The following is a 56,146-nucleotide window of genomic DNA, read 5'->3' as shown; positions in this document are numbered from 1 at the left end:
GGGCATCTGGCGCGCACCTACAACCTCGTGACGGACTTCGGGAAGATCGCGGACCCCATCGCCGACAAGGCGATCATGGGCGCGGCGCTGATCTGCCTGTCCGCGCTGGGCGACCTGCCGTGGTGGGTGACGGCCGTCATCCTCGGCCGGGAACTCGGCGTCACCCTGCTGCGTTTCTGGGTCATCCGCTTCGGTGTCATTCCGGCGAGCCGCGGCGGCAAGCTCAAGACGCTCACCCAGGGCGTGGCCGTGGGGATGTACGTGCTGGCGCTGACGGGGTGGCTGGCCACCCTGAGGTTCTGGGTGATGGCGGCGGCGGTCGTGCTGACCGTCGTGACCGGGCTCGACTATGTGAGACAGGCCATTGTCCTGCGCAGGCAGGGCATCGCCGAGCGCAAGGCGGCGTTGGAGGAGGCCGAAGCGTGAATTCCGCGGCCGCCGAACTGGTGCGACTACTCACGGTGAGGGGCGAGACGCTCGCCGTGGCCGAGTCGCTCACCGGTGGTCTGGTGGCGGCGGAGATCACAACGGTCCCCGGGGCCTCCAAGGTCTTCCGGGGCTCGGTCACCGCCTACGCCACCGAACTCAAGCACGAGCTGCTGGGTGTCGACGCCACCCTGCTGGCCGAACGCGGAGCGGTGGATCCGCAGGTCGCGGCCCAGATGGCGGCCGGAGTACGGAAGGCGCTGGGCGCCGACTGGGGCCTCGCGACGACCGGCGTAGCCGGCCCCGACCCCCAGGACGGCAAGCCCGTGGGGACGGTTTTCGTCGCCACCGACGGCCCGTTCGGAGCCGGTTCGGGTTCTGCCGGTGGCGGAAAAGTCGAGGCTCTGCGGTTGAACGGCGACCGCGCGGAAATTCGTATGGAGAGTGTACGGAGCGTACTCGCGCTGCTTCTGAGGGAGCTCGTGGGCGAACACACCGGGAATGAGCGGACACAGGATACGGAACAGAACGGGGGGTTTTGATGTTTGCAGCCCTGAGTGAACACGACATCGCTCCCCGCACGGCCGCGGCGCGAGGCGGTACGGTGGGGCGTGAAGGATGCGGCTACGCGGTCCGAGGAGGGAGCCACCGATGATTCTGCTCCGTCGCCTGCTTGGTGACGTGCTGCGTCGGCAGCGCCAACGCCAGGGCCGTACTCTGCGCGAAGTCTCCTCGTCCGCCCGAGTCTCACTCGGCTATCTCTCCGAGGTGGAGCGGGGGCAGAAGGAGGCTTCCTCCGAACTGCTCTCCGCCATCTGCGACGCGCTGGACGTACGGATGTCCGAGCTCATGCGGGAAGTGAGCGACGAGCTCGCCCTCGCGGAGCTGGCCCAGTCTGCAGCGGCCACCGAGCCCGTGCCCACGCCGGTTCGCCCGATGCTGGGTTCCGTGTCGGTGACCGGTGTACCGCCGGAGCGGGTGACCATCAAGGCGCCTGCCGAGGCGGTGGACGTGGTCGCCGCGTGACATTCACGCGCGTGGCTGTGTGACGCGACACGTGTGAGGCCCCGGCCGGGGCGCCTCCGGGAAGACCCGGGGGAGCGCGGCCGGGGCCTTCGTGCTGTGTGCCTCCCCGCGCCTCCACCCGACCGGAGTCTGGTTTGCGCCCATTTGCCGGTCTGGGGTGGTGCCGTCATGGTGGGAGGGATGTCGCGGGACCGAGCCCACGGAGGATCTGGATGTACGTCGTGAAGAGCCCGTTGTCCGACACGGACCTGAAGATCGTGTCCGAGGCGCTCCAGGGCGCGCTCGTCGACCTGGTGGACCTCTCCCTCGTCGCCAAGCAGATCCACTGGAACATCGTCGGTCCCCGGTTCCGGTCCATACACCTGCAGCTCGACGAGGTCGTCGACAGCGCGCGGATCCATTCCGACACGGTGGCGGAGCGGGCGTCCACGCTGGGCGTACCGCCCGACGGCCGCGCCTCCACGGTGGCGGCCAGCAGCGGCATCGGATCGACGCCCTCGGGCTGGGTCAAGGACACGGACGCGGTCGGGACGCTCGTGGACGCGCTGGGCCGGGTGATCACGCGGATGCGGGAGCGGGTGACGGCGACCGGCGAGGCTGATCCGGTGTCCCAGGACATCTTCATCGGGATCACGGCGGACCTGGAGAAGCATCACTGGATGTTCCAGGCGGAGAACGCCTGACAGGCGTGGAGCGTCGGGATCTCTTCGTCCTGCACCGAGAGGTGCCCGGTGCGTCCGTGTGCCCTCGGTGCGCCCTCCCTTCCGCCGAGGGCGGCCCATAGCGTCCGGCTGGAGGTGGCGGCCATGGTGGGGCGGATAGTGCGGTGGGGGGCCGTTCTGGGGCTCGGGGCGATGTGGTGGTGGGCCATGCTGCGGCTCGCGCTGGGGGAGGACGCGGGGGTTCTGGAGGGGGCGGTCGCGGCCGGAGGGTGGGGGCTGAGCCTGCTGCCGGTGCACTGTGTGCCGAAGTCGCGGACCGCGGGGGCCGTGGGGGCGGAGCGTTGGGTCGCCGCCTGGCGGACGGGCAGCGCCCGGAGCGCTACCACGGCATCGCCACACCCCCGTTCGGGCGCAGGATCTGGCCCGTCGTGAACGCCGACGCGTCGGACGCCAGGTGGAGCACGGCGTGCGCGACGTCCTCCGGCTCGCCGACCCGGCCGAGTGGTGACATCCGCGTCATCCACGCCTCCGTCTGCGCCTGGGCCTCGCGGTCGTGGCGGTCGGTCATCGGCGTGCGCACCCAGCCGGGAGCGACCGAGTTGACGCGTATGCCGTGCCGGCCGACCTCGTTGGCGAGCGTCTTCGTGAGCTGCACCACGGCCGCCTTCGCCGCCCCGTAGCAGAGCAGCCCCGGCCCGCCGGTGTCGACGGCGCCCGAGGCCATCGTGACGATGCTGCCCCCGGTGCCCTGGGCGAGCATGAGCCGGGCCGCCTCCTGGCAGGCGTACAGCACGCCCTTGAAGTTGACGTTCAGGACCCGGTCGAGATCCTCGTCGCGGGTCTCCAGGACCGGGCTGCTGTGCATGATCCCAGCGATCGCCGCCATCACGTCCAGGCGCTCGCAGGACCGTACGGCCTGCCCGAGCCGCGCCCGGTCGGTGACGTCGAGGGGATGGGTGTGGGCGCTGCCGCCCCGGTCCTTGATCAGGGCGGCCGTCTCGTGCAGGCCGTCCGCGTCCCGGTCCGCGCAGTGCACGGTCGCGCCCGCCTCGGCGAGCAGGACGGCCGAGGCGCGGCCGATGCCGCTCGCGGCGCCGGTGACGAATGCGGTGCGTCCGGTGAGGTCGTACGCCTTGACGGGCATGAGGCGACGGTACGAGCGTTTCTGACGGTCCGTCAATTGGTCGTACGGGGACGGCTGTGACGCCCCTGCGGGGAGCCCGGCGCCGGGGCGGGTCCGCGCTGGCAGGACGGGCACCAGTACGTGGGGCGCTCGCGGGAGCCGTCGCCCTGGTCGGCCGCGCGGATCTGGGTGTGGCAGCGCAGGCAGGGACGGGGCGCCCGGCCGTACACGAACAGGTCCTGGCCCCGGTGCCCTGTGGTGCTGCGCACCGGGCGCTCGCGGTTGGCCTCCAGGAGCCTTTGGGCGAGAAGGGGCAGCCGGGCGGCGAGACCGGCCGGCAGTGCGCCCACGGGCAGCCACGGGGTGGCGCCGAGCAGGAAGCAGAGCTCGCTCTTGTAGATGTTGCCGATGCCGGCGAGGTTGCGCTGGTCGAGCAGGGCCTCGCCGAGCGGACGGGCCGGGTCGGCGAGCAGGTTGGCGAGCGCCAGGTCCGGGTCCCAGTCCGGCCCCAGGAGGTCGGGGCCGAGATGGCCCACGGCGCGTGATTCGTCGCTGGTGCGCAGGAGATCGAGGACCGGGAGGCGGTAGCCCACCGCGGTGCGGTCCTCGGTGCCGAGGATCACCCGGATCTGGTGCGCCGGGCCGCCGCTCCACCGCCGGCCGCTGTCGTAGACCTTCCAGGAGCCGTCCATCTTCAGGTGCGAGTGCAGCGTCAGGCCGCCCTCGATACGGGTCAGCAGGTGCTTGCCGCGCGGGGTGACGTCCAGGACCGTACGGCCGGTGAGGTCGGCCGTGGCGTACTTGGGCACCCGGAGGTCGCTGCGGGTCAGCACGCTTCCCGCGAGGGCGTCGTGCAGCCGCTTCGCGGTCTGCCAGACCGTGTCACCTTCGGGCATGGGTCAAGGGTGACACGGCCGCGATCCGCGGTGCCGCGCTGATCATGCCCGCAGCCGCAGTCCGCGCGGGGTCGCGATGAAACCCGCTCCTTCCAGCAGGGTGCCGAAGGGGGAGGTGAGGGCCGAGGCGCCGTTGACCCGCTCCACCGTGACCGTGCCGAGGGTGCCCGCGCGGGCGGCCGCCGCCAGGGCCTCCGCAGCCGCCCGCAGACGGGGGTCCTCCGTGGGCGTGGTGTCCGGGGCGGAGGGCCAGGCCAGCAGTGTCTTGCCGCCGCGCTCCATGTAGAGCGTCAGGTCTCCGTCGACCAGCACCACCAGGGATCCGGCCTTGCGACCCGGCTTGTGCCCGGCGCCGGTCGGCGGCTCGGGCCAGGAGAGAGCGGCTCCGTACGCGTTCGCGGGATCGGCTGCCGCGAGGACGACGGCCCGGGTGTCGGCGGAGGGCGTACGGGTGCGGCGGTCGCCGTAGCCGTAGGGGAGGGCGGGACCGCTGGGGCCGCCTCGTGGGCCGCCGAAGCCCGGTGCGGCGAAGTCCTTGGGGGAGACGTAGTCGCCCGGGGCGGTGCGGGGTTCGGCCGGCCAGTCGAAGTCGCCGTCGAGGCCTGCGTTGTCGAACGTCGCGCCGTCGAAGCCCGTGCTGTCGAAGCCCGTAGCGCCGAAGCCCGTGACGCCGAAGTCGGCGTCGGTCCCGCCGGTGGGGGAGCCGAAGCCCGGTGCGTCGCCGTCCGCGAAGCCGGGCGCGGGCACCAGACCGTCGCCCCGCTCGCGGGCGTTGGCCACCGCGCGCAGGCGGTCCACGGCTCCGTCCATCGCGAACTGGGCGGCGCCCAGCCCCTCCACGACATAGCCGCGCCGCGCCTGACCGCTCTCCTCGAAGACGGACAGGATCCGGTACACGGCCGAGAAGCCGCCCTCGACGCCCTCCGCGGCGACCGCTCCCCGGGTCACCACACCGTGCCGGTCGAGGAGGATGCGGGCGAGCGCGTGGCCGCGCACCGTGGCGTCCGCCTCGCGCTGCGGGAGCAGCGACCAGCGGCCCGCGACGGTCGGCGGCCCGCCGCGCGAGGCGGGGCGGGCCGCCGCCGTCAGGGAACCGTAGCGGCCGCGCGGCACCGTGCGCTTGGCGCGGTGGGCCGTGGAGCCCGCCGTGCGGCCGGAGCCGAGGAGCGAGCGCATCGGGGCCAGGGTGTCGTTGGTCAGCCGCCCGGACCAGGCCAGGTCCCAGACGGCGTCGGCCAGTTGGGGGTCGGTGGCGTCGGGGTGGGTGGTGGCCCGGACCTGGTCGGCGATCTGCCGGAAGAACAGGCCGTACCCTCCGGAGAGGGCGTCCAGGATCGACTGGTGGAGCGCGGTCGGCTCCAGCGGGTGCGGCGGCGGCAGGAGCAGCGGGGCCGCGTCCGCCATGTAGAGGGAGACCCAGCCGTCCTTGCCGGGCAGCGCGCCCGCCCCGGCCCACACCACCTCGCCGGCGGCGGTGAGTTCGTCGAGCATCGCCGGGGTGTACTGCGCCACGCGCGACGGCAGGATCAGCTTCTCCAGGGCGGACGCGGGCACGGACGCGCCCTGCAACTGCTCGATGGCGCGCACCAGTCCGTCGATCCCGCGCAGACCGTGTCCCTTGCCGATGTGCTGCCACTGCGGCAGGAACTGCGCCAGCGCGGGTGGCGGCACCGGCTCCAGCTCGTGCCGCAGCGCGGCCAGCGAGCGGCGGCGCAGTCGGCGCAGCACGGCCGCGTCGCACCACTCCTGGCCGATCCCGGCCGGGTGGAACTCCCCCTGTACGACCCGGCCGTTCGCGGCGAGCCGGTGCAGGGCGCCCTCGGTGACCGCCACGCCCAGGCCGAAGCGGGCGGCCGCGGTGGCCGAGGTGAACGGGCCGTGGGTGCGGGCATAGCGGGCCAGAAGGTCGCCGAGCGGGTCCTTGACCGGCTCGGTGAAGGCCTCGGGGACGCCGACCGGCAGGGCCGTGCCGAGGGCGTCGCGCAGCCGGCCCGCGTCCTCGACGGCCGCCCAGTGCTCGGCTCCGGCGATCCGGACCCGGATGGCGCGGCGGGCACCGGCCAGCTCCTTGGCCCACCGTGGATCGGCTCCCCGCTCGGTCAGTTCGGCGTCCGTGAGCGGGCCGAGCAGCCGCAACAGGTCGGCGACGCCTTCGGCGTCCTTCACCCGGCGGTCCTCGGTGAGCCACTGGAGCTCCTGCTCCAGCTCGGTCAGCACCTCGGCGTCGAGCAGCTCGCGCAGCTCCGCCTGGCCCAGCAGCTCGGCCAGCAGCCGCGAGTCCAGGGAGAGCGCCGCGGCCCGGCGCTCGGCGAGCGGGGAGTCGCCCTCGTACAGGAACTGGGCGACGTACCCGAAGAGGAGGGAGCGGGCGAACGGGGACGGCTCGGGGGTGGTGACCTCGACCAGACGGACCTTGCGGGACTCGATGTCGCCCATCAGCTCGGCGAGCCCGGGGACGTCGAAGACGTCCTGGAGGCATTCGCGGACCGCCTCCAGGACGATCGGGAAGGAGCCGTACTCGCTCGCCACCTGGAGCAGTTGCGCGGCGCGCTGGCGCTGCTGCCACAGCGGGGTGCGCTTGCCGGGGTTGCGGCGCGGCAGCAGCAGCGCGCGGGCGGCGCACTCGCGGAACCGGGACGCGAACAGGGCCGAGCCGCCGACCTGGTCGGTGACGATCTGGTCGACCTCGCCCTTGTCGAAGGCCACGTCCGCCGCGCCGACCGGGGCCTGGTCGGCGTCGTATTCCGTACCCGCCTTCATGGGCTGCTGGTCGAGCAGGTCCAGGCCCATCAGATCGGCGTCGGGCAGCCGCAGCACGATGCCGTCGTCGGCGTGCATGACCTGCGCGTCCATGCCGTACCGCTCGGACAGACGGGCGCCGAGGGCGAGCGCCCACGGGGCGTGGACCTGGGCGCCGAACGGGGAGTGGACGACGACCCGCCAGTCGCCCAGTTCGTCGCGGAAGCGCTCCACGACGATCGTGCGGTCGTCCGGGACGTGGCCGCAGGCCTCGCGCTGCTCGTCCAGATACGACAGCACGTTGTCGGAGGCCCAGGTGTCGAGGCCGGCGGCCAGCAGGCGCAGCCGGGCGTCCTCCTTGGACAGCGAGCCGACCTCGCGCAGGAACGCGCCCACCGCGCGGCCCAGTTCGAGCGGGCGCCCCAGCTGGTCGCCCTTCCAGAACGGGAGCCGGCCCGGTACGCCCGGCGCCGGCGAGACCAGGACGCGGTCGCGGGTGATGTCCTCGATGCGCCAGGAGCTGGTGCCGAGCGTGAAGACGTCGCCGACCCGGGACTCGTAGACCATCTCCTCGTCGAGCTCGCCGACCCGGCCGCCGCCCTTCTTGGGGTCCGCGCCGGCCAGGAAGACCCCGAACAGGCCGCGGTCGGGAATCGTGCCGCCGGAGGTGACGGCGAGGCGCTGCGCGCCCGGGCGGCCGGTGATCGTGCCGGCGACCCGGTCCCACACCACGCGGGGGCGCAGCTCCGCGAAGGCGTCGGACGGGTAGCGGCCCGCGAGCATGTCGAGGACCGCGGTGAACGCGGACTCCGGGAGGGAGGCGAAGGGCGCGGCGCGGCGGACGGCGGCGAGCAGGTCGTCGAACTGCCAGGTGTCCAGCGCGGTCATCGCGACGAGCTGCTGGGCGAGGACGTCCAGCGGATTCGCGGGGACCCTCAGGGACTCGATGGAGCCCGACCGCATCCGCTCGGTGACCACCGCGGCCTGGACGAGGTCGCCGCGGTACTTCGGGAAGACGACACCGGTGGAGACCGCGCCCACCTGGTGGCCCGCACGGCCGACGCGCTGGAGGCCGGAGGCCACGGACGGCGGCGACTCCACCTGCACGACCAGGTCCACCGCGCCCATGTCGATGCCCAGTTCGAGGCTGGAGGTGGCCACCACGGCGGGCAGGCGGCCGGCCTTGAGGTCCTCCTCGACGAGGGCGCGCTGCTCCTTGGAGACCGAGCCGTGGTGCGCGCGGGCGATGACCGGGGGCGCGCCCTGGGCCGCACCCGAGCCGCCCATCAGCTCGGCGGGGCCGTGGTGTTCGTCCAGCGGCTCGCCGGTCGCACGCTCGTACGCGATCTCGTTGAGCCGGTTGCACAGGCGCTCGGCGAGGCGGCGGGAGTTGGCGAACACGATCGTCGAGCGGTGGGCCTGCACCAGGTCGGTGATCCGCTCCTCCACGTGCGGCCAGATCGAGGGCCGCTCCGCGCCCTCGGACCCGTCGGCCACCGGGGAACCGCCCAGCTCGCCGAGGTCCTCGACCGGGACGACGACGGACAGGTCGAACTCCTTGCCCGACTTCGGCTGGACGATCTCCACCTTGCGGCGGGGCGAGAGATAGCGGGCCACCTCGTCCACCGGGCGGACCGTCGCGGACAGGCCGATGCGGCGGGCGGGCCTGGGCAGCAGTTCGTCCAGCCGCTCCAGGGAGAGCGCCAGATGCGCGCCGCGCTTGGTGCCCGCGACCGCGTGCACCTCGTCCAGGATCACCGTCTCCACGCCGGTCAGCGCGTCGCGCGTGGCCGAGGTGAGCATCAGGAACAGGGACTCCGGAGTGGTGATTAGGATGTCCGGCGGGCGGGTGGACAGCGCGCGGCGCTCGGCTGCCGGGGTGTCGCCGGAGCGGATGCCGACCTTGACCTCGGGCTCGGGCAGGCCCAGGCGGACGGACTCGTGGCGGATGCCGGTCAGCGGGCTGCGCAGATTGCGCTCGACGTCGACCGCGAGGGCCTTCAGCGGTGACACGTACAGAACGCGGCAGCGCTTCTTCGGGTCGGCGGGCGGGGGTGCGGACGCCAGCTGGTCCAGGGCGGCGAGGAACGCGGCCAGCGTCTTGCCGGAGCCGGTCGGGGCCACCACCAGCACGTCCGAGCCTTCCGCGATGGCCTTCCAAGCGCCCGCCTGGGCCGCGGTGGGCGCGGAAAACGCCCCCGTGAACCAGCCGCGGGTCGCGGGGGAGAAGCCGTCGAGGGCTCGATGTGCGGAGCTGACCATGCGTCCATCCTGCACCCGACCACTGACAAAGCCGCCGGCCCGGGCCAACGCGGGCAGACGCGGGATCTCGGTCGTCCGGCTCGGACGGTGTGGCGGAGAATGGGCGCATGGTGGCTTCGGGCGAGCGGGCGCGGCACTGGCAGTACGCCGAACTGCCCGGTGTCGACCTGCTCCGGGCCCGGTACATCCGCAAGACCTTCGTCCGGCACACCCACGAGAACTTCGTGATCGCCGCCATCGCCGACGGCGTCGAGGTCTTCCACCACCGGGGTACCGACGTCCATGCCGGCGCGGGAGCCCTCGCGCTGGTCAACCCGGACACCCCGCACACCGGGCGGGCGGGCGTTCCCGAGGGCTGGCGGTACGGCGCGGTCTACCCGTCGCCCGAAGTGGTGGCCGCCATCGCCGCCGAGACGACCACGATCCGCGGTACCCCCGGCTTCGTCAGCCCGGTGCTCGACGACCCGTACACCGTCGGCCTGGTCCACCAGGTGCTCCGCGCCACCGACGAGGGCAACGCGCTGGCCGCCGACACCATGCTGCGGGTGGCCGTGACCCGCCTGCTGCGGCTCAACGGCGGACCGCTGCCCCGGCGCGAGGTCCGCACGGCCGGGACCCGGATCGCGGCACGCGCGCGTGCCGTACTCGAGGAGCGGATGGCCGAGCCGCCCACGCTGGAGCGGCTGGCCGCCGACCTCGGGACCAGTCCCTTCGCGCTGCTGCGGGCGTTCCGCGACGCCTACGGCATGCCGCCGCACACCTGGCTGACCGACGCCCGCGTGCGCCGCGCCCGGCACCTGCTGGACGCCGGGACCACGCCCGCCGAGGCGGCCGTCGCCGTCGGCTTCACCGACCAGCCGCACCTCAACCGCCACTTCGCCCGGATCGTCGGCGTGCCGCCCGGGGCGTACCAGCGCGAGCGCAAGAACGTACAAGACCCGGGGCGGCGGCCGCACGTAACGTCCGACGCGTGGCAGAACAAACAGCTCTCGCAGACATGGCCGCCGAAGGCGGAGGAAAACCGGATGCCGCCGTCGTGCGGGACGCCCTGGGAGTCGGGGTCGCCGTAGGACTGTCGGGGTTCGCCTTCGGCGTGACCTCGGCCGGCAGCGGGCTGAGCCTGCCGCAGACCTGCGCGTTGAGCCTCCTGGTGTTCACCGGCGCCTCCCAGTTCGCCCTGGTGGGCGCGCTCGCGGCCGGGGGCAACCCGCTCACGGCGGCCGCGGGCGCCTTCTTCCTGGGTGTGCGCAACGCCTTCTACGGGCTGCGCCTGTCACAGTTGCTGGCCCTCCCGCGCGCGGTGCGGCCGTTCGCCGCCCAGTGGGTGATCGACGAGACCACGGCGGTGGCCCTGGCCCAGCCCGGCCGGCGCAGCGCGCGCCTCGGTTTCACCGTCACCGGGCTGAGCCTCTACGTGCTGTGGAACCTCACCACGCTGCTCGGCGCACTGGGCGCCCAGGCCATCGGCGACACGGACGCGTGGGGCCTCGACGCCGCCGGGCCCGCCGTGTTCCTGGCCCTGCTCGCGCCCATGGTGAAGACCGCCACGGAGCGCGCCGTCGCGGGCCTCGCCGTGCTGCTGGGGCTCGGCCTGCTGCCTGTCCTGCCCGCCGGAGTGCCGGTCCTGGTGGCCGCGCTCGCGGCCCCGGTCGCCCTGTGGGCGGAGGGCCGCCGGGGCGGCCGCGCGAGAACCGTTGTGCCAGACGCATCGGATGTGTCAGCTGTGCCTGACGTATCGGATGTGTCGGACGGATCAGGTGTCTCGGACGCGCCAGGGGGAGACCGTTGAACATCTGGATCGCGATCGGTGTGACCGCCCTGGGCTGTTACGCCGTCAAGCTCGCCGGGCTGCTCGTCCCCGCGGCCGCCCTCGAACGGCCGCTGGTCAAGCGGCTCGCCGCCCTGCTGCCGGTCGCCCTCCTCGCCGCCCTCACGGCGCAGCAGACGTTCGCCGACGGACACGCCCTCGTGCTGGACGCCCGGGCCGCGGGGCTCGCGGCGGCGGCCGTGGCGCTGGTGCTGCGTGCCCCGTTCCTGCTCGTCGTCGCGGCGGCCGTGGTGGTGACGGCGGGGGTGCGCGCCCTCGGAGGGTGAGCGCCGTCGGCGGGTGACGGCCGTCCGAGAAGGAGGCCGTCGCGTCAACCCACGAAGCGGCCGTACGCGCGGAGGGTGCGCAGGGCCTCGATCGTCACCATGGGGCGGGCCTCCAGAGCGGCGCCCGGGGCCCACTGGCGCCAGCGGACGGGCCAGCCGCCGTCCTCCCGCTGCTCGGCTTCGAGGTGGTCCAGGGAGCGGGTCATCTCGTCGTCCGTGAACCACGCGCGCGCGAGCGACTGCGGGGTCCTCGCGAAGTCGTACGGGAAGTGGTGCTCCCCGGGGGCGTAGCCGGGCGCGACCGGCTGGTCCGCGAGCCGCTCCGGATCCAGCGCCGCGAGCCGGTGCTCGCGCACCAGGCGGCCGAGACGGTCGGCGGCCGCCTCCGCGCGCGAGCGGTCGGGTGCCGCGTCCAGGAAGGCCACCGCGGCCTCGACCTCGTAGGGATGGGACTTCTCCAGGGACTCCACGGCCTGCCAGCAGAAGTCGGTGGCCCGGAACAGCCAGGCGTGCCAGACCTCGTTGCGGTGCAGCAGGCCCACCACCGGCCCGGTGGCCAGCAGATCGCTCGGCGGGTCGTCCACGATCGGGATGAACGGGGCCGCCGGATAGCCGCGCTGACCGGGATGGACCGCGGGCAGGGCGCCGTCCGCGGTGGAGACGGACGTCAGATAGCGGCACACGCGCTCCACCCGCTGCCCGCCGCAGCGCCCGATGGCATCCAGGACGCGCAGCGCGTGGCCGGTGTGCAGCGGCTGGCTGACCGGTCCGCGCAGATCGGGCTCCAGGGCGTGGCCGTACCCGCCGTCCTCGTTGCGATAGGCGTCCAGCGCCGTCTCCACCGGGTCCGGATCGCCGTTCAGGAAGTGATGGGCGAAGAGGCGCTGCTCCAGCACGCGCGCGGTGAGCCAGACGAACTGCTCGGCACGGAAGAGCGGGGAGCGCGCCGGGGGAGCGGAGGGCGCGGCGGACGTCGGCGGGAGTGGGGAGGCTCCTGTTTCGGGCATGCGTCAGACCGTAGGGCGGAAAGCGGTCTCGGCAAGCGGTCCCGGGCAGGCCCCACTCTCAGGGGCGGGATACTGGGGTCATGCGGTTGACGGTCTTCTGGCAGCGGATGGCGGAACACTTCGGTGTGGGGTACGCCGACACCTTCGCGCGCGATCATGTGATGGCGGAGCTCGGCGGGCGGACGGTGCACGAGGCGCTGAACGCGGGCTGGGAGGCCAAGGACGTGTGGCGCGTGGTCTGCGTGGTGATGAATGTTCCGGGGGAGCAGCGCTGATCGGTCACGAAGATCGCACGGGGGCAGCGGGTTGTCGGCGGCGTGGGCGAGACTTGCACCGTGGCACCCACTGACGACACCGGGCCGATAGCCCGGCAAGCCTCCCCGTTCGGTACGACGCCGCCCACCCGGCCTCCGGCCGAGGGCGCCGCCGCGCCGGGCGCCCGCATGCCGCGCTGGCTGCCCCGCGCCATGGTGCTCGCGCTCGCCCTCGTCGCCGCCTTCCAGCTGGGCAGCTGGGCCTTCCACCAGCTGACCGCCCTGCTGATCAACATCCTCATCGCGTTCTTCCTGGCCCTCGCCATCGAGCCCGCGGTGAGTTGGATGGCCACCCGCGGTATGCGCCGGGGGCTCGCGACCTTCCTGGTCTTCCTGGGCCTGGCGATCGTCAGCGCCGGGTTCATCGTGCTGCTCGGCTCGATGCTCGCGGGCCAGATCATCAAGATGGTCGAGGGCTTCCCCGACTACCTCGACTCGGTCATCCACTGGATCAACCAGACCTTCCACAGCGACCTCAAGCGCGTGGACATCCAAAAGGGCCTGCTGCGCTCCGACTGGCTGCGCAAGTACGCGCAGAACAGCGCGGCCGGCGTGCTCGACGTGTCCGCCCAGGTGCTCGGCGGACTGTTCCAGCTGCTGACCGTCACGCTGTTCTCGTTCTACTTCGCCGCTGACGGGCCGAGGCTGCGCCGCGCCCTGTGCTCCGTGCTGCCGCCCGCCCGCCAGGCCGAGGTGCTGCGCGCGTGGGAGATCGCCGTGGACAAGACCGGCGGCTATCTCTACTCGCGCGCGCTGATGGCGCTCATCTCCGGCATCGCGCACTACATCCTGCTGGAGGCGCTGGGCGTGCCCTACGCGCCCGTGCTCGGTGTCTGGGTGGGTCTGGTGTCGCAGTTCATCCCCACCATCGGCACGTATCTCGCGGGCGCGCTGCCCATGCTGATCGCGTTCACGGTCGACCCCTGGTACGCGCTGTGGGTGCTGGTCTTCGTCGTGATCTACCAGCAGTTCGAGAACTACATGCTCCAGCCCAAGCTGACCTCGAAGACCGTCGACATCCACCCGGCGGTCGCCTTCGGGTCGGTGATCGCGGGCACCGCGCTGCTCGGCGCCGTCGGCGCGCTGATCGCCATCCCCGCGGTCGCCACGCTGCAGGCCTTCCTGGGCGCCTACGTGAAGCGGTACGACGTCACGGACGACCCTCGGGTGCAGGGGCACCGCAGCCGCGTGACGGCCGGTCCGGGGCTCCTCGCGCGCGTGCGGGGCATGTGGCCACGGGGACCGGGGATGCCCGAGCCCGAGACGAGAGGGGCGGAGGAGGCCTCCTCCTGACCGGGGCGAGCGGGTTCAGTACGTGAGCACCGCCCACACCCCGGCACCGGCGACGGCGGCCGCGTAACACCCGACCGCCGCGGCCACGATCCGCCGGCGCACTCGCTCGCTCCAGGACGTGCGGGACAGCAGCCACGCCAACGCGGGCAGGACCAGCACGGCGTGCAGGCTCACCCCGTGCAGCGGCTTGAGCGGAGCCGTCGAGTGGTACGCCGCCTCCTGGTGTCCGGTCCGGGTGAGCACCACCCCGCGCGCGATCATCGCCGCGCCGGAGGCGAGCGCCACGAGCAGGATCGCGAACCCCGAGCGCACGGCCAGTGGCATGCCCGCGGGCCCCACGGGCCGGCGTCGGAAGGACACGACCGCGAAGACGGTGAGCAGCGCCACCAGGACGCCCCCGCCCACCGCGAGCGTCATGGACACCGCCGTGTCGAAGGGGGTCTCCATGTTGAGATGCGAGGGCACCCGACGCCAGGCCTGCAGCATGATGCCGCCCACCTCCACCACGCAGTCGGCGGCGAACACGGCGAGCAGCGTGGTGCGCAGCCGCTCCCCGACGCGCAGGTACGACGTCACCCAGGTGACCGCGATCAGCGTCACCCCGAAGGAGAGCCCGAAGGTGACGGGCTTGCGCCAGGAGACGGGACCGTCCCAGGGGCCGCCGTCGACGGCGAACACCACCAGGTGCGCGAGACCGCAGAGGACGAGGGCCGCACCGGTCGCGTGGCAGAGGCGCTCGACGGGGCGCGGTTTCTTCGTGGCCATGAGCATGACCCCAAGGCTCCCGAGAGCCTCCCGCACGGTCGTCGTCCGGCCGAAGACACCTGCCGTACACCGCGAGGAGTAGACGAGGAGCCACGCTCGGCAGAGGCGTGTGGTGCGCTTGACACGAAAATCGAACATCCATTCTTATGGAAGCTCAGGCGAGGCTCTCGACGGGGATTTCGACATGGTTTGCGTGGAGAAGTGCCCGAGTTATCCACAGGCCGGGCCGGCGTCGGGGCGCATTGTCAGTGGCAGGCGTTAGCGTCTTTGACGTGAAGCGATCGACTCAAGCAAATCGGGTGGAACCCATGGCAGGAACCGACCGCGAGAAGGCGCTCGACGCCGCGCTCGCACAGATTGAACGGCAATTCGGCAAGGGCGCGGTCATGCGCATGGGCGAGCGGTCGAGGGAGCCCATCGAGGTCATCCCGACCGGGTCGACCGCGCTCGACGTGGCCCTCGGTGTCGGCGGCCTGCCGCGTGGCCGTGTCGTGGAGATCTACGGCCCGGAGTCCTCCGGTAAGACGACCCTGACCCTGCACGCGGTGGCCAACGCCCAGAAGGCCGGCGGCCAGGTCGCCTTCGTGGACGCGGAGCACGCCCTCGACCCCGAGTACGCGCGCAAGCTCGGCGTCGACATCGACAACCTGATCCTCTCCCAGCCCGACAACGGCGAGCAGGCCCTGGAGATCGTGGACATGCTGGTCCGCTCCGGCGCCCTCGACCTCATCGTCATCGACTCCGTCGCCGCGCTCGTCCCGCGCGCGGAGATCGAGGGCGAGATGGGCGACAGCCACGTCGGTCTCCAGGCCCGTCTGATGAGCCAGGCCCTGCGGAAGATCACCAGCGCGCTCAACCAGTCCAAGACCACCGCGATCTTCATCAACCAGCTCCGCGAGAAGATCGGCGTGATGTTCGGCTCCCCGGAGACCACGACCGGTGGCCGCGCGCTGAAGTTCTACGCCTCGGTGCGTATCGACATCCGCCGCATCGAGACCCTGAAGGACGGCACGGAGGCGGTCGGCAACCGCACCCGCTGCAAGGTCGTCAAGAACAAGGTCGCGCCGCCCTTCAAGCAGGCCGAGTTCGACATCCTCTACGGCCAGGGCATCAGCCGCGAGGGCGGCCTGATCGACATGGGCGTGGAGCACGGCTTCGTCCGCAAGGCCGGCGCCTGGTACACGTACGAGGGCGACCAGCTCGGCCAGGGCAAGGAGAACGCGCGCAACTTCCTCAAGGACAACCCCGACCTGGCCAACGAGATCGAGAAGAAGATCAAGGAGAAGCTGGGCGTCGGCGTGCGTCCGGAGGAGCCCACCGCCGAGCCGGGCGCGGACGCCGCGGTGACCGCCACGGACGACGCCGCCAAGCCGGCCGCCGCTCCGGCAGCCGCCAAGGCCACCAAGCCCAAGGCCGCCGCAGCCAAGAGCTGACCCGTGACACGACGAACCGACTGGGCCGAGTACGCCCACCTCGACGCCGCACGGGAGCGGCGCCGGGGGAGAGGTGGCGCGGACCCCGCCCGGACGGGCGACGGTACGGGGGGCGACGACGGCGCCTACGCGGACACCGAGCCATACGCGGGGGGCGAGCGGTACGGGAGTGCCGAACCGCTCGGGCACGGTGGGACGTACGGGGGCGCTGAGCCGTACGGAGGCGATCCGGGCACCGGCCCGGACGGGCGGCCGTACGGCGACGAGCCGCGCGGCGGTGCGCGGCGCGGTGGACGTGGGCGGCGTGACCAGGGCGGCCCGCGTGGACGTCGGGGGCGTGGCGGCTTCGGGGAGACGTCCGAAGAGGACGGGGGCTCCTTCTCCTTGTCGAGGGCCGAGAAGGAGGAGTCCCCTGGGGGCCCGGCTGAGCGGGCGCGGGCGATCTGTCTGCGCCTGCTCACCGGGACCCCGCGCACGCGGAAGCAGCTCGCGGACGCCCTGCGCAAGCGGGAGATCCCGGACGAGGTGGCCGAGGAGGTGCTGTCCCGGTTCGAGGAGGCCGGCCTGATCGACGACAGTGCGTTCGCCGATGCCTGGGTGGAGTCCCGGCATCACGGCCGCGGCCTCGCCCGCCGGGCCCTCGCGCGGGAACTGCGGACCAAGGGCGTCGACTCGGCGCTGATCGACGAGGCTGTCTCCCGGCTCGACTCCGAGCAGGAGGAGGAGACGGCGCGTGAGCTCGTGGACCGCAAGCTGCGCGCCACCCGCGGCCTCGACCGCGACAAGCGGATACGGCGCCTCGCCGGCATGCTCGCCCGCAAGGGATACCCCGAGGGCATGGCCCTCCGGGTGGTCCGCCAGGCGCTGGAGGAGGAGGGCGAGGACACGGAGTTCCTGGAGGGCGAGGAGTTCTGACGCCGACGGGTGTCGGCGCGGCCGGTGCCCACGCCGACGGGTGCCGAGGCGGACGAGTCCCGGCGCCGGCCCGACGGGATCAGCGCGTCACGGTGTCACCGGAAGGCCCGCCGACTTCCAGGCCTGGAAGCCGCCGATCAGGTCCGTCGCGCGGTGCAGGCCCAGTTGGTGCAGGGAGGCGGCCGCGAGGCTGGACGCGTAACCCTCGTTGCAGATCACCACTATGCGCAGATCGTGACCGGTGGCCTCGGGGACGCGATGGCTGCCCACGGGGTCCAGGCGCCACTCCAGTTCGTTCCGCTCGACGACGAGCGCACCGGGGATCACCCCGTCCCGCTCGCGCAGGGCCGCGTACCGGATGTCGACCAGCAGCGCCTCGCCGGCCCGAGCCGCCCGAAACGCCTCTCCCGGTTCGACGCGCCGGTAGCGCTTCCGCACGCGTGTCAGCAACTCGTCGATGCCCAGCGGCTGTTCGCCCGGCCCGCTCACTGCCAGTCCTCCGGTCGCTCGACCTGCTCCAGGCGCAGCACCGGGCCGCTGCGGCTGTAGCGGCGGATCCGTGGCAGCGGCGGGTAGTAGGCGTGGACGGAGACGGCGTGCCGGTCGGCGGACAGGTTGAGCACCTCGTGGACGTGGTGCCGGCCGAAGGAGCGCCCCTGCCCGGCCGGCAGCCGGCGCTCGCGGTCCACGCCGTCGGTGAGTTCCAGGGTCCGCCAGCCGTCGGTGGGCAGCCGGGCGGCGAGCGAGTTCTCGGTGAGCTCGCCGGACGCGGTGAGGAAGGCGCCGACCGAGTCGGCGTGGTCGTGCCAGCCGGTGCCGGTGCCGGGCGGCCAGCCGATCAGCCAGGCCTCGCTGCCGCCGGGCCCTTCGAGCCGTACCCAGGTGCGGCCCTCCGGGTCGAGCGGGAGCGAGGCGATCAGTTCGGCGTCGGCCGCGGTGCGCCGTACGAAGTCGAGAAGGTCCGCCTGCGTGGGCGCGGAAGCGACGACGGCGGCGGGAGGGGCGACGGAGGGAGAGGAAGGGAGAGACGGGGGAGAAGAGGGTGAGACAGACACGTACACCGTCCTGAGGTGCGTTCGCCAAGGGGGGCGCTGGGCAGCGCCCGGGGAGAAGAAGGGGTGCGAATTCAGCAGGACGGGCGACACACGCAGCCCGCGTAGCGGACGAGGTCCATATGGACCCTCCGCCACAGGCGCACATCGGTGTCGGTCACGATCCGGAGTACACCATGCCGGTGCGGACCGGTCAACTGACCGTCACCATGTGGACCGGAGGGTGATCACAGGCCGGGTCAACGCGCGCGCGAGCCCGCCCCGGCCTCGGCCTGTGCCTCGTCCTCCGCCTCCGTCTTCGCCTCCGTGTTTGCCTTCGCCTCGACTTCCGTCTCCGGCTTCGCCGCACCGCCCAGCGTCGCCTCCGCGGCCGCGTACAGATCGGCCGGGCGGACCCCGTTGAGCGCGGTGACCAGGTGGCCGTCGGGGCGTACGAGCAGCACGGAGTGCGCGGGGGCGCCCGGGTAACTCTCGGCGACCAGCAGCTCGGCCGGGTGCGGCAGCGCGGTCACCGCGGCGGCCAGCCGGGGCATGACCCCGGCGGTCACCCAGTGCTTGCGGTCCCACACGCCCGTACCCGGCGCGACCAGGACCACCAGCAGCGCGTCGCGCCCGAGCCGGTCCCGCAGCTGTACGAAGGTGCCGTCCTCCGCCGTGACCCGGACGTCGGCCACCGGCGCGCCCGGCGGCGTGTCGAGAGCCACCTCCGCCTCCAAGTGCCGGGGCGCGAGCGGCGAGTGGGCGTACGTCCCCGGCGCCCCCAGCGGGCCGCGCCCCAGGTGACCGTCCATGAGCAGCACGTCCTGGCCCCGGGCGGTACCGGGGACGTAGGCGCGCAGCCCGCCACCGCCGCGCAGCACCGGCAGGACCTGGTCGGCGGCGCGCAGCCGGGCGGCGACCACCGCGCGCCGCTCCGCCTGGTAGCTGTCGAGCAGGGCCTCGTGCGGGCCGTGGTGCCAGGCGAGGGCCAGCTTCCAGGCGAGGTTGTCGGCGTCCCTGAGTCCCTCGTCGAGCCCCTGGGTGCCCAGCGCGCCCAGCAGGTGCGCCGCGTCCCCGGCGAGGAAGACCCGGCCGGCGCGCCACCTGCGGGCCAGGCGGTGGTGCACCGTGTGGACGCCGGTGTCGAGCAGTTCGTACGGCGGGGTGGTGCCGTCCGTCCAGCCCGCGAGGGTCTCGCGGATGCGGGCGAGCAGGAGCTCGGGCGTGACGAGGTCCTTGCCCGGCGGCAGCAGCCAGTCCAGGCGCCACACGCTCTCCGGGAGGGGGCGGGCGGTCACCTCCCCGGCCGAGGGCCCGGACGTCCGCCACGGCGGCATCCGATGGAGCAACGCCTGGTCGGTCCACGGAAGTTCCGCGCGCAGTGCGGCGACGGCGTATCGCTCGACCGCCGTACGGCCGGGGAAGCGGATGTCCTGGAGCTTGCGCACGGTCGAGCGGGGGCCGTCGCAGCCGACCAGGTAACTGCCGCGCCACCAGGTGCCCTGGGGACCCCGGGTGTGCGCGGTGACGCCGGAGCGTTCCTGCTCGATCGTGTCGAGGCGGCTGTCCACGGCGATCCTGGCCAGTGGCCGGGCGGCGAGCGCGGTGCGCAGGGCGGCGGTCAGCACGTGCTGGGCGAGGTGCAGGGGCGCGGGCTCGGCGTCGTCGAAGGCGATCTCGCGCATCACCTGCCTGCGCCGGACCGAGCGCCATCCGGCCCAGCGCACGCCCTGTCCGGCGAGCGGGACGCCGGTGAGCCGCTCGATCAGCGCGGCGGTGTCCGCACGTAGGACGACCGTGCGGGCGGCTCGTGGTTCGTCCTTGCCGGGGCCCTCGTCGAGGACCACGCACGGCACCTCCTGACGCGCCAGCGCCAGGGCGAGCGTGAGCCCGACGGGCCCCGCTCCGACGATGATCACCGGATCCACGGCGCGGCGCCCCCTGCCCGCAGCGGTGCCCTGACGGACGTGGGTGAACACGAAGGTGGAGCGGGGTGCACGATCACAGAACGTATGCAACCCATTGGAGGGGTTTGCGTCAAGCGACGGAGGGCAGTGGCGATCATGCCACTGCCCTCCGTACGGGTCATACGGGTTGACTGATCGTCAAGCGTAGGTTCCCGCCCCGTAGGAGCCGTTGATCGCCGCGGGGTTGTCCTCGACCGTGTCCGGCGCCAGGACCGCGCCCGTACCGCGCTTGCTGCGCCGCAGCCTGCGCTCCAGCCAGCTCGCGAAGCTGGTCAGGGCGAAGTTCACGACGACGAAGACGATCGCCACCACGATGAAGCTGGGGATGACGTTGGCGTAGTTCGCCGCGAGCGTCTGACGCGCGCTGAGCAGCTCGGTGTAGCCGATCATCACGCCGCCCAGCGCGGTGTCCTTCACGATGACCACCAGCTGGCTGACGATGGCCGGCAGCATGGCCGTGACGGCCTGCGGGAGCAGGATGCTCGTCATCGTCTGGCCCTTGCGCAGGCCGATCGCGTGGGCTGCCTCCGTCTGCCCCTTGGGGAGCGCGAGGATGCCGGCCCGTACGATCTCGGCGAGCACCGAGGCGTTGTAGAGCACCAGGCCGGTGACGACGGCGTACAGCGGCCGGTCGTCGCTGGTGACGTCCGTGGAGCGGGCGTAGAACTCGTTGGCGAACAGCATCAGCAGCAGGACCGGGATCGCGCGGAAGAACTCGACCACCGCCCCGGCCGGAACCCGCACCCACCGGTGGTCCGACATGCGCGCGATGCCGAAGAAGGCGCCCAGCGGGAGCGCGATGACCATGGCGAGCGCGGCGGCCTTCAGGGTGTTGCCGAGGCCCGGCAGCAGATACGTCGTCCACGCCTCTGACGTGGTGAACGGCTCCCACAGGTCCCACTTCAGCTGGCCCTTGTCGCCCATCTTCTGCCAGACCCACCACGCCACCAGGGCGAGCACGAGGACGAAGACCACGGAGAAGACGACGTTGCGCCGCTTGGCCCGGGGGCCGGGGGTGTCGTACAGAACGGAGCTCATCGCTTCACCGCCATGCGCTTGCCGAGCCAGCCGAGGAAGAGGCCGGTGGGAAGGGTCAGCACCACGAACCCGAAGGCGAAGACCGCGCCGACGAGCAGCGTCTGGGCCTCGTTCTCGATCATCGACTTCATCAGGTACGCGGCCTCGGCCACGCCGATCGCCGCCGCCACGGTGGTGTTCTTGGTCAACGCGATCAGCACGTTGGCCAGCGGGCCGATGACCGAGCGGAACGCCTGGGGCAGCACGATCAGCCGGAGCGTCTGGCTGAAGCTCAGCCCGATCGCGCGGGCCGCCTCGGCCTGCCCCAGCGGCACGGTGTTGATGCCGGACCGCAGTGCCTCGCAGACGAAGGCCGCGGTGTAGGCGATGAAACCGAGCACCGCCAGCCGGAAGCCCTGGACCTTGAAGTCGGAGGCGCCCAGCGTCATGCCGAAGATGTCGGCGAGGCCGAGCGAGGTGAAGAGGATGATCACCGTCAGGGGGATGTTCCGGACGATGTTCACGTAGACGGTGGCGAACCCGCGCATCAGCGGGACCGGGCTGACCCGCATCCCGGCCAGCAGGGTGCCCCAGATCAGGGAGCCCAGGGCGGAGAGGGCGGTGAGTTTCACCGTCATCCAGAACGCCCCGAGGACGTCGTAACCTTCAAGAAAGTCGAACACGATCTCCCGCGCTTCCGGGTGTGTGGCGTATGGGGAGGGCATGGCGCGCCGCCGCCGTGATCGCGGCGGGCGACGGCGCGCCCGGGGAACCCCGCGGAGCTGGAGCCGGCCTTACTTGACGATCTGGCCGATCTTCGGCGCCTGCTCGTTCTTGTAGTTGGCCGGGCCGAAGTTCTTGTCGACCGCCGTCTTCCAGGAGCCGTCGCTGACCATCGACTCCAGCGCCTTGTTGATCTTGTCGAGGGTCGCGGTGTCACCCTTCTTCACACCGATGCCGTAGTTCTCGTTGCTGAGCTTGAGCCCGGCGAGCTTGAACTGGCCCTTGTACTTGTCCTGCGCGGCGAAGCCCGCGAGGATCGAGTCGTCGGTGGTCACCGCGTCCACGGCGCCGCTCTGCAGGGCGGCGATGCACTCCGAGTAGCCGCTGTACTCCTTCAGGTTGGCCTTCGGGGCGATGGTGTCGTGGATGTTCTGCGCCGAGGTGGAACCCGTCACGGAGCACAGCCTCTTGCCGTTGAGGTCCGTGGCCTTGGTGACGTTCGAGTCCTTCTTGACCAGCAGGTCCTGGTGGGCCAGCAGGTAGGGGCCGGCGAAGTCGACCTTCTGCTTGCGCTCGTCGTTGATCGAGTAGGTGGCCGCGATGAACTTCACGTCGCCGCGGGAGAGGGCGTTCTCGCGGTCGGCGCTCTTGGTCTCGACGAAGTCGATCTGGTTCGGCTTGTAGCCCAGCTTGCCGGCCACGTAGGTCGCCACGTCGACGTCGAAGCCGGAGAAGGAACCGTCCGGCTGCTTCAGGCCGAGGCCGGGCTGGTCGTACTTGATGCCGACCTTGATCTTGCCGCCGCCGCCGGAGGAGCCACCGTCGTCCTTCTTGTCCGAGCCGCACGCGGTGGCGGCGAGGGAGAGGGCGAGCACGGCGGCCGAGGCGGCGGTGACCTTGCGGAGCTTCATCTGAACATCCTTTGTCTGGTGAGGAGAAGCGGGCCGTCTGGCGGGAGGCCCGGGTCGTCCGGGGCGCGGGAAGGTGCCGTCAGTGGTGCAGGATCTTCGACAGGAAGTCCTTGGCCCGGTCACTGCGCGGATTGCTGAAGAACTGGTCGGGCGCAGCCTCTTCGACGATGCGACCGTCCGCCATGAAGACCACTCGGTTTGCAGCCGATCGTGCGAAGCCCATCTCGTGGGTGACGACGATCATCGTCATGCCGTCACGGGCGAGCTGCTGCATGACTTCGAGGACCTCGTTGATCATCTCCGGGTCCAGGGCCGAGGTCGGCTCGTCGAAGAGCATGACCTTCGGGCCCATCGCCAGGGCCCGCGCGATGGCGACACGCTGCTGCTGGCCGCCGGAGAGCTGCGCGGGGTACTTGTCGGCCTGAGTGCCCACGCCCACCCGGTCGAGCAGGGTGCGGGCCTTCTCCTCGGCCTGCTTCTTGTCCGCCTTGCGGACCTTGATCTGGCCGAGCATCACGTTTTCGAGCACGGTCTTGTGCGCGAAGAGGTTGAAGGACTGGAAGACCATCCCGACGTCCGCCCGCAGCCGGGCCAGCTCCTTGCCCTCCTGGGGCAGCGGCTTTCCGTCGATCGTGATGGTGCCCGAGTCGATGGTCTCCAGGCGGTTGATGGTGCGGCACAGCGTGGACTTACCGGACCCGGAGGGTCCGATGACCACGACGACCTCGCCGCGGGCGATGGTCAGGTCGATGTCCTGGAGTACGTGCAACGCGCCGAAGTGCTTGTTGACGCTCTTCAGGACGACCAGTTCGCCGGTCGCGGCCACGTCTTGCTTGGCCACCGATACTTCGGTCATCGCTTTCGGGCTCCGTCCTCCTCGGTTTCGGAGGAATGTAGTAACCCCGAATGACCAGCGTCATTACATCTGAGGGGAATCTGAGCATCACGATCCGATAGCAATCGGACACGTGTCGTAGCAGTTGTGGGCGGGCCAGGTATCGGCCGCGTAACGGAACCTGCGGGTAACCGGAACCCTCTTGACGCAATCATCGTCCATCAGCGTGACTGCCTTGGTGCACTCGCGCGCGTGCGCGCGTTTTCTACAAGCCGACCACGAACCAAGATCATACGAACGCTGAACCGGAGGGGGCCGGGATGAGACTGCTGCTCGTCGAGGACGACAACCACGTCGCGGCGGCCCTGTCCGCCGTCCTCGCGCGGCACGGATTCGACGTCACGCACGCCCGCAGCGGCGAGGAGGCGCTCCAGGCGCTCGTCCCCGAAGGTGCCGGTTTCGGTGTCGTCCTGCTGGACCTGGGCCTGCCCGACCAGGACGGCTACGAGGTCTGCGGCAAGATCCGCAAGCGCACCAGCACCCCGGTCATCATGGTCACCGCACGCTCCGACGTACGGTCCCGCATCCACGGCCTCAACCTCGGCGCCGACGACTACGTGGTGAAGCCGTACGACACCGGGGAACTGCTCGCCCGGATCCACGCCGTCAGCCGGCGCACCGCCCACGAGGACGCGGCACCGGGCGGCGAGGGCGCGCTGCGCCTCGGTCCGGTGTGCATCGAACTGCCCAACCGTCAGGTCAGCGTGGACGGTTCGGTGGTCCAGCTGACCCGCAAGGAGTTCGATCTGCTCGCGCTGCTCGCCCAGCGCCCCGGAGTGGTCTTCAGGCGGGAGCAGATCATCAGCGAGGTGTGGCGCACCAGCTGGGAGGGCACCGGGCGCACCCTGGAGGTGCACGTGGCCTCCCTGCGCGCCAAGCTGCGGATGCCCGCGCTCATCGAGACCGTACGCGGCGTCGGCTACCGGCTCGTCGCCCCGGCCGCGTAGCGGGCACGGGTGCGCACACGTCTCCTCCCGCTGCTCATCGTCCTGCTGGCCGCCGTGCTGCTCGCGCTCGGCCTGCCGCTCGCCGTCAGCCTCGCGGCGGCCCAGCAGCAGAAGGTCGTCGTCGACCGGATCGACGACACGGCACGCTTCGCCGCGCTCGCCCAGTTCGTCACCGACCGGCCCACCGGATCGCCCCTCAGCACCGAGGACGAGCGCACCGAGACCCTGCGTCGCGAACTCAGCAGCTACTACGGGGTCTACGGCATCCGGGCCGGCGTCTTCTACCGCAGCGGCGCGGCGATGGCCAACGCCCCGGACGACTGGTTCCTCCCGCTGACCGGCGAGGTCCGTGAGGCCTTCCAGGAGGCCCTGCTCAGCCGCCGCAGCCACGACCCGCAGCAGGTGTGGCCCTGGCAGCGCAACCGCCTCATCGTCGCCTCGCCGGTGATCCGGGACGGCGACGTGGTGGCCGTGGTGGTCACCGACTCGCCCACCGGGCCGATGCGGTCGCGGACGCTGCGTGGCTGGCTGCTCATCGGGGCCGGTGAGATCGCCGCGATGCTGCTGGCCGTCGGGGCCGCGCTGCGCCTGACCGGCTGGGTGCTCAGGCCCGTCCGCGTCCTCGACGCCACCACCCATGACATCGCCACCGGACGGCTGAAGTCCCGGGTCGCGGTGGCCGGCGGACCGCCGGAACTCCGGCGGCTGGCCCGCTCGTTCAACGAGATGGCGGACAACGTCGAGGACGTCCTGGAGCAGCAGCGCGCCTTCGTCGCCGACGCCTCGCACCAGTTGCGCAACCCGCTCTCGGCGCTGCTGCTGCGCATCGAGCTGCTCGCCCTCGAACTGCCCGAGGACAACGAGGAGATCGCCTCGGTCCGCACCGAGGGCAAGCGCCTCACGCAGGTTCTGGACGACCTGCTCGACCTGGCGCTGGCCGAGCACGCCGAGGCGAACCTGCGGCTGACCGACATCGGCCAGCTGGCCGCCGAGCGGGTGGCCGCGTGGGCGCCGGCCGCCGAGGCCAGGGGCGTGCGGCTGACCGGCGACTGCCCGCCCACCACGGCATGGTCCGACCCCATCACGCTGTCCAGCGCGCTGGACGCGGTGATCGACAACGCGGTGAAGTTCACGCCCGAGGACGGCACCGTGGAGGTCACCGTCGCCTCCAACGGCGCCACATCGACGGTCGACGTCACCGACACCGGCCCCGGCCTCACCGACGAGGAACTCGCCCGCGTCGGCGACCGCTTCTGGCGCAGCGGCCGCCATCAGAACGTCAAGGGCTCCGGCCTGGGCCTGTCCATCACCCGCGCCCTGCTCGGCGCGGCCGGCGGCTCGATCGCGTACGAGCACCACGAGCCGCACGGCCTGCGGGTGACGGTGACGGTGCCCAGGAGCGGGCTGGTGGACCAGGAGGCCGACCGCGAGGGTCCGTGACCGGGCCCGCGGACAGGCACCCGTGCGGTGCCGCGTCGTCGGCGGTTACGGCTTGACCGAGCGGTAGTAGCGGCGCGCGCCCTCGTGCAGCATGAGCGGGTCCGTGTAGATGGCGGTACGCAGGTCGACCAGCTGGGCGGAGTGGACGTGCGCCCCGATGCCGTCGCGGCTCTTGATGACGGTGCGGGTCACCCACTCCGTGAGGCGGGGGTCGATGTCCTTGCGGGTCATCAGAACGTTCGACACCGCAATGGTCGGTACGGTGGAGCCCTGCTGGACGGAGGGGTAGGCGGACTCCGGCATATTGGTGGCCCGGTAGTACCGCGCCGCGTCCCCCTCGGTGTGGAGCCGGGCGACGAGGTCGCCGCCGATCGGCACGAACTTGAAGTCGAACGTCCGGGCCAGTTCGACCAGGCCCTTCGTGGGCAGCCCACCGGACCAGAAGAACGCGTCGATCTTGCCCTTCTTCAGCCGGCCGGGCCCGGTGTCGATGCCGTCGGACATCGGCTTGATGTCCTTGGCGGGGTCGATCCCCGCGGCCCTGAGCACCCGCTGGGCGATCAGCCGCACGCCCGAGTTGGGCAGCCCTATCGCCACCCGCTTGTGCCTGAGGTCGGAGACGTTCCTGACGTCCGAGTCGCGCGGCACGACGAGTTGTACGTAGTCGTCGTACAGCCGGGCCACACCGCGCAGCCGCCCGGCACCGCTGCCGTGCTGGAGCTCGTACGTCTCGACCGCGTCGGCCGCCGCGATGGTGAAGTCGGCCCGCCCGGTCGCCACGCGCCGCACGTTCTCCTGCGAACCGGCGCTGTTCAGCAGCGTCACCTTCAGGTCCGGCATGTCCCGGTCGAGCTCGGAGCGCAGCCGCTCGCCGTACTCCTGGTAGACACCGCGCGGTGTTCCGGTGCTGAAGACGATGGTTCCGCCCGGAGGGTCCTCGCCCAGGGGCAGCAGCCACCACAGCAGCAGCCCGAAAGCGACGAAGCCGGCGGCCGCGCCCTGAAGCGCGCGGCGCCTGCCGATACCGGGGAACACAGTGGACATGCGCGCGATCCTGCCAGGCGCCCCAGGGTCCTGACCAGGCCGGTGCGCGCGCGGGGGCCTGTCGGTGGCGGCGGCTACAGTCGCCGTATGACCTCCTCGCCCGCCCGCCTCGTCCATGAATTCCACCGTGCCTTCGGCCTGGACACCCGCAGCACGCCGAGCGAGGTGTCCCCCGCGCTGGCCGCGCACCGGTGGGAACTGCTCGCCGAGGAGGCAGCGGAGGTCGCCGAGGTCGCGGTCGGCCCTCTCGACCGGCTCGCACACGAGCTGGCCGACGTGGTCTACGTGGCGTACGGCACCGCCCTGGTGCACGGCATCGACCTGGACGCGGTGCTGGCCGAGATCCACCGCTCCAACATGAGCAAGCTGGGGCCCGACGGGCAGGTCGCACGCCGGGCCGACGGCAAGGTCCTCAAGGGCGACCACTATGTGGCGCCGGACGTGTCGGCCGAGCTGCGCCGCCAGGGCTGGGCCCCCGGCGACGCCTGACACGGCTCAGACGCCGGTGCCCGCCAGCTTCCACTCGCGGTGCAGGGCGCCCAGCGGGATGCTGCGCTGGAACACCGGCGTACCGAAGATCGACAGCTGGAGCCGCAGGGTGCCGGACAGATCGACACCGCCGTACAGACCCCAGGTGCCGGTGAACCGCGCACCGGGGGTGTCGGAGGAGGTGGTCACCGTCCCCGCGGCCTCACCGCGCAGGTAGGGCGCCAGGTCGGCGGAGACGCCCACGGTGCCGTAGAGGCCGACGGAGGCCTCGGCGCCGAGCGCCGCCTTCACGTTTCCGGCGGCGGTCAGCGTGGAGCGGACCGGCGTGCTCGTCATGTCCGAGGAGCTGACCGGGGTCCAGCCCTTGCCGGCGCCGAAGGTGCCGCCCGCCTTGAAGTCGCCCTTGAGGCTCTGCTCCACGTCGACGGTGACCTTGCCGTCGGCGCTGATCTGGAAGTAGCAGGTCAGGTCGAGGTTGACGACCACCGGGACCGGGCCGACCTGGAGGACCGGGTCGGCGTGCAGCTTGGCGAACGGGATCCTGAGCGGGGCGGTGGAGGCGGCGGCGCGGCCCTTGACGGCCCAGCCCGACTTCCAGTCACCGGACACGCCCAGATAGGCCGAGCCGGGCGCCGCGTCGGTGCCCGCACCGCCGTACTTGAAGTCGACCTGCGGGGCGACCTGTACGAAGCCGGACACCGAGGCGGCCGCCGACACGGGGGCGCCCTCGGCCGTCGGCACCTCGGCGGAGACGTCGAGCCGCAGGCTGCCGAGGGGCACGGAGGCGCCCTTCGGGCCGATGTGCACATCACCGGTCTTGGACCAGGAGACCTTCACGTCGGGCAGCAGCTTGGTGACGTCGAAGGCGGCCGGGTCGACGGGCACGGTGCCCTTGGCCGTGTCGTCGCCGAGCACGGAGTTGAGCGCGGCCGGTTCGGTCTGCACCTCCGTGCCCGCGCCGGTCTCGCCGATCACCTTGGTGACCTTGGCGAGCAGACCGTGCGGCGCGCCCGGCGCGGGGGCGCTGGCGATGACGTCACCGACAGCGGCCTCGCGCGGGGCGGGGGAGGAGCCGGGGGACGGTGAAGCCGAACCCGGCTTCTTCTTGCTGGAGATGACGGCGCGTCGCGTCTTGTTGTCGTACGCGCTCACTTTGAGCGTCGTCCTGTGCGCCGGCCTGCCCGAGCCGGCGGGGCCCGCGGCGGCGGTCGCGGTGGCGGCGGGAGCGGCGGCGACGGAGAGCGAGTGGTCCGCCGCCGCGGTGGCGGTCGCCTCCGGGGTACGGGCCTGTTGGCTCTGGTCGGCCACCGGCCGCGCGTCCTGCGGCGAGGAGGAGGAACAGCCGGTGGCGATGAGGAGGGTGATCACGGCCAAGGCGGGCATGAGGGCATACGTGCGCCCTGTGCGTCTGCGCAAGGTCAGTCCTGAAGGTGGGGGGTCGCGAGAAGGCACCGCCGGGTAGTACCGGCCGGTAACCATATGACAAGACATGAGCATGCCACGAGTGGCACACGCAGCCTCCGCATTCCGGTCACATCTCGAAGTGACCTGCCCCACGGTGATTTTCGGCCTCGCTGTGGCCGGATGCCGCTCCGTCGGGTGGCCAATGCCGAGGATATCAACGCCTGTTGGTCGGCCGAACGTGCCGAACTCCTCTTGCGTAAACCGTGGTTCACCGGCCGGGTCGCGTACCGATGGGGCATCGTGGCCACGCCGGACGAACGGATCGGAGGCGAACGCGGCCATGCCGGAGATGCACGCCGTTGTCGATGTGTCGAACGTCTGCTGGGCGGGCGACATCGAGCCGTGGTCGAAGGCGCCCCGACTGGACCGGCTGAGACGGCTGACCGAGGCCTGGCGCGGGCTGTACGGCGCACGGACGCGGCTGGAATGCGTGGTGGACCGGGCTCTGCGGTATGAGCTCCCGGCCGGGGAGCGACGCGCGTTCGACCGGATGTGCCGCTCGGGCGAGCTCGTGGCCGTGCCGTACGCGGACCCCGTACTGCTGACCAGGGCGAAGGAGGACGGCCTGCGGGTCATCAGCCGGGACAAGTTCGTCGACATGCGGCGGCGGCACCCGTGGATCGAGGGCGCGGCCGAGCGGTTCCACGCGTGGCGAAGGGAGGGCGCGGGGCTGGGGTTCGGGCCGAGCGGCATCGTTCCGGTGGCCGGACAGGTCGTGTCGCGTGCCGAGGAGGACAAGGAACTGGTCCGGGACGGGCTCAAGGACCGCAAGGCCGTGCTGGGGTTCGCCTGGAAGTGCGTGTCCCGGTGCGCGCTGGCCCAACTCTGGCCGGACCGGATCCTGTTGTGGCCCGCGGTGGACCGGGCGACCGGCACTCCGGTGTGCCCGGACCCTAACTGCCGCAGGCCGCTGGTGCAGGTGGGCGCGCGCCGGGCCTCGCGGCAGATCGTCGTCGCGCGGCAGGACGACGGGTCGGAGATCCTGCGCTTCCCGCTGGAGGCGGGCGACTGCGTGGAAGTCGGACGCGGCGCCCTCGCGCACGGCATCAACCTGGACGGACTGGACCGCAGGCACCGGAGCGCCGTCGCGGCCGTCAGCCGCCACCATCTGTTGCTGGAACTCGACGACGGGCTGACGCTGTCGGCCCGTGACATCGGTTCGACGCACGGCACCGAGGTACGACGCTGGGGCGGCCGGGCGCTGGGCGAGCCCAGGCGGCTGCCGCCGGGCGACACCGCCCGGCTGAACGCGCCGGACCAACTGATCCTCGCCGGCGCGGTGTCGATCAGGATGTCCGGACGGCGGTACAGCCCCGAAGCGGGGCACCCGGACTACGGCGGCGCCGGAGGCGCGACGACGGCATTCGAGGAGCCGCCGCGTCAAAAGGTCACAAGAGATGATGAAGGATGACGAAGTCCGTTGTGAGAGCCACGTCACACAGCTAGGCTGCCCTGCGTGCTGGTGAGTTTGACACGGGTGGGGGCCGCGCGGCAGTCGTTCGCCAAAGCGCTGGCGGTCCAAGGCACGGATGCGGGCGCCGTCTTGGCGGCAGCGGTGAACCGGGGCCTGCCCGACACAGGGGGCGGCGCGTTACGGCTGGAACGACATCCGCGGCGCCCGGAGCTGTTACGGCTGATCACGCCGATGATGTGGCTGGGCACCCGCGGCGCGCGCAGCGACGCGTTCGAGGCGCTGGGCCTGGCCCTGAGGAACATCGACGCGGCGGCGAGACAGGCGGGCGGGGCGCTGACGGCGCCCGGACTGTCCCTGGACGGCCAGGCCGTGTCCCCGGACGGCGACACGCACTGGCTGGCCACCGGCGATCCGGTGGAGCAGGAGGTCCTGTGCAACCTCCTGCGCAGGCACAGTCCCCTGCTGATCGCGATCGCCGGCCGGGGCGCCTTTCTCTCCGGCGGAAGCCGTGACCGCATCGGGTCACGCTGGCTCGCCGACTCGCACGAACACCTCGCCGCCCGCTTCCTCGCTTCGGTGACGGAGCATCATCTCTACCGGGTGCAAGCCGAGTTACGCCGCCGGGACGGCATCAGCCACCTGGACCGCATGGACATCTCCCCGGCGGTCGGCGCCGACGCCGTACTGGTCCGCTGCCTGGACGCGCAGACCTCGCTGGCCGACACGAGGGCGCACGCACTGCTCCTGAGCGCCCTGGCCATGCGAGCGCGCTCCCTGGTGGCGGACGGGCGCCGCGAAGGACACGGACCGCAGCAACTGCTGGAGGAGAACCGCGCCCGCGTGATCTCCGAGGGGCTGCGCGCCGCGCTGGCGCAGGACGAGCGGCCCCGCGACCGGGAGCGTTCCCGGGAGCGCGACGGGGGCCGCTCCCGCGATCACGAGCGCCGCGGCCAGGACAAGCGCGGCGAGCGCAAGGTCTCCGCCCGGCAGGCGGTCCGCACACTCCTCGACGACCTGGTGCCGGAGTTCAGCCGGCTGGACGTCACCCCGGAGGAGATCCTGCCCCTGCTGTGCCTGGTGGAGCTGCCGGGCGGCCAACCGCTGCGCGCCCAGGACCTGTTGCCCCGGGACCTCGGTGGCCGGCGCATGCTGGCGGAGGCCGTGCGCGAGGCGCTGACCGACCCACGGCCCGGCGGGCCCCTGCTGGGCGCGGTGCTGGCCCGGTACCCGGGCAGCGGTCCGCTGATGCTGAAGGCCTGGGCCGAGGCCCTGGACAGCGGACTCACACGTCAGGCCCGACGCGACCGCGACCGCCCGCAGAACCTCGCGGGAAACCGCCCGGACCGCCAGGGTGGCCGCCCGGACCGTTCCGGAAAGCGCCCGGATCGCTCCGGAGGTCGACCGGATCGTTCGGGAAACCGGTCGGATCGCTCCGGAGACCGACCTGACCGCTCCGGAAACAGTCCGGACGGCTCCGGGGGTCGCGCGGACCGTTCGGGAGGCCGCCCGGACCGGGGCAACCGACCTGACCGCTCGGGAAACAACCCTGACCGCTCAGGAAACAACCCTGACCGCTCAGGAAACAACCCGGACCGTTCGGGAAACCGACCTGACCGCTCCGCGGGCCGCCCGGACAGAGACCGCCGGAACGGGCCGGGCCAGCAGCCGAAGAAGGGCACGGGCGACCGGCCGAACCGGGGGAAGGACAGGCCTCAGCCATGACCGCCGTACATCCGGAGCACACCCCGGTACCGGTCGGTGACGTCGAGGTCGTGCTCGACCTGCGCGCGTCCCGGCTCAACCCGACCGGGGCCGAGCAGTTCGCCGAACTGTGGGAGCAGTTGGAGCCCGGCCTGCTGGGACACCCGCTGCGGACGGGCTTCCCGTACTCGTGGAGTTCGCAGTTCGGCGACATCGCGGTGGAAGTCGTACGACTGAGGCCCGGCGTGACGGTCGCCGACCAGGGCACGCGCTTCGACGTCGTCGCCGTACGGCAGCGCGCGAACGTCACCTACCGCTGCGGCACCTGCGCCGAGTCCGGCACGCGGACGTACGGGCCGTTCCTCTGCCGCGACTGCGCGGGCAGCGGGCGCGGTGACCGGGTCTGCGACGAGCACGTCGTCATCCTGGACGGCTCGCTCGCCACCAACTGCCCGGTTCACCGGCCCGGTTGCCGGGCCTGTGGACAGCCGGCCACCTTCCGGTGCGCCGGTGACCGGTGCCACGCGAAGACGGCCTGGTGCGACGCGCATCGCGTCCGCCACCCCGAGGACCCGGACACCGACTACTGCCGGCCCTGCTACCAGCTGGCGTTCCCCGTCTGCGAGCAGAGCGGGTGTCGTGGAGTCGGCACCATGGCCTGCGACATCGTGGACGGTTCCGGCCGCTCCTGCGGGCGCCAGGCCTGCACCCGGCACGCCCTGCGCTGGCAGGTCTTCGGCGGCGAGAAGACCGGCCTGGGGCTGTGCCGGCAGCACTACGCGGCGCTGCGCGGCTGGGAGCCGGCGGAGCTGATGCGGCAGATCGCCGCCACCGCCGCCCGCCGCGGCGGCGAGTACCGGATCCCCAGGCTCGTGTCCTTCAGCCACAACCTGCGCAACACGGGGCACCCGCGTCTCGCCGTCGACTACTCGGCCGTCTACGACCTGTTGAGAAGGCTGTGCGAGGACAGCTCGGCCGCCGGGGACCGGCGCTCCGCCGACGCCCTGCGCCGGGCCGACGCGGGATGGCGGCGCGAACTGGACGCGCTGGTGGGCACGGCGAAGGAGGGCGAGCGACTGCTGTCGCGCCTACAGGCGCTGGTCGAGCAGCAGGACGGGCGCAGAGGGCCGGAGGTCGCGGCGGCGCTGCGGCTGGTGGAGTACAAGGCACCCCGCGTGCGCAACGGGGTCACGGAACGGCGGGGCATCCTCTTCGTCGACCTTCCGTCGCAACTGCGCGGCCTCTTCATCGGCGCCAAGGGCGCGAACGTGGCCAGGTACCGGGACGAGCTGGGCGTGGATGTGAAGTTCGAGGGCGATCGGAGCCGACGATGACTGGACGACCGGTGGACTCGACCGGCACCAAGGCGGTGATCGTGCCCTCCGGAGGCGTCCTGGCAGCGGACCGCGTCGGTGTCGCCACCGCCGACTGGCCGGCCGCGAGCGCCTCCCCGGACGACCGCCTCGCCGTCCTCACCGTCGGCACCGGCTACGACAGCACCTCGCGCGCCGTCGAAGTGGTGCCGCTCGACGAGGTGCCGTCCGGCGTGCTGGCCCTGCCCGACGACCTCGCCGGGACCACCGGGTTCGCCGGCGCCGAGGAGACGGCGACCTGGCGACTCGACCCGGCCGCGGTCGTGGAGGCCCGCTCGGTCCGGCTGGAGTCCACGACCGAGCGCTCCCTGGACGACGCCACGGAGGAACTGTCCACGGCGGGACTGATCGGCAGGTTCCTCTGGATCCCGCCCGACGAACAGGAGTTGTGGCTCGACGTCGACTCCGTCCCCTTCCGGGTGCGGCAGTACGACGCCGGCGGCCGCGTCGGCGTGATCGTGAAGATCGGCCCGCGCACCACCGTGGACCTGTTCGTGCCGGGCTCCCGCAGCGGCGTCGACATCGTCATCCTGGCCGACTGCAGCGGTTCCATGGGGTGCGAGGACATCGTCTGGGAGGGGGAGTACGCCGCGGCCCGCGCGGCCACCCAGCGGGACTGGCGTACCTTCACGGGTTCCCGCAACCGCGCGGCGGGCGTCAGCCGGATGCGTACGCTCCAGGACGCGCTGCAGCACCTGCTCGACGTCCGGCTCCAGGTCAGCGGCCGGGTCTCCCGGGTCGCGCTGATGAAGTTCACCCACGAGACGGAGCAGGTCTTCCCGCGCCAGGGCGGCATGGCGGAGGTCGACGCCGGGACCCCGGCCGACGCGGAGGCGTTCCGGCACGCCATCGCCCTGCTGCAGGCGCAGGCCGGGGGCACCGACATCGGCAACGCCCTGCACGAGGCGGCCAACCTCCTCTACCGCCACCAGAAGCCCGGCAACGACAAACTCATCGTCCTGGTGAGCGACGGCGCGCACTGGGCGCCGAAGGGCGACCAGGGGGCCGGTGAGGTGGTGTACGCCCACCAGGAGCCGGTGAGCCTGATGGAGCACCTGCACACCGCCATGGACATCCGGGTGCACGCGATCGGCATCAGCACCCTCCCGATGTACGAGAGCTGGATCGCGCGGTCCGGGGTGCGGGACCACGAGTCGCTGCGGCCGGACCACACCCTGCTGTCCGAGCTGGTCCGGGTCGGCGGCGGAGATCCCGCCGCCATCGGTGGCTACGAGGTGCTGGACGAGTACTTCTCCGGCCTCGGCGCGGGGCTGTCACGCCGCGTTCCCACGACCCGCATCCCCCGCCCGGCGTCCGGTGTGCCGGCGGGGACGGCGGAGGTGCTGCGCGAGTGGGCGGCGCGGCTCGCGGCCGGTCGTACGGCGGCGCAGTCGCGGGACTTCGCCCAGCGCCGGGACTTCGTCCGCGAACGGCTGTCCGCCGCGGTCGCCCGCTGTGTCGAGGCCGCTCAGGCCGCGCTGCGGACCCCGCTGCTGGACCAGCGGCAGCTCTGGGACGCCGTGACCCTGGGCATCGAGGGGCGGCGCGGTGTGTCCGACGCGAGGGCGTTCGTCAGGATGGTCGGCCGGGCGCTGCTCTCGCAGAGCGGAGCGACGCCGCCGAAGGACGTGGACGCGGAACTGCAGCGTCTGCGCGGATTCCTGTCCGGGCTCAGGGACGAGCACCAGCGCCTCACCGCCCCCGGCACGGCCTTCGACGAGGACGAGTGGATCCTGGAGCGCTGCGACCGGCTGTCCGGCCTCGTGGAGGCGCTGGCCGGACAGCTGGAGGGGCTGCCCCCGGCCGGTTCGCCCGGCGAAGACCGTACCGACGGGCGTACGGGCGACTCCGATCTGCCGTACGACGTCGCGTCGGCCGACGGCACGGCCGGAGTGCCCGCGGGTGGCCCGTCCGGCTCGCTCCAGCTCGGGCTCCAGCCCCGCTTCAGGCTGTGAGACGGCCGGTGGACGACGTCGTGTGGCGGCCGGGGATGCATCTCGGCAGCCGGGAGAACCCGGACCAGTTCGTCCTGGACGAGTACGTCGACCGGGGCGGGGAAGGCCAGTCGTGGCGTGCCCGGCGCATAGACCGGTCCGGGGACGCCTCCGACTGGATGGTCAAGATCCTTCCCCGCCAGGACGATCCGGCGAAACTGCGCACCTGGCAGGCGCGTTGGGACGACTGTGCCGCCAACGCCAACAGCCTCGCCATCCAGGGCCTGGTCGTGCCGATGGCCATAGTCGGTCCCTCGCCGCACTGGCCCGGCACGGAGGCGGACGCGCTCTCCTCCTATCTGGTGACGCGCTGGTGCGACGGCTGGAATCTGCGGCAGTGGGCCGGCCGGAACCACGACGCCCTCGCCGCCGCGGACGTCCTCGTACGGCTGTGTGCCCTCGCGGACCGGCTGCACGACCGGGGCTGGGTGCACGGGGACATCTCCGCGAAGAACGTCATGGTCACGCGGGACGGCTGGGTCCAGCTCATCGACCTCGCCTTCCTCCACCGGGTGGACACCACGCGCACCGCACCCATCCACACGCCGGGCTACGTGGCCCCGGAGAAGGCGGCGAACCTGCACCTCACCACGGCCGAGGCGGAGCGCTACGCGGTCGGGATGCTGGTCCGGGAAGTGCTCCTCGGCGTTCCTCCCGAGCAGATGCCCGGCGGGGCGGGCGAGCGGTTCGAGCACGAGCTGCGGCTCGCCGGGTACTCCGCGGCGGCCGCGGCACACGCCGCCGCGCCGCTGGCGGACGATCCCACGCGGCGCCCGTGGAAACTGCTGCCCTGGGCGGAACGGCTGCGGGACCTGCTCCGGGACGGCGGCCGGCCGGCCCGGCACCGGTGCCTGGACCTGCTGGCCGACGGCCCGGACGGTGTGGTCGTGGCGGCGGGCGGGGCGGCCGGGGTGGAGTTCCTGCGCGTACCCGGCCCCGCCTCCCGCCCGGGGAGGCTGCCTCCCGACGAGGGGGCGCCGAGGGGAGTGCACGAGGTCGCCGTCCGGTACACCGGCACGGGACGGCTGGTCGCCTTCGCCCTCGACCTGGCGGGCGACCTGCACGTCGGCGACGCCGCGGGCTGGCGCAACGGTCTGGTCGGAGCCTCGGGTCTCGCCGTGTGCCGTACCGCGGAAGGGGAGCTCGTCGCCTTCGCCGCGCACGACGGGGCCCTGTGCGCGGTGCGGTACCCGGCGGACGGCGGTGACCTCGTGCGGCACCGCGCCGAACAAGCCGCGGCCGTACGCGTCCTGGCGGCGGCCCCCGACACGGACGGCGGCACCGCCGTCCTCGTCGACGACGGGAGCGCGGTGTCCTGTCTGCGCCTGGGGCACGGCCTGCCCGGGCCGCCACCGAAGCGCGAGGTCGTCCACGACCGACGAGCGGAGCGGGCGGCCCTCGCGGTGAACCGCTGGGGCGATCTGGAGGCCGTGCTCGGCTTCCCGTCCGGCGGTCCGAAGCGCGTGGAGCACGACGGCCTGGGCTGGGACGCCCAGGCCCGCCTGACCGACCGGGCGGCGGCCGACGTGGCGGCCGTCGGGCACCGGGACGGACCCACCGTGGCCATGGCCGGGCCCGACGGCGTCCAGGTGAGAACCGGGGACGGCGAGTGGACCACCCTGACGCTGTCCGCCGACGCGAGCCGGGTCGGCCTGGGCGAGAGCACCGGCTGGCGGCTCTGCCTGGCGGCCGTCGTCGACGGCACCGCCCGCCTCTGGTTCGAGAAGGCGACCCGCAACGGCTGGGGCGACCAGGTCGTCCTCATCTGACGGCGGGCACCCCGGCGCCCGGTGCCGGTCCGCTCCTCGACGGACCGCGACAAGGCTGTCCCCGGAACGGCCTACCCTTGAACGCATGACCAGCAGCAGCGACCGGAGCCCCGCAGTGGACGTGCACGCACCCAAGAGCTACGAGATCCGCACCTACGGGTGCCAGATGAACGTCCACGATTCCGAGCGATTGTCCGGGCTGCTCGAAGAGGCCGGTTACGTACGCGCCCCCGAGGGCTCGGACGGGGACGCGGACGTCGTCGTCTTCAACACCTGTGCCGTCCGTGAGAACGCCGACAACCGGCTGTACGGCAACCTCGGCCGCCTCGCGCCGCGGAAGGCGTCCCGGCCCGGCATGCAGATCGCGGTCGGCGGCTGCCTGGCGCAGAAGGACCGCGACACCATCGTGAAGAAGGCGCCCTGGGTGGACGTCGTCTTCGGCACGCACAACATCGGCAAGCTGCCCGTCCTGCTGGAGCGTGCCCGCGTCCAGGAGGAGGCGCAGGTCGAGATCGCCGAGGCCCTGGAGGCGTTCCCCTCCACGCTGCCGACGCGGCGCGAGAGCGCGTACGCGGCCTGGGTCTCGATCTCCGTCGGCTGCAACAACACCTGCACCTTCTGCATCGTCCCGGCGCTGCGCGGCAAGGAGAAGGACCGCCGCACCGGCGACATCCTCGCCGAGATCGAGGCCCTCGTAGGCGAGGGCGTCTGTGAGATCACCCTGCTCGGCCAGAACGTCAACGCGTACGGCTCCGACATCGGCGACCGCGAGGCCTTCAGCAAGCTGCTGCGCGCCTGCGGGAACATCGAGGGCCTGGAGCGCGTCCGCTTCACCTCTCCGCACCCGCGCGACTTCACCGACGACGTGATCGCCGCCATGGCCGAGACGCCGAACGTGATGCCGCAGCTCCACATGCCGCTGCAGTCCGGCTCGGACACCGTCCTGAAGGCGATGCGCCGCTCCTACCGGCAGGACCGCTACCTCGGGATCATCGAGAAGGTCCGCGCCGCCATCCCGCACGCCGCGATCACCACCGACATCATCGTCGGCTTCCCGGGCGAGACCGAGGAGGACTTCGAGCAGACCCTGCACGTCGTCCGCGAGGCCCGCTTCACGCAGGCCTTCACCTTCCAGTACTCCAAGCGGCCCGGCACCCCGGCCGCCACCATGGAGAACCAGATCCCGAAGGAGGTCGTGCAGGCGCGTTACGAGCGTCTCGTCGCCCTCCAGGAGGAGATCTCCTGGGAGGAGAACAAGAAGCAGGTCGGCCGCACCCTGCAGCTGATGGTCGCCGAGGGCGAGGGCCGCAAGGACGGCGCCACGCACCGCCTGTCCGGCCGCGCCCCCGACAACCGCCTGGTCCACTTCACCAAGCCGGAGGAGGAGGTACGCCCCGGCGACGTCGTCACCGTCGAGATCACGTACGCCGCTCCGCACCACCTCCTGGCCGAGGGCGCCGTCCTCGGTGTGCGCCGCACGAGCGCGGGTGACGCGTGGGAGAAGCGCAACGTGGACAAGGCTGCGAAGGCCGCGAAGCCGGCCGGTGTGATGCTCGGCCTGCCGAAGATCGGCGTGCCCGAGCCGCTGCCGGCCGCCACGGGCAGCGCCTGCGGCTGTGACTGAAGTGCGCCCCGGGTAGTGACGTTCTGACGCCGTACGGCGTTACGCTGCCGATCATGCTTGTCGCCGCAGCAGTCTGCCCCTGCCCGCCGCTGCTCGTGCCCGAGGTCGCCGCGGGTGCCGCCGCCGAGCTGGACGCCGCGCGCACCGCGTGCTCGCACGCGCTCGGAGTGCTCGCCGCCGCCCGCCCCGACCGGCTGGTGGTGGTCGGGCCCGCCGACGAGAGCGGGCGCGGACCGCATCCGCAGGGCAGCCGGGGTTCCTTCCGCGGCTTCGGGGTCGACCTCTCCGTGCGGCTGGGGCCGGGCGGCGGCGCGCCGTCCGAGCGCGAGCTGCCGCCGTCGCTGGCGGTCGCCGGTTGGCTGCTTGAGCAGACCGGCTGGGCGGACGCCCCGATCGAGGGGCTCGGCGTGGGCGAACCGCTCGCGCCCGAGCGCTGCCTCGAAGCCGGGCGGGAGATCGGCGCACGGGCCGGGCGGGTGGCGCTGCTGGTGATGGGCGACGCCAGCGCCTGCCGCACCCTGAAGGCGCCGGGCTACCTCGACGAGCGGGCGGCGCCGTTCGACGCGGAGGTCGCGCGGGCGCTGGGCTCGGCGGACGTGGTGGCCCTGGCCGCCCTGGACGCCGAACTGGCCTACGAGCTCAAGGCTTCCGGACGCGCCCCCTGGCAGGTCCTCGCGGGCGCGGCCGAGGGCGCGAACCTCACGGGCACGCTGCTGTACGAGGACGCGCCGTACGGGGTGGGATACGTGGTCGCCGCCTGGTCCTAGGAAGCCGCTCGGGGCTCCGGGGAGTTCGGGAAACGGCGGACGGCCGGGAGCCGTCGCGCTCCTCGGCCGTCCGCCGAACCACCGTGCCGCAGTGTCGTTCAGGAAGCCGGCGGCGGCGCCCCGGGCGGGGTCGCCGAGCCTTCGCCCGGCTCGCTGCCACCCTTGTGCGCGATCCGGTCCATGGCGCCCTTGGCCTTGTCGGTCCCCGTGTGGATCTTGTCGCTGTACTTGCCCTTGGTCTTCTCGTCGACGACCTTCGCGGCCTTGTCGAGACCGTGCTGGATCTTGCCCCCGTGCTGCTGCGCCAGGTCCGACATCTTGTCCTTGGCCGGGGCGAGCTTGTCCTTCAGTTGATGCAGGAAACTCATGGTCCACCTTCCTGATACAGGGCTCGTTCGCCGCCAGGGCGCCGCGGCCGGGGTCGGACAGTCACGTGCGGGCGCCCTCACCGGCCTCGTTGTCCGCGGCCTGGGCCGCCGACTGCTGCTGGGGAATCTCGGTGCCGTCCGAAGCGGCGTCCCCGACGGCTCCGGCCTCGTCCGCCTCCGGCTCCGCCGCGGCGCCCTCGGCCCGGTCCGCGTCCGGCGTCTTCGTCGCCGCCGCTTCCTCCGCCGTGCCCGCCGCGTCGGTTCCGCCGGGCTCCGTGCCGGCCTGCGCCTCGGTGGCCGCCTCCTCCGTCGCCTTCGACTTCCTCAGAAGCCGTGCAAAAACGCCCATATCCACTCCATACGTTACTCGTGCGGGCGAAATCCCGCGTCACCCGGTGCGTCTGTTTGCGTCGCCCGGGTCACCGCCCCTCGAACCGGGCGGCTGGAACCACGCAACGGGCAACGACGCCGAACGCGGTCCGTCACGTAACCCGTTCGAGGCGTGGTCGGGGGGTTTGCGAAACTGGTGCGGTGAGCAGCGCACCCTCCGCACCCCGCGTCATCGCCGTCGTCGGTCCCACCGCGGCCGGAAAGTCCGATCTGGGCGTCTTTCTGGCCCAGCGGCTCGGCGGCGAGGTCGTCAACGCCGACTCCATGCAGCTCTACCGAGGGATGGACATCGGCACGGCCAAGCTGACGCCCGAGGAGCGCGACGGCGTCCCTCATCACCTGCTGGACATCTGGGACGTGACCGTCACGGCCTCGGTCGCCGAGTACCAGAAGCTGGCCCGTGCCAGGATCGACGACCTGCTCGCCCGGGGACGCTGGCCGATCCTGGTCGGCGGCTCCGGCCTCTATGTCCGCGGGGCGGTCGACAACCTGGAGTTCCCCGGCACCGACCCCGAGGTCCGGGCGCGTCTGGAGGAGGAGCTCGCCCTGCGCGGCTCCGGGGCGCTGCACGCGCGGCTGGCCGCCGCCGACCCCGAGGCGGGGCGGGCGATCCTGCCCAGCAACGGCCGCCGGATCGTCCGCGCCCTCGAAGTGATCGAAATCACCGGCCAGCCCTTCACCGCCAACCTCCCGGGCCACGACTCCGTCTACGACACCGTCCAGATCGGCGTGGACGTGGCCCGCCCCGAGCTCGACGAGCGCATCGCGCGCCGGGTCGACCGGATGTGGGAGGCGGGTCTCGTGGACGAGGTGCGCGCACTGGAGGCGCAGGGTCTGCGCGAGGGGCGTACGTCCTCGCGCGCACTCGGCTACCAGCAGGTCCTCGCGGCGCTCGCCGGGGAGTGCACCGAGGAAGAGGCACGGGCCGAGACCGTACGCGCCACCAAGCGCTTCGCGCGCCGGCAGGATTCATGGTTCAGGCGGGACCCCCGCGTGCACTGGTTGAGTGGGGCCGCGGCGGACCGCACGGAACTTCCGCACCTCGCACTGGCGTTGGTCGAACGACCGGTCACAGCCTGATCACGTCATGGCATCGGGATGCTCCGGCGGTCATCGGGGCCTGTGGCGCCATGCCATCATCGAGCTTCGATCGACCAAGTGGAGTCCGAGTTGGGAGGGCGCGTGGCGATGGAGGCCGGCCCTCGCGACACCGCACAAGACACCGAGCACGTCACCACCGAACGTGGCGAACCGGAACTGGGCGAGGACCGTCTGAGCCCCGACGGGCCGGACGAGACGGTGGGCGGCGTGACCGACGACGGCCCGGAGCCCGAGGAGATGTTCGCGGGCGGCCCCGAGGTCGAGGTCGACCTGCGCCCGCCGGGCCGGCTGCGCGTCTGGCAGCTCGCGCCCATCGTGGGCCTGGCCGCGGTCGGCTCCCTGATGTTCGCCTTCCCGCTCGCCTTCGACTTCGGTGACAGCGGGGCCGTGATCGCCATGCTGGGGCTGCTGATCTGCTCCTGTGCCGCGGGCTGGGGCATGATGGCCGCCCGCCGCGTGGGCTACACCTGGCCGGGCCTGCCCCCGCGGGGCTCCGGCCGCCGGCCCGACTGGCGGGTCGTGCTCGGCTACGTCGTGATCGTGACCGTGATCGCGTTCCTGGCGGTGTGGCGCGTGGCCCGACTCCGCTAGGGCCTCTCGTTTGGATCATGCCGGGCTCGCGGGGTCTGGTGCCGCTCCCCCAAGCTCTTCGAGCAGGGGGTACCCCCAGCCGCGTTGTCGTCGGTTGCCATGGCTCCGCCATGACGCCCTCCTCCGCCTTGCGATGCACGGCACCAGACCCCGCTCCCTGATCCGGCCTGATCCAAACGAAAGACCCTGACCCGACCCCGTACGATCGAGGAATGAGCACGCGGATCGCCTTCCTCAAGGGTCACGGCACCGAGAACGACTTCGTGATCGTCCCGGACCCGGAGAACTCCCTCGACCTGACGCCCGCCGCCGTCGCCGCCCTGTGCGACCGCCGCGCGGGCATCGGCGGCGACGGCGTCCTGCACGTCGTGCGATCCGCCGCCCACCCGGAGGCCGCGGGGATGGCCGCCGAAGCGGAATGGTTCATGGACTACCGCAACGGCGACGGCACGGTCGCCGAGATGTGCGGCAACGGAGTCCGTGTGTTCGCGCGCTACCTCCAGCACGCCGGACATGTGGCCGAGGGGGACCTCGCGATCGCCACGCGCGGGGGAGTGAAGAGCGTGCACCTCGCCAAGGACGGTGACGTCACCGTCGGCATGGGCGCCGCCCGCCTCCCCGAAGGGGACGTGACGGTCCGCGTCGGCGAGCGCAGCTGGCCCGCCCGCAACGTGAACATGGGCAACCCGCACGCGGTCGCCTTCGTCGACGACCTCGCGCACGCCGGCGACCTGTTCACCCCGCCGCCCTTCGGCCCGGCCGCCGCCTACCCCGACGGGGTCAACGTCGAGTTCGTCGTCGACCGCGGCCCCCGCCACGTCGCGATGCGCGTGCACGAGCGCGGCTCCGGCGAGACCCGCTCCTGCGGCACGGGCGCCTGCGCCGTCGCGGTCGCCACCGCCCGCCGTGACGGCGCAGACCCGGCCGTGACCGGTACGCCCGCGACATACACGGTGGATGTGCCCGGCGGACGCCTCGTCATCACCGAGCGGCCCGACGGCCAGATCGAGATGACCGGTCCCGCGGTGATCGTCGCCGAGGGCGAGTTCGACGCCGAGTGGCTGGAAAACGCGGTCCGCTGACGACGCGAAACGCGGCTCGGGCAGTCCTGGACGTACGGATCCGAGGGTCCCGGCGTCCGGGGCGGTGCGAAACCACGGCCGTCCGCGAGTCACGTGGCGCAAAATCGTAAACCTCCAAACCATCGCTCGAATGGGTGATCCGTTTCACGCTCGGCGAGAGGCGGTCAGTCGGGCGCGATGGGCTCGGTAGCATCAAGCACCGGCACGGACGGGGGAACGTCGCCATCCCTGAGCCGCGCACGCCATAGGGGCTCCGTCCGCCGGTCCACGAGCCGGAGGTGCCCATGAGTGCGGAGGCGAACCCTGTGACCCCGGGTCCTGTGGCGCCCACAGTGCCCCGCAGGAAGGCCCGCCCCCGGATCGACCTGCGCCGACTCGGCCGGGCCGCACTGCTCGGCTCCGCCGCGCGCGACAGACTGCCCGACGCCATCGGCCATGTCGCCGAGGCCCACCGCGCCCACTTCCCCGACGCCGACCTCGAACCGCTGCGCCGGGCCTACGTCCTGGCCGAGTCCTCGCACCGCGGCCAGATGCGCAAGAGCGGCGAGCCGTACATCACGCACCCGCTCGCGGTGACCCTGATCCTCGCGGAACTCGGCGCCGAGACCACCACCTTGACGGCCTCTCTGCTGCACGACACCGTCGAGGACACCGACGTGACGCTCGATCAGGTGCGCGAGGAGTTCGGCGAGGAGGTCCGCTACCTCGTCGACGGGGTCACGAAGCTGGAGAAGGTCGACTACGGCGCCGCCGCCGAGCCCGAGACCTTCCGCAAGATGCTCGTCGCCACCGGCAGCGACGTCCGCGTGATGTCGATCAAACTCGCCGACCGGCTGCACAACATGCGCACCCTCGGCGTGATGCGCCCCGAGAAACAGGCCCGCATCGCCAAGGTGACCCGCGACGTCCTCATCCCGCTCGCCGAACGACTGGGCGTCCAGGCCCTCAAGACCGAGCTGGAGGACCTGGTCTTCGCGATCCTCCACCCCGAGGAGTACGAGCACACCCGCGAGCTCATCGCCGAGAACGCCGCCCGCTCCGACGACCCGCTCGCGGACATCGCCGAGGAGGTGCGGGGTGTCCTGCGCGAGGCCGACATCCAGGCCGAAGTCCTCATCCGGCCGCGCCACTTCGTCTCCGTGCACCGCGTCGGACGCAAGCGCGGACAGCTGCGCGGCGCCGACTTCGGCCGCGTACTGGTGCTCGTCAACGAGGACGCGGACTGCTACGGCGTCCTGGGCGAACTGCACACCTGTATGACCCCCGTCGTCTCGGAGTTCAAGGACTTCATCGCCGTACCCAAGTTCAACCTTTACCAGTCGCTGCACACCGCCGTCGCCCGCGCGGACGGGCAGGTCGCCGAAGTCCTCATCCGCACCCACCAGATGCACAAGGCGGCCGAGGCCGGCGTCGTCGCGCTGGGCAATCCCTACGCTCCTCCTTCGGAGGAGCAGTCCGCGGGCGACGGCGAGCGCGCCGACCCCACCCGTCCCGGCTGGCTCTCCCGTCTCCTCGACTGGCAGGAGGCCGCCCCCGACCCCGACACCTTCTGGTCCACCCTGCGCGAGGACCTCGCCCAGGACCGCGAGATCACCGTCTTCCGGCCCGACGGCGGCACGCTCGGTCTGCCCGAGGGCGCCAGCTGCGTGGACGCCGCCTACGCGCAGTACGGCGAGGACGCCCACGCCTGCATCGGCGCCCGTGTCAACGGCCGCCTGGCGACGCTCAGTACGGTCCTCAAGGACGGCGACAGCGTCCAGCTGCTCATGGGCCAGGACCCGGCCTCCGAACCCTCCAGGGAGTGGCTGGACCACGCCCACACCCCCGCCGCCCGGATCGCCATCCAGCGCTGGCTGGCGGCCCATCCGGAGGGGACCGGCCGAGGCTCCGCCCCCACCGACGGTCACGCTCCCGGCCCGGACGACGCCCTCGCTCGCGGCGACGGACTCCTCGGGCGGACCGATCCCCCGGCCGACCCGGCCGACCCGGTCGACCCGGCCGGCCCCCTCGGAACCCGCCGCCCCCGTGGCGCCGAGGTCCTGCTCGACGGTCCCGGCTCCGGTGCGCGGCTGGCCCGGTGCTGTACGCCGGTACCGCCCGACGAGATCACCGGCTTCGCCGTGCGCGGGGGACTGGTCACCGTGCACCGCGTGGAGTGCGCCGCGGTGGCGCGGATGACGGGCACGGGGCGCGCGGAGGTCGGCGTGCGCTGGGGAGACACCGCCGAATGCCGGGTCACCCTGGTCGCCGAATCGTTCGGCCGACCCCATCTGCTCGCCGACCTCACGGAGGCGATCGCACTGGAAGGCGCCGAGATCGTCTCGGCGACGGTGGAACCCCCGAGCCAGCAGCGCGTACGCCACACGTACACCCTCCAGCTCCCCGACGCGGCCCATCTCCCGGCCCTCATGCGGGCGATGCGGAACGTGCCCGGCGTGTACGACGTGAGCCGGGCGCAGCACCAGGCACCCACCTCCTGAGCACGCGCCCGGTCAACCCGTTCGGGTGGGCCGGGCGCGCGTCGCCGCCGCAACGGACGCGCGCGCTGGTAGCGGTGGTTCATGTTGCTCACCCCGCGCACCCGGTTCCGCCGGCCGACCCTCAGGACCTCGGTGTCCTCCCGGACCTGCCGGACCTCCCGCAACCGCAAGGCCGCCCTCCTCGCCTCCGCCGTCTCCGTCTGTCTCCTGGCCGCGAGCGCCCCGGCCACCCCCCTGGGTGTCGGCGACCGCCTCTTCCCGTACCTGGGCAACCCCGGATACGACGTCGCGTCGTACGACGTGTCCCTGACCTATCCCGGCACCAACGACAAGCCCCTGAAGGCCGTCACCACCATCGACGCCTGGACCACCGCCGCCCTGGACCACCTCAACCTCGACTTCGCGCATGGCACGGTCGAGTCGGTCGAGGTGGACGGCAGGTCCGCCGGCTTCGCCGCGGCCGGCGAGGACCTGGTCATCACCCCGCGCAAGGCGCTTTCCGTGGGCAGCTGGATCCGGATCACCGTGCGGCACACCAGCGACCCGATGCCCGCCAAGGACCGGGACGGCGGCTGGGTACGGACCTCCGACGGCCTCGCCATGGCCAACCAGGCCGACGCGGCGCACCTGGTGTTCCCGTGCAACGACCACCCCTCCGACAAGGCGATGTTCACCTTCCGGATCACCGCCCCGAGCGCCTACACGGCCGTCGCCAACGGGCTGCCCGCCGACACGGACCGGGTCGGCGGCTCGACCACCTGGACGTACCGCACCCAGCACCCCATGGCCACCGAGCTCGCCCAGGTCTCCATCGGCCGCTCCGCCGTCGTGCGCCGCACCGGGCCGCACGGTCTGCCCATCCGTGACGTCGTGCCCGCCGACGACCGCAAGGTCCTCGAACCCTGGCTCGCGAAGACCCCCGACCAGATCTCCTGGATGGAGAGCAAGGTCGGCGCCTACCCGTTCGAGACGTACGGCGTGCTGATGGCCCAGGCCGCCACCGGCTTCGAACTGGAGACGCAGACCCTCTCCCTCTTCGAGAAGGAACTGTTCACCGAGCCCGCCTACCCCAAGTGGTACATCGATTCGATCATGGTGCACGAGCTGTCCCACCAGTGGTTCGGCGACAGCGTCAGCCCGCGCAGCTGGTCCGACCTGTGGCTGAACGAGGGACACGCCACCTGGTACGAGGCCCTGTACACGGAGGAGACGGCGCACAAGCCGCTGGCGGACCGCATGAAGGCGGCGTACGGCGCCTCCGACCGCTGGCGTGCGAGCGGCGGCCCGCCCGCCGCGCCCAAGCCGCCCAATCCCGGCCAGAAGATCAGCATCTTCCGGCCGAACGTCTACGACGGCGCCGCGCTGATCCTGTACGCCCTGCGCCAGGAGATCGGCCGGGACGCCTTCGAGCGCCTGGAGCGGGCCTGGGTGCGTGAGCACCGGGACGGTACGGCGTCCACGGCCGACTTCGTGGCGCTCGCGTCCCGGTTCGCCGGGCGCGACCTGAGCGGGTTCCTCCACGGCTGGCTCTACGGCGACAAGACCCCGCCGATGCCGGGCCACCCGGACTGGAAGCAGACGGCGGCCCCCAAAACGCCGCATCCCAAGGCGGGCAAGGGCGCCGCGGGCAAGGGTGCCGCGGGCAAGGCCGCGCCGCACAGGGCGGCGTCGCACAGGGCCGGGCCGGGCAGCGCCGCGGCGCGCAAGGCCGGAGCCGGTGGATAAGGCGGTGACGAGACGGGCCGTACCGTGCGACCATCTTCAGGTCGGCACGGTGCGGCACGGGGCCCGGGAATCCACCGGGGAACTCGTACGTTGGACACCATGAAGGCCGTATCTGCATCCCCCATCGACGTAAGGATCCAATGACCTCCTCTTCTTCCCCTTCCCAGGACACCAAGCGCCTCGCGCAGGACTACCCCGAAGGTCTTCGGGCCGATGCCCTGATGGAAGAGGACGTCGCCTGGAGCCACGAGATCGACGGAGAGCGGGACGGCGACCAGTTCGACCGCTCCGAGCGCGCGGCACTGCGCCGCGTGGCGGGCCTCTCCACCGAGCTGGAGGACGTCACCGAGGTCGAGTACCGCCAGCTGCGGCTGGAGCGGGTCGTCCTCGTCGGCGTCTGGACCTCGGGGACCGTGCAGGACGCGGAGAACTCCCTCGCGGAGCTCGCCGCCCTCGCGGAGACCGCGGGCGCGCTCGTGCTCGACGGCGTCACCCAGCGCAGGGACAAGCCCGACGCGGCCACCTACATCGGCTCCGGCAAGGCCGAGGAGCTGCGCGACATCGTGATCGAGACCGGCGCGGACACCGTCATCTGCGACGGTGAGCTCAGCCCCGGCCAGCTGATCCATCTTGAGGACGTCGTGAAGGTCAAGGTCATCGACCGTACGGCCCTCATCCTGGACATCTTCGCCCAGCACGCCAAGTCCCGAGAGGGCAAGGCGCAGGTCGCGCTCGCGCAGATGCAGTACATGCTGCCGCGGCTGCGAGGCTGGGGTCAGTCGCTGTCCCGTCAGATGGGCGGCGGCAAGGGCGGCGGCCTCGCCACCCGTGGTCCCGGTGAGACCAAGATCGAGACGGACCGGCGGCGGATCCGCGAGAAGATGGCGAAGATGCGCCGGGAGATCGCGGAGATGAAGACCGGCCGCGAGATCAAGCGCCAGGAACGCAAGCGCCACAAGGTGCCGTCCGTCGCCATCGCGGGCTACACCAACGCGGGCAAGTCCTCCCTGCTCAACCGGCTGACCGGCGCGGGCGTCCTGGTCGAGAACGCGCTGTTCGCGACCCTGGACCCGACCGTCCGCCGCGCGGAGACCCCGAGCGGCCGGCTGTACACGCTGACCGACACCGTCGGTTTCGTCCGGCACCTGCCGCACCACCTGGTCGAGGCGTTCCGCTCCACCATGGAGGAGGTCGGCGACGCCGACCTGATCCTGCACGTGGTGGACGGCTCGCATCCGAACCCGGAGGAGCAGCTGCTGGCCGTGCGCGAGGTGATCAGGGACGTCGGCGCCACCGACGTACCCGAGATCGTCGTGATCAACAAGGCCGACGCGGCCGACCCGCTGGTCCTCCAGCGGCTGCTGCGGATCGAGAAGCGTTCGCTCGCGGTCTCGGCCCGCACCGGCCGGGGCATGGACCAGCTGCTCGCGCTGATCGACAACGATCTGCCGCGGCCGTCCGTCGAGATCGAGGCGCTGGTGCCGTACACGCACGGCAAGCTGGTCGCCCGTGCCCACACCGAGGGCGAGGTGATCTCCGAGGAGCACACCGCGGAGGGCACGCTGCTCAAGGTGCGGGTGCACGAGGAGCTGGCGGCGGACCTCGCACCGTACGTGGCGGCTCCCGCGCTCTGACGCACCGCGTCCGTCGGCCCTCGCGGTCCGGCGCACAGCGTCCGCAGCGCGCGTACCACGCGCGAAGGCCCGCCCCCGCTTGCCGCGGGGGCGGGCCTTCGGCGTCGTGGGGTCAGCGACCGCCGTAGGTCTTACTCATGTTCTGGTAGAGCCGCTCGGCCTTCGGGCCCAGCTGCGGGCCGGCGAGCCAGGTGTTGTCGGCCGGGCCGATCGAGGTGTTCGAGACCAGTTCGGTCTTGCCGTCCACCACTCGGAACCAGCCGCCGCCGGACGAGCCGCCGGTCATCGTGCAGCCGATGCGGTACATCGTCGGCAGAGACGGGTCGATCGACAGCCGACCGGGCTGGTCGATGCACTTGAACATCTTCAGGCCGTTGTACGGCGGCGCCGCCGGGTAGCCCCAGGCGCCCATCCTGGCGACCTGGGGCGCGGCCGGGGCCGAGAAGTCCACGTCGAGCGCGGCGCCGACGGTCTCCTCCAGGGACTTCGCCCCGGACTGCGGCTTCACGTGCAGCACCGCGTAGTCGTATGCGGCACCCGAACCACCCGTTTCCGAACCGCCCCGGATCCACTCGTTCGAGGTGGAGGCCCAGTCCGCCCACCAGGTGCCGTACGGGGTGACCTCCGACTGCGAGGCGCCGGCCAGGTCCTGCTGCGGCTTGCCGAGGTCGTTGTACGACGGCACGAACGCGATGTTGCGGTACCAGCCGCCGCCCTGCCCGGCGTGCACACAGTGGCCCGCCGTCCACACGAGGTTGGACTTGCCCGGGTGGTTGACGTCCTTGATGACCGTGCCGGAGCAGACCATCGTGCCCTCGGGGGAGTCGAAGAAGACCTTGCCGACAGGTGCCGCGTTGTCGTGGTACGGCGTCTTCTCCGCCGTGGCCCCGACGGGGCGGGGCGCCGGGTCGCTGACACCCTGCGCGGCGGCGTCCTTCGTCGTGACCGTCTTGTTGGCCTCCTTCGCGGATCGCATCCGCTCCGGCTTCCACAGGCCCTCGATCACCGGGTTGACGAAGTCCTTGGCCTCACTGAGCCACTTGTCCTTGTCCCAGTTCTGCCAGCCGCCGCCTGCCCACTTGTCGACATCGATGCCGTGTTCCTTGAGCTTGTTCGCGATGTCGGCCGGGATCTGCACCTTGCCGCCGCCGTTGCCGTCCGCCTGGGAGGCGGTGGCTCCGGGCTTGTCGCTCGCCTTGTCGTCGCCGGAGCCGTCACAGGCCGTGGCGGTGAGCGCCAGGGCCGCGACGAGACCGGTGGCGGCGAGGACGGTGCGCCTGCCGCGTGGGCCCGTGAAGGGCGAACGTATGGAACGCATGCTGCGATTACCCCCGTTGAAGCGTTGACGACACCCCACTATGCCCGTCGGGTTGGGGACGACCGGCGGCGGGTCGGTGAATGTTTCCGTGAACCGTCGTCCCGCCGCCCGTGCCCCGGCCGCACTTTCCGTGACGTGCCGGTGTGCCTACCGGCCGGCGAACTTCTTGCTCACGGAGTCGAACACACCCTTGGCCACGTCACCCAGCCGGGGCCCCGCCAGCCAGCCGGCGGTCGCCGGGCCGATGGACGTGTTGGACACGAGCACCGGCTTGCCGTCCGAGCCGGTCTCCGTCCAACCGCCGCCGGACGAACCGCCGGTCATGGTGCAGCCGATGCGGTACATCGTCGGGTCGAGGCCGTTCAGCGCCAGCCGCCCCGGCTTGTCCACGCACTGGTACAGCGACTGGCCGTCGAACGGTGCCGCCGCCGGGTAGCCGGTCGCCGTGATGCTCTGCACCTTCGGCACGGCCGGGGCGTTGAAGTTCACCTTCAGCGCCGAACCGACCGTCTCCTCCAGGGACTTGCCGGCGTTGCCCTGCTCCGGCGTCACATGGATCACGGCGTAGTCGTAGGAGGCACCGTCCCCGCCGGTCTCACCGCCCTGCTCGATCCACTGCTGGGAGGTCCGCGCCCAGTCGCCCCACCAGACGCCGTACGGGGCGATCTGCTCCCGGGAGGCCGTCTGCACCTGCTCGTTCGTCATGCCCTTGTCGTTGTACGACGGCACGAAGGCGATGTTGCGGTACCAGCCGCCCTTCTTGCCGGCGTGCACGCAGTGGCCCGCGGTCCACACGAGGTTGGACTTGCCGGGGTGCGCCGGGTCCGCCACGACCGTCGCCGAGCAGACCATCGTGCCCTTGGGGGAGTCGAAGAACACCTTTCCGGAGGTGGCCGCGTTCGCGTGGTACGACGGCCGCACCGCACGCGCCTGGACCGGCTGCGGCGTCGGGTCGGTCACGCCCTGGTCACCGGAGATGTCGTTCTCGTCGACACCCTTGTCCGGGTCGTTGGCCCCGCGCATCCGGTCCGGGTTCCACAGACCCTTGATCATCGGGTTGAAGTAGTCCTCGGCCTCGCGGAGCCAGTCGTCCTTGTCCCAGTTCTTCCAGGCGCCGTCCTTCCACTTGTCGATGTCGATCCCGTGCTCTTTGAGCTTCTTCTTGATGTCGTCCGGGATCTTGATCTTTCCGTCGCCGTTGTCCCCGCTCGTCGCGGAGGCGTCCGGCTTCCCGTCGGCGTTGTCGTTGCTGTCGCCGCCGCACGCGGTGGCGGTCAGGGCCAACGCCGAGGCGAGAGCGACGGCCGCCAGCACGGGGGAGGTTCTGCGGGGCGCGCTCCTCCCTCGGCGAACGGTGAAGGACGGCCGTATGGATCGCATGGTCTTGACTCCCCCTGCTGTAAAGGAACTCGGCGCGGTGTTCGCGCGATCGGCCGGAACCCGTGCGCAGTTCGCGCCGGTCCCCTGGCGATGCGGGACGGCATCACACACTAGGCGCTCGCCGTGGGCGCCTTCCGACGGATCGGCAACGGTTCGGCTACAGGCTGACCGACCTGCACTTCGTGGGGCCTGTGGTGTATGTGGGGCGTGTGAGGCGGCTGTGCCGAGGGGTGTGTCGCCGGGCTGTTCCAGGCCGTCTCGGGCTGTCGCGGGTCAGGCGCTGTCGAGAAAGCGCTGCCGGTCGACGATCGCCCGGTCGATCTCGCCCTGCGCGACCAGTCTCCCCGCGTCGTCGACGGCCCGTACCCGGAACGTGAGACGCCGGCCGGCGGCGCCAGGAGCGGCCGGCGGCTCGGCGAAGACATCCACGCGCCCCCCGACCCGGGTGGCGCGGACATGCTCGACCCGGAGCGCCGTACCCACTGTCGTCTGCCCCGCCGTGGTGAACGGCGCAGCGGCCTCCACGGTGGCCGCCTCCATCCAGGCGATCAGCCGCGGGGTGGCCAGCACGGGCACATCCCCGCTACCCACAGTCACCGCGGTATCGGCTTCGGTCACCTCATGGCGCATGGCCTCACGCTAGCTCGTGGCGGTTACCGACGGCACCCTGTCGGTCCGGCCACGGCGCACTCGCTGTCGCGGTTTCCCCCAGGACACAGCAGGATGGCAGGAGGGACCCGCCGTCCCGCGCACGACCGTCACGTCCGCAGCTGACGAGGAGGCCGACTCGTGGTGGAGTCGCAGCCTGTGGTTGTCCCGCCGGCCAGGGCCACCGTGTTCCTCGTGGTGACCATCACGCCGGGCCACGAGGACACCGTCCGCGATCTGCTGGAAGACCTCTCCGGGCTGCGGCGTTCGGTCGCCTTCCGCTCTCCCGACGACGAACTCAGCTGTGTCGTCGGCATCGGATCGGCGGCCTGGGACCGGCTGTTCGGCGGGCCGCGCCCACAGGAGCTGCACCCCTTCGTGCCGTTGTCCGGCGGACGCCACCGAGCCCCGGCGACGCCGGGAGACCTCCTGTTCCATGTGCGGGCCCGCCGCGTGGACCTCTGCTTCGAACTGGCCCGCCTCGTCGCGGAACGGCTGACCGGCGCGGTCACGGTCGTCGACGAGGTGCATGGCTTCAAGTACTTCGACGAGCGCGACCTGCTCGGCTTCGTCGACGGCAGCGAGAACCCCGAAGGACGCCTCGCGACCGAGGCCGTGTTCGTCGGCGACGAGGATCCCGCCTTCAGCGGGGGCAGTTACGTGATCATCCAGAAGTATCTGCACGACCTCACGGCGTGGAACGCGCTGAAGGCGGACGAGCAGCAGAACGTCATCGGGCGGACGAAGGCGGACAACGTCGAACTCCCCGACGACATCAAGCCCGCCGACTCCCATGTCGCCCTCAACACCATCACCGACGAGGACGGCAGCGAACGCAAGATCGTGCGGGAGAACATGGCGTTCGGCTCCATCGGGGACGGCGAGTTCGGCACGTTCTTCATCGGCTACGCCCGTACCCCGGACGTGATCGAGCAGATGCTGCGGAACATGTTCCTGGGCGACGGCCAGGCCTCGCACGACCGCATCCTCGACTTCTCGGTCGCCATGACCGGATGCCTGTTCCACGTGCCGACGCTCACCTTCCTGGACGACCTTCCGCCCGCTCCCGGAAAGTGAGGGGGCGAACGCTGTCCGTACGGCACGTCCACGAGCGCTGCCCGTGTGTCTACGATCGCCGGATGCCGCCCGGGGACTCGCCGAGGGACACCACCACCGCGGTCGAGTTCCCCGCCGGCGCGTGGTAGCTCACCGTGTCGCCGGCGTGGTGGCCGAGCAGGGCGCGACCGAGGGGGCTGTCGGCCGTGACCAGCGTCGGGTCCAGCTCCTCGGCCAACTCCCCGATCTGGAAGGTCTCCACCGTGCCGTCGGGGAAGCGCACGGTGACCGTGCTGCCCACACCGACCAGATCGGTGGGCGGCGGGCCCGCCGTGTCCGCCCGGCGGAGCCGTGTGGTGAGCTCCGAGATACGGGCGTCCAGGCGCTGCAGCTCTTCGACCCGCTGCAGCTCGTCCGCCTCGTCGGCCCGGTCGCCCACCCCCGTGTCGGAGTGCAGCGTCGCCGCGACCGCCGTGCGTTCGGTGTGCAGGTCGGCAAGCTCTCGTTCGAGAGCGCGTCGGGCATCGTTACTGATCGGCGCTGATTCGCTGGGCATGCCTGCTCCTCAGGGTGCAGGGGGATCACCCAAACAGGGCATTATCTATCACAGTAGCCGATTTCGGGTTGCGGTACCGCGTCGAATCGCGCCGCCCCGTGCCCTGTGAAATCTTGGATTACCAGAGTTCAGGATGCTTCCTGATGTCCTGTAGGTGCCGGAGGTTGCCATGTCCTCGAAGCGACGCCGGAAGAAGAAGTCCCGCCGCAAGCACGCCGCGAACCACGGGCAACGACCGCAGTGCTAGCTCGGTGATCGTCCCGTACGGCAGCGGGCGAGTCGTAGGCGCGGTGGGAGCGCTGACTCGCCCGCTTCGTGCACCCCGATCCGCCCGGCTCACGCCCCTTGGAGGGGGTGCGCGCGTCAAGGTCACCGTCATCCCGGCCACTTGAGTGGAAAGTTCTCGAAACAACCCGTAACCCGGTGAGCCTTGGGCGGTTGTAGCGGTGGGGGGACTGCTGCCCATGCCCGGTCCCCGCGCAGCAACACGCCCCTGGACAGCGGGAGGACAGCGAGCCGTGGCCGTGACCGAGTCGGTGACCGGGGGGACTCCCGGGGGAGCGCGCGCCGCGCACGAGGGGATTTTGAGACGCCAGTCGGCGCGCGAATCGGCGGCGCGCACCTATGCGCGCGCCCTCCCCATCGTGCCGGTCCGGGCGCGCGGACTGACCATCGAGGGCGCCGACGGCCGCCGCTACCTCGACTGCCTCTCCGGCGCCGGCACCCTCGCCCTCGGGCACAACCACCCGGTCGTCCTGGAAGCCATCCGCAAGGTCCTCGACTCGGGCGCCCCCCTCTCCGTCCTCGACCTGGCGACTCCCGTCAAGGACGCCTTCATCACCGAGCTGTTCCGCACGCTCCCCCCGGGACTCGCCGACCGCGCCCGCGTCCAGTTCTGCGGTCCGGCCGGCACGGACGCGGTCGAGGCCGCGTTCAAGCTCGTCCGGGCCGCGACCGGCCGCGACGGCATCCTCGCCTTCACCGGCGCCTACCACGGCATGACCACCGGAGCCCTGGCCGCCTCCGGCGGCGCCTGCGACGTACGGGTGGCCCGCCTTCCCTACCCCCAGGACTACCGCTGCCCCTTCGGCGTGGGCGGCCCCCGCGGTGCCGAACTGGCCGCCCGCTGGACCGAGTCCGCCCTCGACGACCCCAAGTCCGGCGTCCCCCTGCCCGCAGGGATGATCCTCGAACCCGTCCAGGGCGAGGGCGGGGTGATCCCGGCCCCCGACGACTGGCTGCGGCGCATGCGGCGGATCACCGCCGACCGGTCCGTCCCGCTGATCGCCGACGAGATCCAGACGGGAGTGGGACGCACCGGCGCCTTCTGGGCCGTGGAGCACAGCGGCGTCACCCCCGACGTGATGGTTCTCTCCAAGGCCATCGGCGGCAGCCTGCCGCTCGCCGTCGTGGTCTACCGGGACGACCTCGACGTCTGGGAACCGGGCGCCCACGCCGGCACCTTCCGCGGCAACCAGCTCGCCATGGCGGCCGGTACGGCCACCCTCGCCCACGTCCGCGAGAACGGCCTCGCCGAACGCGCGGCCCAGCTCGGCTCCCGGATGCTCTCCCAACTGCGTGAGCTGGCACGGGCGTTCCCGTGTGTGGGGGATGTCCGGGGGCGGGGCCTGATGATCGGCGTCGAGCTGGTGGACCCGGAGGGGGCTGAGCCGGTGGAGGCGGGACCGGTGGGGATTTCCTCGGGTTCGCGGGGTCCCGGAGCGGGGATTTCCGGGGCGGCGGTTTCAGGGACGGTGACTCCCGGAGGGGAGATTCCCGGAGTGGAGCTTCCCGTGGCGCGGGGTCCCGGAGTGCCGAGCCTCACAGTGCCTGTCCCGCGAGGTCCGATCCCGGGGTTGGAGCCCGCCCGGACCCCTCGCCCCGCCGCACCGGAACTCGCCGCCGCCGTCCAGCGGCAGTGCCTGCGCCGCGGCCTGATCGTCGAACTCGGCGGCCGCCACTCCAGCGTCGTACGCCTCCTGCCGCCCCTGACCATCAGCGACGAGCAGGCGGCAGCCGTGCTCGACCGGCTCAGCGACGCGGTGGCGGCAGCGGCCCGGGGCGACACGGGCTAGGCCCACGGCCCACGGCGACGGGACGGCCGTACGGGCTCGGCGGCGCGGGCACTGTCGCCGGACGACGGCCCGCAACCGCCGCACCGCCCGCACCGACGGTCCGGGAGCAGTGCCGATTCTTCGCCCCCGTCTCGCTCCATCGCCGTACGAGCCCCCACTCCTGGCCACGTCCGAAAGCGCGCAAAGGCACCGACGGCCTGGAAGGCCGAGAACGCCC

Annotated in this window: 51 protein-coding genes (1 of these 51 cut by a window edge); 30 read left to right on the top strand and 21 right to left on the bottom strand. The window is 72.1% G+C overall.

Annotated elements, in window-relative coordinates; all coding sequences use genetic code 11:
* The 5 genes from pgsA to IPZ69_RS22105 form a co-directional block, all read left to right on the top strand.
* Positions 1-426: the 3' portion of a CDP-diacylglycerol--glycerol-3-phosphate 3-phosphatidyltransferase gene (gene pgsA / locus IPZ69_RS22125; RefSeq protein WP_235455978.1), read on the top strand. Its footprint begins 393 nt before the window's first position; only the last 426 of its 819 coding nucleotides appear in the window; its start codon lies beyond the left edge, outside the window; its stop codon occupies positions 424-426.
* Positions 423-968, top strand: a complete 546-nt coding sequence (locus IPZ69_RS22120; protein ID WP_235455977.1) for a CinA family protein — start codon at positions 423-425, stop codon at positions 966-968. Before pgsA ends, IPZ69_RS22120 begins: the two co-directional genes overlap by 4 nt.
* Before the next feature lie 109 nt (positions 969-1,077).
* Entirely contained in the window at positions 1,078-1,452 is a 375-nt protein-coding gene (locus IPZ69_RS22115; RefSeq protein WP_030178264.1) for a helix-turn-helix domain-containing protein, read from the top strand.
* A 212-nt stretch (positions 1,453-1,664) separates the two neighbouring features.
* Positions 1,665-2,135 carry a Dps family protein gene (locus IPZ69_RS22110; protein WP_235455976.1) on the top strand — a complete coding sequence of 157 codons (471 nt, stop codon included), beginning with the start codon at positions 1,665-1,667 and terminating at the stop codon, positions 2,133-2,135.
* Positions 2,136-2,258: 123 nt separating this feature from the next.
* Positions 2,259-2,546 carry a hypothetical protein gene (locus IPZ69_RS22105; RefSeq protein ID WP_235455975.1) on the top strand — a complete coding sequence of 96 codons (288 nt, stop codon included), beginning with the start codon at positions 2,259-2,261 and terminating at the stop codon, positions 2,544-2,546.
* Here IPZ69_RS22105 and IPZ69_RS22100 read toward each other — a convergent pair.
* The 3 genes from IPZ69_RS22100 to IPZ69_RS22090 are packed head-to-tail and all read right to left on the bottom strand — an operon-like array spanning position 2,494 to position 9,134.
* Positions 2,494-3,258, bottom strand: a complete 765-nt coding sequence (locus IPZ69_RS22100) for an SDR family NAD(P)-dependent oxidoreductase (protein WP_235455974.1) — start codon at positions 3,256-3,258, stop codon at positions 2,494-2,496. The two genes, IPZ69_RS22105 and IPZ69_RS22100, sit on opposite strands and share 53 nt — an antisense overlap.
* A 32-nt stretch (positions 3,259-3,290) precedes the next feature.
* Positions 3,291-4,133, bottom strand: coding sequence for a DNA-formamidopyrimidine glycosylase family protein (locus tag IPZ69_RS22095; RefSeq protein WP_235455973.1), 843 nt, complete (start codon positions 4,131-4,133; stop codon positions 3,291-3,293).
* Positions 4,134-4,175: 42 nt separating this feature from the next.
* On the bottom strand, positions 4,176-9,134 hold the full coding sequence (locus IPZ69_RS22090) for an ATP-dependent helicase (protein WP_235455972.1): 4,959 nt from the start codon (positions 9,132-9,134) through the stop codon (positions 4,176-4,178).
* Positions 9,135-9,241: 107 nt separating this feature from the next.
* Here IPZ69_RS22090 and IPZ69_RS22085 point away from each other — a divergent pair, with 107 nt between their 5' ends.
* Genes IPZ69_RS22085 through IPZ69_RS22075 form a run of 3 tightly spaced genes read left to right on the top strand, consistent with a single transcriptional unit; the run spans position 9,242 to position 11,228 of the window.
* On the top strand, positions 9,242-10,204 hold the full coding sequence (locus IPZ69_RS22085) for an AraC family transcriptional regulator (RefSeq protein WP_235455970.1): 963 nt from the start codon (positions 9,242-9,244) through the stop codon (positions 10,202-10,204).
* Positions 10,132-10,923, top strand: coding sequence for an AzlC family ABC transporter permease (locus IPZ69_RS22080; RefSeq protein WP_235455969.1), 792 nt, complete (start codon positions 10,132-10,134; stop codon positions 10,921-10,923). Before IPZ69_RS22085 ends, IPZ69_RS22080 begins: the two co-directional genes overlap by 73 nt.
* Positions 10,920-11,228, top strand: coding sequence for an AzlD domain-containing protein (locus IPZ69_RS22075; protein WP_235455967.1), 309 nt, complete (start codon positions 10,920-10,922; stop codon positions 11,226-11,228). Before IPZ69_RS22080 ends, IPZ69_RS22075 begins: the two co-directional genes overlap by 4 nt.
* A gap of 44 nt (positions 11,229-11,272) precedes the next feature.
* Here the strand turns inward: IPZ69_RS22075 and IPZ69_RS22070 are convergent, their stop codons facing one another.
* Complete coding sequence (locus tag IPZ69_RS22070) at positions 11,273-12,235, bottom strand: hypothetical protein (protein ID WP_235455966.1); 963 nt, start codon at positions 12,233-12,235, stop codon at positions 11,273-11,275.
* 80 nt (positions 12,236-12,315) lie between these two features.
* Between IPZ69_RS22070 and IPZ69_RS22065 the strand changes: the two genes are divergently transcribed.
* Both IPZ69_RS22065 and IPZ69_RS22060 read left to right on the top strand, forming a co-directional pair.
* Positions 12,316-12,510, top strand: a complete 195-nt coding sequence (locus IPZ69_RS22065) for a DUF3046 domain-containing protein (RefSeq protein WP_235455965.1) — start codon at positions 12,316-12,318, stop codon at positions 12,508-12,510.
* A gap of 60 nt (positions 12,511-12,570) precedes the next feature.
* Complete coding sequence (locus IPZ69_RS22060; protein ID WP_235455964.1) at positions 12,571-13,842, top strand: AI-2E family transporter; 1,272 nt, start codon at positions 12,571-12,573, stop codon at positions 13,840-13,842.
* A 15-nt stretch (positions 13,843-13,857) separates the two neighbouring features.
* Here the strand turns inward: IPZ69_RS22060 and IPZ69_RS22055 are convergent, their stop codons facing one another.
* Positions 13,858-14,613, bottom strand: coding sequence for a hypothetical protein (locus IPZ69_RS22055; protein ID WP_374293638.1), 756 nt, complete (start codon positions 14,611-14,613; stop codon positions 13,858-13,860).
* A gap of 302 nt (positions 14,614-14,915) precedes the next feature.
* Between IPZ69_RS22055 and recA the strand changes: the two genes are divergently transcribed.
* Positions 14,916-16,040, top strand: coding sequence for a recombinase RecA (gene recA, locus IPZ69_RS22050; protein WP_235455963.1), 1,125 nt, complete (start codon positions 14,916-14,918; stop codon positions 16,038-16,040).
* 3 nt (positions 16,041-16,043) lie between these two features.
* A complete protein-coding gene (recX, locus tag IPZ69_RS22045; RefSeq protein WP_235455962.1) occupies positions 16,044-16,955 on the top strand; it encodes a recombination regulator RecX in 912 nt (303 codons plus the stop codon).
* An 87-nt stretch (positions 16,956-17,042) separates the two neighbouring features.
* Here the strand turns inward: recX and IPZ69_RS22040 are convergent, their stop codons facing one another.
* The 8 genes from IPZ69_RS22040 to IPZ69_RS22010 form a co-directional block, all read right to left on the bottom strand.
* Complete coding sequence (locus IPZ69_RS22040) at positions 17,043-17,444, bottom strand: rhodanese-like domain-containing protein (RefSeq protein ID WP_235455961.1); 402 nt, start codon at positions 17,442-17,444, stop codon at positions 17,043-17,045.
* Positions 17,441-18,010, bottom strand: a complete 570-nt coding sequence (locus IPZ69_RS22035) for a cysteine dioxygenase (RefSeq protein WP_235455960.1) — start codon at positions 18,008-18,010, stop codon at positions 17,441-17,443. Before IPZ69_RS22035 ends, IPZ69_RS22040 begins: the two co-directional genes overlap by 4 nt.
* Before the next feature lie 71 nt (positions 18,011-18,081).
* A complete protein-coding gene (locus IPZ69_RS47875) occupies positions 18,082-18,129 on the bottom strand; it encodes a hypothetical protein (protein ID WP_309506048.1) in 48 nt (15 codons plus the stop codon).
* Positions 18,130-18,246: 117 nt separating this feature from the next.
* Positions 18,247-19,914, bottom strand: coding sequence for an FAD-dependent monooxygenase (locus IPZ69_RS22030; RefSeq protein ID WP_235455958.1), 1,668 nt, complete (start codon positions 19,912-19,914; stop codon positions 18,247-18,249).
* Positions 19,915-20,091: 177 nt separating this feature from the next.
* The gene (locus IPZ69_RS22025; RefSeq protein ID WP_235455956.1) at positions 20,092-20,991 is read right to left on the bottom strand and encodes an amino acid ABC transporter permease; all 900 of its coding nucleotides are present in this window, start codon (positions 20,989-20,991) and stop codon (positions 20,092-20,094) included.
* Complete coding sequence (locus IPZ69_RS22020; RefSeq protein WP_308407530.1) at positions 20,988-21,653, bottom strand: amino acid ABC transporter permease; 666 nt, start codon at positions 21,651-21,653, stop codon at positions 20,988-20,990. Before IPZ69_RS22020 ends, IPZ69_RS22025 begins: the two co-directional genes overlap by 4 nt.
* Positions 21,654-21,764: 111 nt before the next feature.
* Positions 21,765-22,604: a glutamate ABC transporter substrate-binding protein gene (locus IPZ69_RS22015; protein ID WP_235455955.1), complete on the bottom strand. Its 840-nt coding sequence runs from the start codon at positions 22,602-22,604 to the stop codon at positions 21,765-21,767.
* 79 nt (positions 22,605-22,683) lie between these two features.
* The gene (locus IPZ69_RS22010; protein WP_235455954.1) at positions 22,684-23,460 is read right to left on the bottom strand and encodes an amino acid ABC transporter ATP-binding protein; all 777 of its coding nucleotides are present in this window, start codon (positions 23,458-23,460) and stop codon (positions 22,684-22,686) included.
* Between the two features lie 299 nt (positions 23,461-23,759).
* Between IPZ69_RS22010 and IPZ69_RS22005 the strand changes: the two genes are divergently transcribed.
* Positions 23,760-24,446: a response regulator transcription factor gene (locus IPZ69_RS22005; RefSeq protein ID WP_235455953.1), complete on the top strand. Its 687-nt coding sequence runs from the start codon at positions 23,760-23,762 to the stop codon at positions 24,444-24,446.
* A gap of 9 nt (positions 24,447-24,455) precedes the next feature.
* Positions 24,456-25,886 carry a sensor histidine kinase gene (locus IPZ69_RS22000; RefSeq protein WP_235455952.1) on the top strand — a complete coding sequence of 477 codons (1,431 nt, stop codon included), beginning with the start codon at positions 24,456-24,458 and terminating at the stop codon, positions 25,884-25,886.
* Between the two features lie 45 nt (positions 25,887-25,931).
* On the opposite strand, the gene IPZ69_RS21995 is transcribed toward IPZ69_RS22000, so the two are convergent.
* Positions 25,932-26,930 carry a TAXI family TRAP transporter solute-binding subunit gene (locus IPZ69_RS21995; protein WP_235455951.1) on the bottom strand — a complete coding sequence of 333 codons (999 nt, stop codon included), beginning with the start codon at positions 26,928-26,930 and terminating at the stop codon, positions 25,932-25,934.
* An 87-nt stretch (positions 26,931-27,017) separates the two neighbouring features.
* Here IPZ69_RS21995 and IPZ69_RS21990 point away from each other — a divergent pair, with 87 nt between their 5' ends.
* Positions 27,018-27,419, top strand: a complete 402-nt coding sequence (locus IPZ69_RS21990; RefSeq protein ID WP_235455950.1) for a MazG nucleotide pyrophosphohydrolase domain-containing protein — start codon at positions 27,018-27,020, stop codon at positions 27,417-27,419.
* Positions 27,420-27,425: 6 nt separating this feature from the next.
* Here IPZ69_RS21990 and IPZ69_RS21985 read toward each other — a convergent pair whose 3' ends face one another.
* Entirely contained in the window at positions 27,426-28,802 is a 1,377-nt protein-coding gene (locus IPZ69_RS21985; protein ID WP_235455949.1) for a hypothetical protein, read from the bottom strand.
* Positions 28,803-29,163: 361 nt separating this feature from the next.
* Between IPZ69_RS21985 and IPZ69_RS21980 the strand changes: the two genes are divergently transcribed.
* The 7 genes from IPZ69_RS21980 (at position 29,164) to IPZ69_RS21950 (ending at position 39,525) form a co-directional block, all read left to right on the top strand.
* A complete protein-coding gene (locus tag IPZ69_RS21980) occupies positions 29,164-30,294 on the top strand; it encodes an FHA domain-containing protein (protein WP_235455948.1) in 1,131 nt (376 codons plus the stop codon).
* A gap of 45 nt (positions 30,295-30,339) precedes the next feature.
* Positions 30,340-32,019 (top strand): hypothetical protein, encoded by a 1,680-nt coding sequence (locus tag IPZ69_RS21975; protein WP_235455946.1) that lies wholly within the window; start codon positions 30,340-30,342, stop codon positions 32,017-32,019.
* The gene (locus tag IPZ69_RS21970) at positions 32,016-33,332 is read left to right on the top strand and encodes a hypothetical protein (RefSeq protein WP_235455945.1); all 1,317 of its coding nucleotides are present in this window, start codon (positions 32,016-32,018) and stop codon (positions 33,330-33,332) included. Before IPZ69_RS21975 ends, IPZ69_RS21970 begins: the two co-directional genes overlap by 4 nt.
* Positions 33,329-35,326 carry a vWA domain-containing protein gene (locus IPZ69_RS21965; RefSeq protein ID WP_235455943.1) on the top strand — a complete coding sequence of 666 codons (1,998 nt, stop codon included), beginning with the start codon at positions 33,329-33,331 and terminating at the stop codon, positions 35,324-35,326. Before IPZ69_RS21970 ends, IPZ69_RS21965 begins: the two co-directional genes overlap by 4 nt.
* Positions 35,323-37,134: a protein kinase domain-containing protein gene (locus IPZ69_RS21960; protein WP_235455942.1), complete on the top strand. Its 1,812-nt coding sequence runs from the start codon at positions 35,323-35,325 to the stop codon at positions 37,132-37,134. Before IPZ69_RS21965 ends, IPZ69_RS21960 begins: the two co-directional genes overlap by 4 nt.
* 85 nt (positions 37,135-37,219) lie before the next feature.
* Positions 37,220-38,758 carry a tRNA (N6-isopentenyl adenosine(37)-C2)-methylthiotransferase MiaB gene (miaB, locus tag IPZ69_RS21955; protein ID WP_235455940.1) on the top strand — a complete coding sequence of 513 codons (1,539 nt, stop codon included), beginning with the start codon at positions 37,220-37,222 and terminating at the stop codon, positions 38,756-38,758.
* A gap of 53 nt (positions 38,759-38,811) precedes the next feature.
* Positions 38,812-39,525: a class III extradiol dioxygenase subunit B-like domain-containing protein gene (locus IPZ69_RS21950; protein WP_235455938.1), complete on the top strand. Its 714-nt coding sequence runs from the start codon at positions 38,812-38,814 to the stop codon at positions 39,523-39,525.
* A 98-nt stretch (positions 39,526-39,623) separates the two neighbouring features.
* Here IPZ69_RS21950 and IPZ69_RS21945 read toward each other — a convergent pair whose 3' ends face one another.
* Together IPZ69_RS21945 and IPZ69_RS21940 are read right to left on the bottom strand one after the other, a co-directional pair.
* Positions 39,624-39,893 carry an antitoxin gene (locus tag IPZ69_RS21945; protein ID WP_235455936.1) on the bottom strand — a complete coding sequence of 90 codons (270 nt, stop codon included), beginning with the start codon at positions 39,891-39,893 and terminating at the stop codon, positions 39,624-39,626.
* A gap of 61 nt (positions 39,894-39,954) precedes the next feature.
* Entirely contained in the window at positions 39,955-40,242 is a 288-nt protein-coding gene (locus IPZ69_RS21940) for a hypothetical protein (RefSeq protein WP_235455935.1), read from the bottom strand.
* 182 nt (positions 40,243-40,424) lie between these two features.
* Here IPZ69_RS21940 and miaA point away from each other — a divergent pair, with 182 nt between their 5' ends.
* The 6 genes from miaA (at position 40,425) to hflX (ending at position 48,896) form a co-directional block, all read left to right on the top strand.
* Positions 40,425-41,363, top strand: a complete 939-nt coding sequence (miaA, locus tag IPZ69_RS21935; protein WP_235455934.1) for a tRNA (adenosine(37)-N6)-dimethylallyltransferase MiaA — start codon at positions 40,425-40,427, stop codon at positions 41,361-41,363.
* Positions 41,364-41,471: 108 nt separating this feature from the next.
* Positions 41,472-41,975, top strand: a complete 504-nt coding sequence (locus IPZ69_RS21930; RefSeq protein WP_235455987.1) for a hypothetical protein — start codon at positions 41,472-41,474, stop codon at positions 41,973-41,975.
* Between the two features lie 212 nt (positions 41,976-42,187).
* The gene (gene dapF, locus IPZ69_RS21925) at positions 42,188-43,057 is read left to right on the top strand and encodes a diaminopimelate epimerase (protein ID WP_235455933.1); all 870 of its coding nucleotides are present in this window, start codon (positions 42,188-42,190) and stop codon (positions 43,055-43,057) included.
* 284 nt (positions 43,058-43,341) lie between these two features.
* A complete protein-coding gene (locus IPZ69_RS21920; protein ID WP_235455932.1) occupies positions 43,342-45,537 on the top strand; it encodes a RelA/SpoT family protein in 2,196 nt (731 codons plus the stop codon).
* Between the two features lie 81 nt (positions 45,538-45,618).
* Positions 45,619-47,262, top strand: coding sequence for a M1 family metallopeptidase (locus tag IPZ69_RS21915; RefSeq protein WP_235455931.1), 1,644 nt, complete (start codon positions 45,619-45,621; stop codon positions 47,260-47,262).
* A gap of 140 nt (positions 47,263-47,402) precedes the next feature.
* A complete protein-coding gene (hflX, locus tag IPZ69_RS21910) occupies positions 47,403-48,896 on the top strand; it encodes a GTPase HflX (RefSeq protein ID WP_235455930.1) in 1,494 nt (497 codons plus the stop codon).
* Between the two features lie 112 nt (positions 48,897-49,008).
* Here hflX and IPZ69_RS21905 read toward each other — a convergent pair whose 3' ends face one another.
* From IPZ69_RS21905 to IPZ69_RS21895, 3 genes are all read right to left on the bottom strand, one after another.
* A complete protein-coding gene (locus IPZ69_RS21905; RefSeq protein ID WP_235455929.1) occupies positions 49,009-50,214 on the bottom strand; it encodes a trypsin-like serine peptidase in 1,206 nt (401 codons plus the stop codon).
* Positions 50,215-50,361: 147 nt separating this feature from the next.
* Positions 50,362-51,594 (bottom strand): trypsin-like serine peptidase, encoded by a 1,233-nt coding sequence (locus IPZ69_RS21900; RefSeq protein ID WP_235455928.1) that lies wholly within the window; start codon positions 51,592-51,594, stop codon positions 50,362-50,364.
* A 273-nt stretch (positions 51,595-51,867) separates the two neighbouring features.
* Entirely contained in the window at positions 51,868-52,224 is a 357-nt protein-coding gene (locus IPZ69_RS21895) for a thioesterase family protein (protein ID WP_235455926.1), read from the bottom strand.
* Between the two features lie 159 nt (positions 52,225-52,383).
* Between IPZ69_RS21895 and IPZ69_RS21890 the strand changes: the two genes are divergently transcribed.
* Positions 52,384-53,319: a Dyp-type peroxidase gene (locus IPZ69_RS21890; protein ID WP_235455925.1), complete on the top strand. Its 936-nt coding sequence runs from the start codon at positions 52,384-52,386 to the stop codon at positions 53,317-53,319.
* Between the two features lie 49 nt (positions 53,320-53,368).
* On the opposite strand, the gene IPZ69_RS21885 is transcribed toward IPZ69_RS21890, so the two are convergent.
* On the bottom strand, positions 53,369-53,854 hold the full coding sequence (locus IPZ69_RS21885; protein ID WP_235455924.1) for a GreA/GreB family elongation factor: 486 nt from the start codon (positions 53,852-53,854) through the stop codon (positions 53,369-53,371).
* A 518-nt stretch (positions 53,855-54,372) separates the two neighbouring features.
* On the opposite strand from IPZ69_RS21885, the gene IPZ69_RS21880 reads away from it, so the two are divergent.
* Positions 54,373-55,929, top strand: a complete 1,557-nt coding sequence (locus tag IPZ69_RS21880) for a diaminobutyrate--2-oxoglutarate transaminase family protein (RefSeq protein WP_235455923.1) — start codon at positions 54,373-54,375, stop codon at positions 55,927-55,929.
* The last annotated feature ends 217 nt before the right edge of the window (positions 55,930-56,146 follow it).

The organism is Streptomyces olivochromogenes, assembly GCF_021538895.1.
GTDB lineage: Bacteria > Actinomycetota > Actinomycetes > Streptomycetales > Streptomycetaceae > Streptomyces > Streptomyces olivochromogenes_A.
This window is presented reverse-complemented; position numbering and strand designations above follow the sequence as displayed.

Excerpts from the sequence above, each read along its gene's own strand:
- IPZ69_RS22115 (WP_030178264.1), top strand. The coding sequence starts at position 1,078 with ATGATTCTGCTCCGTCGCCTGCTTGGTGACGTGCTGCGTCGGCAGCGC.
- IPZ69_RS22110 (WP_235455976.1), top strand. The coding sequence starts at position 1,665 with ATGTACGTCGTGAAGAGCCCGTTGTCCGACACGGACCTGAAGATCGTG.
- IPZ69_RS22105 (WP_235455975.1), top strand. The coding sequence starts at position 2,259 with ATGGTGGGGCGGATAGTGCGGTGGGGGGCCGTTCTGGGGCTCGGGGCG.
- IPZ69_RS22100 (WP_235455974.1), bottom strand. The coding sequence starts at position 3,258 with ATGCCCGTCAAGGCGTACGACCTCACCGGACGCACCGCATTCGTCACC.
- IPZ69_RS22095 (WP_235455973.1), bottom strand. The coding sequence starts at position 4,133 with ATGCCCGAAGGTGACACGGTCTGGCAGACCGCGAAGCGGCTGCACGAC.
- IPZ69_RS22090 (WP_235455972.1), bottom strand. The coding sequence starts at position 9,134 with ATGGTCAGCTCCGCACATCGAGCCCTCGACGGCTTCTCCCCCGCGACC.
- IPZ69_RS22085 (WP_235455970.1), top strand. The coding sequence starts at position 9,242 with ATGGTGGCTTCGGGCGAGCGGGCGCGGCACTGGCAGTACGCCGAACTG.
- IPZ69_RS22080 (WP_235455969.1), top strand. The coding sequence starts at position 10,132 with ATGGCCGCCGAAGGCGGAGGAAAACCGGATGCCGCCGTCGTGCGGGAC.
- IPZ69_RS22070 (WP_235455966.1), bottom strand. The coding sequence starts at position 12,235 with ATGCCCGAAACAGGAGCCTCCCCACTCCCGCCGACGTCCGCCGCGCCC.
- IPZ69_RS22065 (WP_235455965.1), top strand. The coding sequence starts at position 12,316 with ATGCGGTTGACGGTCTTCTGGCAGCGGATGGCGGAACACTTCGGTGTG.
- IPZ69_RS22055 (WP_374293638.1), bottom strand. The coding sequence starts at position 14,613 with ATGCTCATGGCCACGAAGAAACCGCGCCCCGTCGAGCGCCTCTGCCAC.
- recA (WP_235455963.1), top strand. The coding sequence starts at position 14,916 with ATGGCAGGAACCGACCGCGAGAAGGCGCTCGACGCCGCGCTCGCACAG.
- IPZ69_RS22025 (WP_235455956.1), bottom strand. The coding sequence starts at position 20,991 with ATGAGCTCCGTTCTGTACGACACCCCCGGCCCCCGGGCCAAGCGGCGC.
- IPZ69_RS22015 (WP_235455955.1), bottom strand. The coding sequence starts at position 22,604 with ATGAAGCTCCGCAAGGTCACCGCCGCCTCGGCCGCCGTGCTCGCCCTC.
- IPZ69_RS22010 (WP_235455954.1), bottom strand. The coding sequence starts at position 23,460 with ATGACCGAAGTATCGGTGGCCAAGCAAGACGTGGCCGCGACCGGCGAA.
- IPZ69_RS22005 (WP_235455953.1), top strand. The coding sequence starts at position 23,760 with ATGAGACTGCTGCTCGTCGAGGACGACAACCACGTCGCGGCGGCCCTG.
- IPZ69_RS21995 (WP_235455951.1), bottom strand. The coding sequence starts at position 26,930 with ATGTCCACTGTGTTCCCCGGTATCGGCAGGCGCCGCGCGCTTCAGGGC.
- IPZ69_RS21990 (WP_235455950.1), top strand. The coding sequence starts at position 27,018 with ATGACCTCCTCGCCCGCCCGCCTCGTCCATGAATTCCACCGTGCCTTC.
- IPZ69_RS21985 (WP_235455949.1), bottom strand. The coding sequence starts at position 28,802 with ATGCCCGCCTTGGCCGTGATCACCCTCCTCATCGCCACCGGCTGTTCC.
- IPZ69_RS21980 (WP_235455948.1), top strand. The coding sequence starts at position 29,164 with ATGCCGGAGATGCACGCCGTTGTCGATGTGTCGAACGTCTGCTGGGCG.
- IPZ69_RS21970 (WP_235455945.1), top strand. The coding sequence starts at position 32,016 with ATGACCGCCGTACATCCGGAGCACACCCCGGTACCGGTCGGTGACGTC.
- IPZ69_RS21965 (WP_235455943.1), top strand. The coding sequence starts at position 33,329 with ATGACTGGACGACCGGTGGACTCGACCGGCACCAAGGCGGTGATCGTG.
- miaB (WP_235455940.1), top strand. The coding sequence starts at position 37,220 with ATGACCAGCAGCAGCGACCGGAGCCCCGCAGTGGACGTGCACGCACCC.
- IPZ69_RS21950 (WP_235455938.1), top strand. The coding sequence starts at position 38,812 with ATGCTTGTCGCCGCAGCAGTCTGCCCCTGCCCGCCGCTGCTCGTGCCC.
- IPZ69_RS21945 (WP_235455936.1), bottom strand. The coding sequence starts at position 39,893 with ATGAGTTTCCTGCATCAACTGAAGGACAAGCTCGCCCCGGCCAAGGAC.
- IPZ69_RS21940 (WP_235455935.1), bottom strand. The coding sequence starts at position 40,242 with ATGGGCGTTTTTGCACGGCTTCTGAGGAAGTCGAAGGCGACGGAGGAG.
- IPZ69_RS21930 (WP_235455987.1), top strand. The coding sequence starts at position 41,472 with ATGGAGGCCGGCCCTCGCGACACCGCACAAGACACCGAGCACGTCACC.
- dapF (WP_235455933.1), top strand. The coding sequence starts at position 42,188 with ATGAGCACGCGGATCGCCTTCCTCAAGGGTCACGGCACCGAGAACGAC.
- IPZ69_RS21920 (WP_235455932.1), top strand. The coding sequence starts at position 43,342 with ATGAGTGCGGAGGCGAACCCTGTGACCCCGGGTCCTGTGGCGCCCACA.
- IPZ69_RS21915 (WP_235455931.1), top strand. The coding sequence starts at position 45,619 with ATGTTGCTCACCCCGCGCACCCGGTTCCGCCGGCCGACCCTCAGGACC.
- hflX (WP_235455930.1), top strand. The coding sequence starts at position 47,403 with ATGACCTCCTCTTCTTCCCCTTCCCAGGACACCAAGCGCCTCGCGCAG.
- IPZ69_RS21905 (WP_235455929.1), bottom strand. The coding sequence starts at position 50,214 with ATGCGTTCCATACGTTCGCCCTTCACGGGCCCACGCGGCAGGCGCACC.
- IPZ69_RS21900 (WP_235455928.1), bottom strand. The coding sequence starts at position 51,594 with ATGCGATCCATACGGCCGTCCTTCACCGTTCGCCGAGGGAGGAGCGCG.
- IPZ69_RS21895 (WP_235455926.1), bottom strand. The coding sequence starts at position 52,224 with ATGCGCCATGAGGTGACCGAAGCCGATACCGCGGTGACTGTGGGTAGC.
- IPZ69_RS21885 (WP_235455924.1), bottom strand. The coding sequence starts at position 53,854 with ATGCCCAGCGAATCAGCGCCGATCAGTAACGATGCCCGACGCGCTCTC.